The sequence below is a fragment of the Bradyrhizobium sp. cf659 genome (genome assembly GCF_900113725.1).
Lineage (GTDB): Bacteria > Pseudomonadota > Alphaproteobacteria > Rhizobiales > Xanthobacteraceae > Bradyrhizobium.
The window spans coordinates 394,552-449,297 of the sequence record NZ_FOQJ01000002.1 but is presented as its reverse complement, the minus strand read 5'-3'; the positions used below and the strand labels follow the sequence as shown (position 1 = coordinate 449,297).

The window sequence follows — 54,746 nt, the reverse complement described above, 5'->3', positions numbered from 1 at the left end:
GTCGAGGCCATGGAGGCCGACATCGCAGCCGGCCGGCTGGTGCGCGGCCAGCAGCTGCCGACGCAGCGCGCACTCGCAAGAGCGCTCGACATCGACCTCACCACGGTGACGCGCGCCTACACCGAGGCGCGGCGCCGCGGGATCTTGGAGGCCCGCGTCGGCCAGGGCTCGTTCGTGTCGGAGACCAGCGCGCGCCGCGCGGTCGACTTGCCGCATCCCGTTGCGATCGATCTTTCGATGAACGTGCCACCGCATCCACTGGAAGCGCAGCTCGACGAGCGCATCATCGCCGGGATGGAAGCCATCCGCGCGCAATCGGGGTTGACCGCATTCCTGAACTACCAGCCACCCGGCGGCAGCGCGCATGAGCGCGAGATCGCGGCGCGGTGGATGCGCGCACGTGTCCCGCACGCGCACGCCGACCGGCTCGTGATCTTTCCCGGCGCGCAGACCATCCTGTTCAACCTGCTCGCCCATCTCGCGCGGCCCGGCGACACCGTGCTCACGGAAGCGCTTACCTTCCCCGGAATCAAGGCCGCCGCGGCGCGGCTCGGCATCAAGCTCGTCGGCGTCGCCATGGATGACGGCGGCATCCTGCCCGAAGCGCTCGCAAAGGCCTGCCGCGCGCACAGACCGAAGGCCGTCTACCTCATCCCGACGCTGCACAATCCGACCACGGCGACACTTTCCGCCGAGCGGCGCGGCGCCATCGCAAGGATCATCCGCGGTGTCGATACGATTCTGATCGAGGACGACGCCTACGGGCTGCTCGACCGCTCGGCAGCGCCGATCGCCAACCTCATTCCGGAGCGGACCTATCTGGCCACCACGCTGTCAAAATGCATCGCACCGGCACTGCGGGTCGCTTATCTCGTGGCACCCGACAACGCCGCGCAACAGGAGATGCGTTCTTATTTGCAGGCCACCGTGCAGATGCCGACGCCGCTGATGGTTGCGCTGGTGACGCATTGGCTCGAGACCGGCATCGCCGATCGCATCATCACCGCCATTCGCAACGAGGCGGTGGGCCGCCAGCAACTTGCGCAGCGCGCACTGAAAGGTTTTCAATTCCTGGCCAAGCCCGCGGCCCATCATCTGTGGCTGCGGCTGCCGGAGGCCCGCCCCGATGTCGCGGCGCATCTGCTACGGAATGGTCTTGCGGTCGTGGCAGGCGAAGCCTTCACCGTCGACGGGACGCCGCCGCATGCGGCCCGTGTCTCGCTGGGCGCGGCACGCAACAGGGCGGAATTGACGGAAGCACTGCGCATCCTGGTCAGCGCGCTGCACAAGCCCGCCGACATCAGGCAGATCGTCTAGAGCATGATCCGGAAAAGCCCGACGCCGCAGACTACGCCTGCGTGCAGCATGGATTGACCTGCACGGCCGCAGCCGTGCTATGCGGGCGGTGGCGATCAACAGTTCGGGATCGCCGGTGGCGACAAGGACAATCCGTTGGAAACCTACGCTTACGCGCTGCTGCTGCTCGGCGCATTGGCCGGCGGCTTCGTCTCGGGCCTGGCCGGGTTCGGCACGGCACTGATGGCGCTCGGCATCTGGCTCTATGTCCTGCCGCCCTCGCTCGCTGTGCCCCTGGTGCTGATCTGCTCGGTGATCGCGCAGACCTCGACGCTGCCGTCGATGTGGAAGAGTTTTGACCTCTCGCTGGTCTGGCCGTTCCTGATCGGCGGGCTGATCGGGGTGCCGCTCGGAACCATGATGGTCGCCTCCGCCGATCCCAAAGTGTTCAAGCTGAGCATCGGCGTGCTGCTGCTGATCTTCTCGAGCGCGCTCTATCTGAACAAGAGGCCGCTCGCCATCACGTTCGGCGGCCGGATCGCCGACGGCGCGATCGGTTTTGCCGGTGGCATATTGGGCGGCCTTGCCGGATTGTCGGGACCGCTGCCGATCCTGTGGGCCAATATCCGCGGCTGGAACAAGCACGAGCGGCGCGGCATCTTCCAGCTCTTCAATTTCACCGTGCTCGCGACCGCGCTGGTGTTGCAGGCGGCGTCGGGCCTCGTCGCGTTCAAGGTGGTCTGGCTCGCGCTGGTCGCGTTTCCCGGCACGTTGATCGGCGCATGGGCCGGCGCACGCGTCTATCACGCGCTGAGCGACAAGCACTTTGGCGATGTCGTGCTCGGTCTGCTGTTCCTGTCGGGGCTCGGCCTCGTCTGGAACAGCCTTGGTGCGCATTAGACCTTCCTTGCGTCTTCAGGTCATGAGCCGTCGCTACGCGGGCGCACGCGCGGGAGGCACGACAGGCTCAGCTTCCACTTGCTCCGGGGCCGCGTCCTGCGGGGGCGGCGCCAGGCGTTTGCCGAATTCGCGGTGTAACAACCACAAGCTCAGCGCGGCCTGGAGCGTCGTCGCCGCGATCGACAGGTACCAGACGTACTCCATGCGGAAGCCCAGACGCGTCGAGAGCCAGATCGCCGGCAGCGAATAGGTGAACACGCGCGTCGCCGAACTCAGCAGCACCGGCTTGGTATTGCCGAGGCCCTGGAACATGCTCGAGCAGGTGAAGATCAGGCCCTGCGCCACCATGTTGAGCGAGATGATCCGCAGGAACAGGAAGGCGATCTCCATCGTCTCCCGGTCGTTCGAGAATCCGGCGAGCAACAGTTCCGGCTTCAACTGCGCAAGGCACATGAAGCCGATCATCACGACGGTGGTGATCAATGCCGCCTTGACGAAGGTGTCCCGCACCCGCGCGCCCTTTCCGGCGCCGACGTTCTGGCCGGCGATCGGCCCGGCGGCGAGCGCAATCGCAAGCGCCGGCATCTGGATCAGGGCCAGGACGCGCTGTCCGATGCCGAAGCCCGCCTGCGCCGCTGCGCCGAAATCGCGCAGCACGTAGTAGACCACCGCCATGAAGATGAACATCATCGCGAACTCGCCGCCGGCCGGCAGGCCGACATTGAGGATGCGCTTGAGGTGGCGCGGCTGCGGACGCCACTGCGCCCGATCGAAGGCGACATAGCGCTCGACCTTGCGGAAATACGCCAGCAGCACCAGAACGCCGATCGCCACGGCAATCGAGCTCGCCAGCCCCGCACCGGCAACGCCGAGCGCGTAGCCCGTGCCCCAGCCCGAGATCAGCACCGGCGCCAGCGCGATGTTGATCACGACCGCGAGCACCCGCACGAACATCGCGGGGCCCACGATGCCGGTCGCACGCAGCGCCGATGCCAGCACTTGCATGGCGAATTCCAGCGCGAGCGCCGGCATGAACCACAACAGATAAGTGGTCCCCGCCTCGATCGTGGCCTGGTCCGCCGCGATCGCGCGCATGTAAGGACGCGACAGCGCCGCGCCCATGACCAGGGTCAAGAGGCCGAACAGCACCGACAGCGCGATCGCCTGGTTGAAGATCAAATTGGCATCCGGCCGATCCTTGCGTCCCACGGCATGCGCGATCAGCGCCACCGTGCCGACGCCGAGCACCTGCATCAGCGCGTTGATGAGAAAGCCGGCATTGCCGGCCGCGGCGACGCCCGCGACGGCCGCATCGCCCAGTCCCGAGACGAAATAGAGATCGACCAGCTGGCAGATCATGATCGTGACCATGCCGACCATGATCGGCGGCGCCATGGCCAGGATGTGTCTCACGATGGAGCCGTTCGTCAGGTCTTTCATCTCATTCCATCCTTGGCGCATTCCTTGGCGGCGTGACGGCGGGACTTTCGTCCCGCCGCCGCGCGCCTCTTATTCCGCTGCTGCCAGGTGTCCGAGCTCCACCACCTGGCGCTCGAACAGGCCGCGATAGATGCCCCCCGGCTTGCCCGCGAGCGCGGCGTGGGTGCCCTGCTCGACGATCTCGCCGCGGTCGAACACCAGGATCCGATCGAGACTGCGCACCGTCGACAGCCGGTGCGCGATCACGATCGAGGTGCGTCCCTTCATCAGCCGCTCCATCGCCTGCTGGATCAGCGCCTCCGATTCCGAATCGAGGCTCGACGTCGCCTCGTCCAGGATCAGCACCGGCGCGTCCGCCAGGAAGGCGCGCGCCAGCGCCACGCGCTGCCGCTCGCCGCCCGACAGTTTCACACCGCGCTCGCCGACGAGCGTGCCGTAGCCCTTCGGCAGGCGCAGGATGAAGTCGTGCGCATTGGCCAGCCGGGCCGCCTGCTCGATCGCCTCGAGGCTGGCGCCGGGCCGGCCATAGGCGATGTTCTCGGCGAGCGAGCGGTGAAACAGGATCGGGTCCTGCTGCACGATCGCGATCTGGCTGCGCAGCGATTGCTGCGTGGCCTTCGCGATGTCCTGGCCGTCGATCAGGATGCGGCCGCCCGAGACGTCGTACAGCCGCTGCACCAGCTTGACGAAAGTGGTCTTGCCGGAGCCGGAACGACCGACCAGGCCGACCCGTTCGCCGGCGCGGATCGTGACCGAGAGGCCGTCGTACAACGGCGCGCGATGGCCGCCATAATGGAACGTAACGTCGTCGAACACGATCTCGCCGCCCTCGATCGCGGTTGGCCGCGCGTCCGGCGCATCGACGATCCCGATCGGCTCGTCATGGATCGCCACCAGCTCGTCCATGTCGTTGACCGAGCGCTGGAGGTTGTTGATGTGCATGCCGACGTCGCGCAAGTACGCGTGGATGACGTAGTAGCTCGTCAGCACATAGGTGACGTCGCCCGGCGAGGCATGCCCGGATATCCACAGCAGCACCGAGCCGCCGATCACGGATGCGCGCAAGGCCAGCAGCAGCGAGAGCTGCGCCATGGCCGTGTAGTTGTAGCGCAGCCAGGTTCGCCGCACGCGCACGCGCCAGCGCTTGACGACGCGGGCGAGCCGCGCATCCTCGCGCAGCTCTGCGCCGAAGGACTTCACCACCGCGTTGCAGGTCAGCGCATCCGCCAGCGTGCCGCCGACCTTGGTGTCCCAGGCATTGGAGATCCGCGCGGCCGGCGCGATGTAGCGCGTCGAGAACATTACGGTGATGGCGACGTAGAAAAGCGCTCCTACCGCGATCACCGCGCCGAGCGACGCCCAGTGCAGGCCGATCAGGACCATGGAGCCGATCAACACCAGCAGAGACGGCGCCAAAGCCATCAGGATGGTGTCGTTGAGCAGGTCGAGCGCCCACATGCCGCGGGTGATCTTGCGTACCGTGGAGCCGGCAAACGAGTTGGCGTGCCAGTCGGTCGAGAAGCGCTGCACGCGCGCGAAAGCGCCCTGGGCGACATCCGACATGATCTTCAGCGTGAACGGAACGATCGCCTGGAGACCGATCAACCTCAGCACCACGGAGGCCGCACCGAGCGCCACGATGGCGCCGAACGCAACCAGCGCCGCGCGGCGCGCATCAGGATCGGACGGGCCGCGTGTCAGCGCATCGACCAGATGTCCGGAAAAGACCGGCATGAACAGGTCGGCGACGGTCGCGCCCAGCAGGCCACCGGCCACGATCAGGCCGCGACCGGGCTGGTTCAGCCAGTGCCGGAACACGAAGGGCAACACCACGCGTATTGCCGCGGGCCTTTTCGAGAGAGAGGTCATGACATCATCCAGCCGCTTTTGGCGCGGGCCGGCTCCATCAACGGACGCAAGTCGGCCACGAAGGGCAGACGGCGTCACTCACAGGTGATTTTGACTTGGGGAAGTGGGGCGATCGGGACTCGTGACCCGATCGAATCTGGCGGAAGAGGCCTCTAGCAGGCCGCCGACATACCGAACCAGAACATCGAACGCGGGCGAACGATCTGCGAATGCGACGAAATCATGCAAATCCCTCCCGGCTCGATTGAATGAGGTGCGCTTTATAGATGTGCCGTTCGCGGTTTGCAACGGGGCTCGCGCGAGATCACGAACGAGTGTTGCAATTTGGTTGGCCGCCGCCGATTTCAGATTCCGCCGTCATGCCCCGCGACCCGGCTACGCCAAGGCTTCGCCGGGGTTGAGGTCGAGGGGCGCCGAAGCTTTAGCGTAGGCGGCAGGCGGGGCATCCAGTACGCCGCGGCCTCTCGGCTCAACCACTACCGTCCCGGGGTACTGGGTCGCCCGGTCAAGCCGGGCGACGACAGCGTGCGTGGCGTCAATGCGCGTCGCCGCCGCCCGTCAGCGAGGCCGGCTTGTTCAGCAGCGTGACCAGCAGGCTGAGGCCGAGATAGAACAGCGTCAGCATGAAGAAGGCATCGCCGAAGCTCATCACCACGGCCTGGCGGTGCACCAGCTGCGAGAGCTGCTTCATCGCCATCAGCGCGGAATCGCCGAGCCCCTGGAACTTCTGCATGAACATCGTCAGCGTTTCGGTCGCGGTCGCGTTGCCCCAGGTCACGCGCTCCTGGAGGCGCGTGATGTGCAGGTCGGTACGGTTGTTGAGCACGGTGTTGATGACGGCGAGCCCAACCGCGCCGCCGAGATTGCGCATCAGGTTGAACAGGCCCGATGCGTTCTTCACCCTGTCAGGCGCCAGCGTGCCGAGCGCGATGTTGTTGGTCGGCACCATCGCGAACATCATGCCGACGCCGCGCAGGATCTGCGGCACCAGCAGCTCGTAGAAATCGTAGTCGCGCGTGATCCAGGTCATCTGGTAGGAGCCGATCGCGAACACGACGAGGCCGAAGGCGATCATGTAGCGCATGTCGAGCTTCACCATCAGCCGGCCGACCAGCGGCGCGACCAGGAACATGGTGATGCCGGAGACGAACATGGTCTCCCCGATCATCAGCGCGCTGTAGCCGCGCACTTCGGCGAGATAGCGCGGATAGATGTAGGTCAGGCCGTAGAGACCGATGCCGATGCAGAATTGCAGGAGGCAGCCGATGGCGAAATTGCGGTTGGAGAAGGTGCGCAGATTCACGATCGGCTCGTCCGCCGTGAAGACGCGCCAGAAGAAGGCGATCGCCGAGATCGCGCAGATCCAGGCGCAGATCGCCACCGACGTGTCCTGCATCCATTCATATTGCGGGCCTTCCTCCAGCACATATTCCAGCGTGCCGAGGAAGCCGGCCATGAACAGCAGGCCCCACCAGTCGAAGCGGTCGAGCAATTCGAAATGCGGCTCGTCGAAGTCCACCAGCGCCAGCACGCCGATGGTGATGGCGACGCCGGGCACGACGTTGATAAAGAACAGCCAGTTCCACGACATCAGATCGGTGATGTAGCCGCCGACGGTCGGCCCAATGGTCGGCGCCAGCGTCGCGACAAGCCCGATGATGGGTCCGACGATGTGGAATTTGGAGCGCGGGAACACGGTGTAGGCCGAGGCGAACACGGTCGGGATCATGCCGGCGCCGAGAAAGCCCTGGAGCGCGCGCCAGAGGATCATCTCCTCGATGGTGGTGGCGAAGCCGCAGAGCAGGCTCGAGGCGGTGAAGCCCGCGGCCGAGATCGCGAACAACAGCCGCGTGCCGAACGCGCGCGACAGGAAGCCCGACAGCGGGATCGCGATGACTTCGGCGATCAGATAGGCGGTCTGGACCCAGGAGACTTCGCTCGAGCTCGCCGACAGGCCGGCCTGGATTTCGCTGAGGGACGCCGAGACGATCTGGATGTCCAGGATCGACATGAACATCCCGAACACCATGATGATGAAGGCGAACAGCCGCTTCGGCGCGATGCGCTCCGAAGCGGGGGCCGCCATCATGGCAGGTGAAGCAGTCGTGGCGTTCGCCATGGTCTGACCTCGCAGCGCTCGGGTGCGCTTACTGCGGATGGATCATGGTGGGGTCGTCGAGATCGACCTCGCTGTCGGCGTCGGCCGCGCCCTTGTTGGTGTCGACGGTCGCATAGACCGACATGCCGGCACGGAGCAGATTCTGCCTCGCCACCGACTTCGGCACGCGGATGCGGACCGGCACGCGCTGCACGATCTTGGTGAAGTTGCCGGTGGCGTTGTCGGGCGGCAGCAGCGTGAACACCGAGCCCGCGCCCGCCGCGATGCTGTCGACGACACCGGAGAACTTGCGCATGCCATAGGCATCGACCTTGATCGTCACCGGCTGGCCGGGACGGATGCGCTTGAGCTGCGTTTCCTTGAAGTTGGCGTCGATATAGACGTCGTCGAGCGGCACGACGTTGCCGAGCCGCTGGCCAACCGCGACGAAGTCGCCGGCGCTGACCAGGCGGTTCGAGAACGTGCCGTTGACCGGCGCGCGCACCGCGGTGAAGGCGAGATCGCGCTCGGCCTTGGCGAGCGAGGTCTTCAGCTCGGCAAGCTGGGCCTGGGCTTCGGCCTGCTGTGCCTTGGTGACGTCGACGTTGCTGACGGCGACGTCATAGGCGGCCTGCGCGGCCTTGACCGCGGCGGCGCCCTGGTCGCGTCCGGCTTCCGAGCTCTCGAAGGTGGCGCGCGAGGCGAAGCCCTTGCTGCTCAGCGCCTGCTGGCGCTCGTAGTCGAGGTCCGCGCGCTTGAGGCCCGCCTCGGCCGAGACGAGCTGTGCCTTGGCCTGGGCAACCTGGCTGTCGAGCGCCGCGACCTGGCGGCCGATGCGATCGATGGTCGCCTGCTGGGTCGCGATCCTGGTCGCGGCGGCGTCGACCGCGATCTTGTAGTCACCGTCGTCGATGCGGAAGATGATGTCTCCGGCGCGCACCGTCGTGTTGTCGCCGGCCAGGATCGAGGAAATGTGGCCGGCAACGCGCGCGCCGAGCATGGTGTTGTTGGCGCGGACATAGGCGTCGTCGGTGGCGATGTAGAAACGCCCGACCAGCGTGTAATAGCCGGCATAGCCGGCTGCCGCGAGCGCCAGCACCAGACCGACACCCATCAGGACGAATTTGCGCTTGCCGGATTTCGGCGTGCCGCTGGCAGCGGGCGCGTCTTGCCCCGGCGCGGCCGGCTTGTCGGTCACGGGCTTCTCCGGCGCCTCGCTGCGGCGCTTGGTTTCCTCGACCACATGGGAGCGCAGCTGCTCGGCGAGAACGGCGGACGTCTCGGTCGCAGGTTCGCCGTTCGCCGAATTCGTCTCCACCGCTTCCTGGCGAAGGACGCGCGCAGCCTGGTCTCTCGATACGGCCATAAAGGCCTCCCCAAAAAAAAAGCGCGATGAAGGACAGCCGCCTGCGGCGTGTTCCCCTCGCTTCTCCCAAATATCATTGACCGAACGGTTCGGTCAATATAGATAATATACCCGCGTTGGACCCTAGTGGCCCGAATCCTTTATTTGCGTTTCATAGTTCGGCACCTCGTCCCAAAACCTTCCGAGACCCTGAACCAATGGTTGTAGCTGCCAGCGAACATCTGCACGTCGTCCAAGAGGAGGACAGCTCCAAGCGCCGCCAGATCCTGGACGGGGCCCGCAAGGTGTTCATGGATCTTGGCTTCGACGGCGCCAGCATGGGCGAGATCGCGCGCGCGGCGCAGGTCTCCAAGGGCACGCTCTACGTCTACTTCGCCGACAAATGCGCGCTGTTCGAAGCCATCCTCGAGCAGGAGGCGCTCCAGCACGGCCAGGTCGTATTCAACTTCGATCCCGCCCGCGATGCCGAGACCACGCTGAAGGAGTTCGGCCAGGCCTACATCCATCTGCTCTGCCGGCCGGGCGGCGGATCGGCGATCCGCACCGTGATGGCGATCGCCGAGCGCATGCCCGATGTCGGGCGGCGCTACTACGCGCGGGTGCTGGACAAGACCATCAACCGCCTCTCCGATTATCTTAAAACCCATGCCGCTTCCGGCGATCTCACGATCGACGATTGCGATCTTGCCGCCTCGCAGTTCATGGAACTGTGTAAGGCCTCGCTCTTCCTGCCCTTCGTCTTCCAGGCCGCGCCCGCGCCGTCGGAAGAGCGCATGACCGAGGTGGTCGACAGCGCGACGCGGATGTTCCTGGCGGCGTACCGGACGAAGTAATCGCAAGCACGCCACGCGTTGCGGATGCCGGTCTCGCCGCATTATATTTGCGGCCATGTCCCGTGATCTTCGCCCGCCTGTCGATATCCTCCATTATGAGATCGTCCAGGAACAGGCCTCAGCGCTTGGACGGATGGGCCGCGCACTCGAACAGAGCCTTGTGCGTTTGCGCGAGTTCGACGCCGCCCACGCAGCCTCGGGGACGCCGGCCTCGATGCATCCGGCCAGGCGCAAGCTGGTGATGGAAGCCGGCCAGGCGCTCTGGATGTTCGTGGTGCAACGTGAGGCGTCCGGCTTGCGCGACAGCCGCCATATCATGCGGACCTACAACGTCCCGGGCGAGGTACAGCTGTGCATGGGGCTGGTCCCCGCGCCGTCGAAGCCGGCGTCGACATGACTTTCTGACTGCGCAGAGCTACGATCCGATCTCTTCCATCTTGCGCCAGCCATGCACGATGTTCCGCCCGTCACGCGTGAACGCAAAACAATTGCCGCCGCCGGCCGGCTGATCGTGGACGCGATCGATGCGCAGCCCGGCGATGTGGCAGAACAGCAGCGTGCCGACGGCGCCGTGGCCGACGAAGAGAACATCGCCATGACGTTTGCGGGCCAGCACCGCCTCGGCCTCGCGCACGATGCGCGCCTGCGCATCCACGGCGCGCTCCCAGCCGCGAACGCTGAGATGGGGCTGCGCAAAGAATTGATCGGCGACCGCTTCGAATTCGGCCGGCTTCAGGAAGCCGGTCGCCGAGCGATCGTTCTCGTGCATGGCCTCGCGGATGTCGATCATGATGCCGAGCCGACCGGCGATGATCTCGGCGGTCTCGATCGCCTTCCGCTCGCCGCTTGAGATGACCTGCGTGGTGCCCGCGAGCCAGCCGGCGTGCGCCACCGCCTCGGTGCGCGTTCGACCAATCAGGCTGAGGCCCCATTGCGGCACAGGCACGTCAGGATTGATCTGCACCTGCGGGTGGGTGAGATAGCGGATGATGTCGGTGTTCATTCCGGTTGACGCGATCGTAGCCCGCATGAGCGCAGCGATATGCGGGGATGCTGTCCCGGATATCGCTGCGCTCATCCGGGCTACAAGAGAAGCTGCGCCGGCCTAATCGTCAGCGTACTCGTCCTCTTCCTGCTTCCGCGTGCTCTTGCGCGTTCCGAGCGAGCCGGTGACATAGGGATCGCGCCTGCCCGCATAAGGATTGCGCTGCTGGGCGCGCCCGGCGACCTCGTCGCCGGACACGGCGGCCGGCTGGCAGATCAGGCGGCGGCTGGCGCGGCGCATCAGATCGACGTGGATGTGATCGTAGTGATAGACGTTCGAGCCCGGCGCGAGCACCGTGGTGAAATGCGCGCAGGCACCGGATTGCACGTCGCGCAGAAAGCCCTGCTCTTCCGGCATGCCGCGCCAGCCGTCCTTCACCGTGACACGGCGGCCGTCGGCGAGCACGAAGGCGGAAATGTCGAGCGCGTTGCCGAAGGCGTGCTCGGAGATGTGGGCATGCGAGTTGCCGTTCATGCCACGGCAGGAATAGGCGGAGATCTGCTTGATCTCGGCGACGCGCACGCCAAACCAGCGCATGGCCGAGGGCTGCACGGTGTCGGCGAGCCAGCGGTCGAGCTCGGACACGATCGGACAGGCCAGCGTCGCGGTCGGCTTGATCGCAACGGGACCGACGGCAGTAACCGGATTGCCCTGCGCGGGACCAAGGCGCGGCAGCGGCTGCTGCGCGGGCGCCTGCGAATAAGGTGCGGGACCGGGCTGCCGCGCCGGATAGCTCGGCGCATTCATGTAGCGCGCCGCACCCGCGGCATCGGTGCCCTCGGGCGGCAGGTCGATCTCGTCTTCCTGCGGCGCCACGCCGGGCGCGTTCAGTGACATCGGTCCGGACGAGGCGCCATAACCGGACGGCTGGCGCACCGCGTTCTCGGGATAGTTCGGCCGTTGCGGATAGGAGGATGCCGGATAGGCCTGGCCCTGCGGATAATTCGATCGCGGCTGTGTCACCGGCCAGCGCGGCTGGCTGCCGACATTGCCCGGCGGGCGCAGTTCCTCGTCGGCAAAGCCGTAGCTGCTCGAGGGCTCGCCGATGGCCGCGACCTTGAGCGGAAACTCCGCGCCGCAGCTGCCGGGCCCGGAGATCGGGTCGATGCGGACGATGTCCGCACTTTCCTTGACCGCGCCGGATTTCAGGCATGCGGCTTCCGCCTCGGCCCGCCACGGTTCACGTTCGGCCTGGAAGAAGCCGCGTCCGCAACCCGCTAGCGAAACAAGGACGATGGAGCCGACGAGATACAAACGAACTCCGCGCGTCATGCACGCACGTTCGGTGAATTTACTTAAAGACTCTTCAACGTGTTGATTTCAGCCTTCCTTAACCATGCCGGGCGTGGCCGTGCGCTGGCTCCTGGAGATGAGCGACAGCAAGGCTGACTTTTTTGCAAGGTGACTTTCTGTTAACCATATCGGCCGGGCGCGGGGCGTGCGAGCAGCGGGACATGCTTCAGCGGAACATCCCAGGGAGCAACGGCATGACGTTTGCCGGGAGACTGAGCGTTATCACCGCGTACCTCGCTATGGCCTTCGTCGGCGCCATCGTGCTCGGCATGATCTAGCGGCTTCAGCCCACCGCCTCGAATGTTGCTTCTTCTTCTTCCTTCTCCCCTTGTGGGAGAAGGTGGCGCGCGTAGCGCGACGGATGAGGGGTCTGCTTCCGCAAGTTCAAGCGCGAGTGTTGCTCACGGTGAGAGACCCCTCACCCGTCTTGCCGCTACGCGGCAAGCCACCCTCTCTCACAAGGGGAGAGGGAAGAAGCGCGTGCGTATCGCGAAGAGCTACGACCGCGCGCTCCACTGCCGCGACGTCGTAACCACCTGCTCCTGCGGCTCCTCAACGCGCATCCAGTCGTTGCCCGAGCACCAGAAGCGGCCGAGAGCGCAGGCCTCGACGTAGAGCCTGCCGGCACTCTTCAGAGTCATCCTCGCATAATAGGTGTTGCCGGTGGAGCGGCTGTAGATGCTGCCGGTCCAGACGTCGTGCGATTTCTGCTTCATGTTGACGAGCACGCTCTCGCCCCTGCTCGACGCCTCGGTCAGCGCATAGCCGCACAGCGCGGAGCCGCAGCGTTCGATGCGGACCGTGCCCTTGGCGCCGTCGCTTTCCCACTGCCCGAGCGGCATCCCGGGCGACTCGTCGTCACTGCGCTGCGCGATCGTCGTGGCCGGCCTGATCTCGGGCTTCGGCGCGACGACCGGCGGCTCCATGCGCGGCGGATCGAGCGCGATCGCCTTCGGCGGATCCACGCGCGACAGCTCAACCCGTGGCGGATTGGGGCTCAGGGCCTCGCTCCTTGGTGCCTCGGATCTTGGCGCCGGCGGCAGCACAACGGGCTGCGACGTCGTCGCGGCGACGACGGGAGGTGACGGCGCGACCGCAATCGCCTGTGGCGGCCGGGCCGGGGTTGCCGGATAGAGCGGCTGCGGCGATGTGACGGGCGGAGCGGGTGTCGTGGCGCCGTCCTCCGCCGGCCGAAGGCGGCGATTGGCGGAAATCGAGACGCAGGAGGCGGATCGGCAATTCCCGGGCGCTTCGACATGGAACCGGTGGCCGCCCATCGAGAAGGAGTAGGAACCGGCCTGGGCTGAAGGCGCAACCGCCAGCAGCGCGATCAATGTGCCAAGCGAAGTCGCAAGCCGCGTCATCGGCGCCTCCCTCTCCTCTGTCGCGACGACGTTACGCAGATGAACTGCAGCTGAATGTGCGCTGGCTCACCCAAGCGCGCGCGAGCCATTGTGACGTCCATCACGGAAGGCTGGACGGGCCGGGCGTAGGGTCGAACCACGCATCATCCACCAGCGACTTCAGTCCATATCGGGATCACGCATTTCTCGGAGGTTGTCATGAACAAGCTCACCATCGCCGCCACCGCACTCTTCCTCGCTTCGACCGCAGCCGCGCATGCCGGCAATTCGATCTCGTTCCAGATCGAGGGCCAGCACATCCGCATCGAGACGCCGCGCAACTGCGCCTCGCTCGACTGCGTGACCATCATCGCGCCGGGCCTGTCGGACAAGCCGATCAAGCTGAACAACATCAACCTCAAGGGCCTCGGCTCCAAGGACGATGACGTCGACACCACGCCGGCTCCGGCCACCACCACCGCACAGCCCGCGCCGGCTCCGGTGCAGCAGCAGCCCGTGCAGCAGGCGCCGGTCCAGGCGACCGCGCCGGCCGCGCCTGCGGTTGCCGCCCCGGCAGCTCCCGCCACGACGGTTGCCGCCGCTCCGTCCGTCGGCCTCGACAACACGGTGCAGCCCGCACCCGCTGCGGCTCCGGTTGCGGCGCCCGCGCCGGTCGCCGTTGCTCCCGCGCCCGCTCCGGCTCCGGTGGCCGCTGCGCCGGCGCAGGTCGCCAACACGCCGATCGGCATCTGGGCGACCGAAGAGAACAAGGGCAACGTCCGTGTCGAGCAGTGCGGCGCCAATCTGTGCGGCTACGCGCAGAAGACCAATGAGCGCATCCTGATCAACATGAAGCCCGATGGTTCGAAGTGGAGCGGCCGCATCCACGATCCCGACTCCGGCCGCAACTACGACTCGACGATCGCGATGAAGGGCCCGAATGCGATGCGCGTGCAGGGTTGCGCCTTCGGCGGCATGTTCTGTGGCGGCCAGACCTGGAAGCGCGTGAGCTGACACCGAAGGTGTCATCCCGGGGCGATGCAAAGCATCGAACCCGGGATCTCGCGCCACAAACGCGCACCACAACTTCTAGATTCCGGGTTCGCGACTTTGTCGCGCCCCGGAATGACGAGCGAGAATAGACCGCCATGTCCCTGATTCGGGGACGTGGCGTTTGAACGTTCGCCCCGTCCATGCAACAGATGTTCATCCGCCATTCAGCTGCATCAGGCTGAAATCGGCCGTTCTCGCCTCGCGTTTCTCACCGGGACCTTTTCGTGACTTCATTGGTGGCTTGGCGCCGCTTTGTGTTTGCGATTCCGCTGCTGGCCTTGCCGCTGGCCGGCGCGAGCGGGGCGTTCGCATCCGATGCAATCGAGCTCGCACAGGCGCAGCCGCAGGCCCAGCCGGCGCCAACCCCTTCCCCGACGCCCGCAGCCTCGCCGACGCCGGCTACGGACGCGCAATCCGCCGCCGTCGAGCCGATCGGCAACGTCGCGACCGTGACGGGGATCGCGACCGTGATCCGCGACAAGAATTCCTATCCGCTGCGCGTGCGCGACGACATCTATCTCAACGACGTCGTGCAGACCTCGTCGAACTCCTCGCTCGGCATCACCTTCAACGATGCGACCACGTTCAACCTCTCCGCCAGCGCCAGGATCACCATCGACAATTACGTCTATGAGGACGGCGGCAAGCAGAATTCGGCGATCTTCGACATCGGCAAGGGCACGGTTGCCTTCGTTGCGGCGGCGGTGGCGAAGACCGGCGACATGAAGATCGCAACGCCGACGGCGACGCTCGGCATCCGCGGCACCACCGGCGTCGTCGACGTGCCGGAAGGCGCGGCCGCGAGCCGCGCGAGCAACGTCAACATCAAGCTCTATCCCGACGCCGACGGCCGCGTCGGCCACATCGAGGTCAACGATCGCAGCAGCGGCACGCGGCTCGGCGCACTGACGCAAGGCGCTAGCGGCTTTGCGATCCGTCCCGGCGCGGGCGGCCCCGGCGGCATGCGCTTTGCGGCCGTGCCGATCACGATTGCCCCGCAGCAGATCGCGCGCGACCGCGGCTTCGTCAGCCAGGTGCATCTGGCGCAGACCACGGGCCGCCAGATCGTCACCGAGCAGCGCGACTTCCGCCGCGCCAATCCGACCGCGATCAGCCGCATTCCGCGGCCGGCGCAGCCGCCGCAGCAGCAACAATTGCGGCCGACGACGGCGCCCGGCCAACAGCCGCAGCGACCCAACGGTCAGCCCGGCCAGAACAACCGTCCGGGTCAGCAGCAGCCGGGCACGCCAAACCGGCAAGGCACCCAGCCGCCGCAGCGGCAGGGCCAAGGACAACAAGGACAACAAGGACAAGGCGGCGCGGTCCAGCCGGGTACGCCGCGCGCGGGCCAGCAGCAACACGGTCAGCAGCAGGGTGCGGGCCGGCCGGCCGGCGCACCGCGCACCGGACCCGGCACGCAGCCCGGCGGCACGCCGCAAACCCTGCCGCCGCGCGCCGGCCAGACTCCCGTGCAGCCCGGTGCAGCCGTGCCGCCGCAGCCGGGCACGACACCGCAGCCGCAAACGCCGCGCACCGGATTGCAGCCGGGCCAGCCGCCCGCAGTCCAGCAGCCAGGCGGCATCCAGCGCCAGGGCGGATTCCAGCAGCGCCTCGCAGCGCCGCGCAAGCCGGCGCCCGCTCCGAAGGAGAAGAAAGAGCGGCGGTGACTCTTCCTTCTCCCCTTGTGGGAGAAGGTGGCGCGAAGCGCCGGATGAGGGGTTGCCTCAGCGAACCCCCGTCAAGAGATTCATACGCGGAGAGAGACCCCTCACCCGTCTCGCCGCTCCGCGGCGAGCCACCCTCTCCCACAAGGGGAGAGGGAGTGCACACCGTCAGCGCGGTGGCTGTTTCCGCAGCAACACTGTATGAGCAGCTACCAGCTGCCTCCTCCGTCATTGCGAGCGCAGCGAAGCAATCCAGAGTCCCTCCGCGGAAATATTCTGGATTGCTTCGCTGCGCTCGCAATGACGACCTGGTTAGAGCTCGCGCGATCCAACCACGCTAACTCGCGGATACGTCCTCACCCGCAAGCGGGGCGAGGTAAGCACAACTCACGCCTCGCCGCGCAGCCAGGCTTTCACCTTTTGCAACAAGCCATGACGCAGTTCATCGACTGACGCTGCTTCGGCGGGCGTCAGCGTCTGCAAGGCTGCATCGACGTCGCCGCGCGCCGGCGGCGGCTCGGGTGCGGGCGGAGATGCAAGGCCGGCGGCGGCGATCGCGATCGGGCCGATCTGCATCAGGAAGGCGCGCTCATATTCGCGCGACAGGCGCGCGATTGCATCGTCCAAAGTCAGCCAATCGACCGCCTTGATGTCGTTCATCAGCTTGCGGACCGGCCCGCCCTCGGCCTCCATCCGCCAGAAGTGCACGGCCTTGGAGCGCCCGCCCGACTGGTAGACGAGCGTGCCCAGGAATTCGTGGATGGCGACCTCGTGACCGGTCTCTTCCAGCACCTCGCGGTGCGCGGCCTGTTTCGGCGTCTCGCCGTCGTCGAGCTTGCCCTTCGGCAAGACCCATTCGTTGCGCTTGCGCTGGCGCACGACTGCAATCAGCGGCGGCGCGCCACGCCGCAGCACAATACCCCCCGCCGCCATCACCGGCGCCCGCGCCATCATCAAATCCGTGTCGATCTATTCGTCCCCGCCGACCATATAGGCGGCGGGGGCGGCGGATTGAAGGCTACTTTCTTCCGAGCAGCGCTTGACCGGCGCGGATACGGGTGCCCTCGGCGATGCCGTCGCAGAATTTGAAATCGCCGGGTGCGAGGATGATGATGGTCGAGCCGTGCTCGAACCAGCCGAGCTCCTCGCCCTTGCTCACGTTGACGTCGCAGGGGAAGTTGACCGGGCCCTTCGTCTGCGCGTTCAGCACCATGTCGAGGAAGTGCAGGCGGATGCTCGCGACCAGGATCGCGGCGACCGGCACCAGCGTCACGGCCTCGCCGGTGGACAGATGCGTCCGGATCACCGCGCGCTCGTTCTTGCAGAAGAGACGCTCGACCCGCTTCAGCGCGATCGGGTTGACGTTCCAGACATCGCCATGGATCAGCGTGACGCGCTCGATATGGGCGTCATAGGGCGCGTGGAAGCGGTGATACATGCTCGAGGTCAGCCGCAGCGTGACGAAGGAGCCGTTGCGGTGCTGGTCCACCAGGGCGGAATCGCCGAGCAGGTCGAGCAGCGAATAGGGCGCGCCCTTGACCTGGAACAGCTCGGTATCCGCGATCCGGCCATGCGCGCCGACGATGCCGTCGGAGGGGCTGGCGACGATGGAGGGGTCCGGATCGAACGGACGCAGGCCCGGCTTCAGCTCCCGGGTGAAGCAGTCGTGCAGGCTCTTGAAATGCATTTTCCGTGCCTCCGACAGGTCGAGGTCGGAGAACAGCTTCCACAGCGAGATCGAGACGTCCCGCACAAACGGATTCTCGATCTTGGAGAACCAGCCCATGAAGCGGGTCAGCGCGGCGCGTGGGATGCGGTTGGTCAACAGGAAGTTGAGGTCTTCCTGCTGGGTGAAAGAGGCGATGAGGGCTTTGACTGTCATGAATCTGTCAGCTCGCAGTATTAGCGCTTGTTGTCATGGAAACGACACTCCCGATTCTCTCGATGTCCGTGGCCGCCGCAGCGTCTGCTGCCGCCGCCTTCCCGAAGCTCAAGGCGCGGATCGAACTCTCCCGCGCCAAGCACCGCTCGCTCGCCGGGCACTCCAAGATGTCGCGGCGGGTGGCGCGGCTGCTCCCGTTCTACGAGTTCGGAGAGAACGACTACTTTGCCTGCGACGGCGCGCCCGCGAATATCGCGGCCCGGCGCAAGGACGGCTTCTTCCGCCTCGCAAGCCTCTACGCCGAGCGCTACCCGAAGGGGCGCGCGATGACGAAGGAAGCCGCGGAAAAGATCTCCGACCTGAACTTCACCGAGACCTACCGCGTGCCGTTCCAGTTCTCGCGCCTCGTTCGCGAGCACCTGGGCACCTCGACCTTCATGGAGTCCTCGCGCGGCGTCACCGTCACGGATGTCGACGGCAACACCTCCTACGACCTCACCGGGTCCTACGGCGTCAACATCTTCGGCAACGACTTCTACAAGGAGTGCATCGAGGGATCCGAGAAGCGGGCGCATGCGCTTGGGCCGGTGCTCGGCCCCTATCACCCCGTCATCCTCGATAACGTGACCCGGCTGTGCCAGATTTCCGGCCTCGACGAGGTCTCCTTCCACATGTCCGGCACGGAAGCCGTGATGCAGGCGGTGCGGCTCGCGCGCTACCACACCAGGCGTACGCACCTCGTCCGCTTCGCCGGCGCCTATCACGGCTGGTGGGGCGACGTGCAGCCCGGCGTCGGCAATCCGATCACCGCGCACGAGACCTACACCCTCGCCGAGATGTCGGAGAAGACGCTGCACGTGCTGAGGACGCGGCGCGACATCGCCTGCGTGCTGGTCAATCCGCTGCAGGGTCTGCATCCCAATGCCAACGCGCCCGGCGATTCCTCGCTGGTCGACAGCTCCCGGGGCGGCAATTTCGACCGCGCGGCCTATACCGAATGGCTGAAGAAGCTGCGCGAGGTCTGCACCGAGCGCGGCATCGTGCTGATCTTCGACGAGGTCTTCGTCGGCTTCCGCCTCGCTGCCGGCGGCGCCCAGGATTATTTCGGCGTGCGCGCCGACATGGTGACCTACGGCAAGAGCCTCGCCGGCGGCCTGCCGGTCGGCGTGGTCTGCGGCAAACGCGAGCTGATGCGCCGCTTCCGCGACGATCGTCCCGCCGACATCTGCTTCGCCCGCGGCACCTTCAACTCGCACCCCTACGTCATGACGGCGATGGACGAGTTCCTGAGCCGGCTCACCAGCCCGAACTTCCGCGCCATCTATGACGGGCTGGAGGCGACCTGGAACGGCCGCGCGCAAAAGCTCAACCAGATGATGATGGAGGCTGACCTGCCGGTGCGGTTCGCCAACTTCTCGTCGATCTGGACGGTGAAATACACCACGCCGTCCCGTTACAACTGGATGCTGCAATACTACCTGCGCGCCGAAGGCCTGGCGCTGAGCTGGGTCGGCACCGGACGGCTGATCTTCAGCCTGAACTACACCGACGCCGACTTCACCGAGGTCGCCGAACGCTTCGTCCGCGCCGCCGAAAAGATGAAAGCCGACGGCTTCTGGTGGCACGACGGCGCGCTCACCAACAAGCAGATCAAGCGGCAGATCCTGAAAGAGATGCTCGCCAAGCGCTTCGGGCGCTGAGGCTTTTCGCTGCGCCGCGAGCACCGCCCTTTCCTCTCCCTCTCCCCGCTTGCGGGGAGAGGGTTGGGGTGAGGGGGAGTCTCCGCGGGGACGGTGAAAGTTGGCGAGCGATCCGGAAGCAGCGCCCCCGCGGAGAGCCCCCCTCACCCGGATCGCATCTTCGATGCGCTCCGGCCTCTCCCCGCACGCGGGGAGAGGCGAACGAAGCACCGCGTTCGGGACCCCCAAGACGTGGATGCCCGGCACGAGGCCGGGCATGACGCAACCATCAGACATCGGAGTGTTGTGTGTACGCAGCGTGCTCAGGCGTGCTGCTCTTCGAGCGTGGGCTCGGAGATCAGGCCCAGCGTGTGCTCGGGGTTGAGGTGCAGGCCGGGGTCCATCAGCTCGCCGCGCATCAGGGCGAGCGGCGCGCTGCGATAGAGCATTAGATCGTGGAAGGGGTCGGTCAGGATCTTGGTCATCCAGACGAGGCCGGTCTCGACGTCGCGGATGAAGAACAGGTGCACGGTGCGGAACAGAAGACCGCCGCCGCCGACCACGAGCCAGATCTTGGCGACCTGCCGCATGAAGTCGGTCGCGCTCGCCCAGGGCGTGAACAGGCCGAACAGCGTCGGATCGGCAAGCAGCACCAGCGGCGAGGCCGCCCAGATCGCCATCAGCACCACCTTGCGCTGAAGGTTGTAGCCGACCTTGATCTCTTCCTTGTACTCGTGCGTCGCCTGGTTGATGTGGTCGTAAGTGTGCGGCTCGAAGAAGAAGTGGCCGGCCTGGCGCGAGGTCATCGAGACCAGCCAGCCGACCAGCGCCGAGATCACGGGATCGACGAACAGCCAGACATAGGCGAAGAGGAAGCTCAGCGCGCTGACGAAGTGCAGGCTCTGATTGATGCGGCTGTGGTGATAGTAGCGATGGTCGTCCCAGCGCTGGATCCGCAGCTGCTCGAGATAATTCTTGATCATGCTCTCCCCCAAAATGCTTTCGGGTACGGGATTACAGGGATTCGATGTACGCCGTGTGACATCATCATTTTGTCATGTGACGGTGTGCAGCGGCGCGATGACGCACGCGAACGCTAACGGCGGCTCACGCTGCCTTCCTCACGCCGCCTTGGCGACGTCGACCTTGCGGAAGCGCACCAGCGAGAAATGGCCGAGCGGCGGAATCAGGCGGCGCTCGGCGAGCTCGATGCCGTTGGCACCGGCGAGCCACTTGGCATAGCGCGACCAGGCGAACTCGGCGGTGCGGAAGCCGAGCGGACGCACCACCGGCTGCAACTTCTGCTCGATGAAGCGGCGCATGCCGGCGTCGGCGCTGACGCGGGTCAGGATGATCAGCTCGCCGCCGGGGCGCAGCACGCGGGCGAATTCGTCGAGCGCCTTCTCCGGATTCGGCACGGCGGTGACGACATATTGCGCCATCACGACGTCGAAGGAATTGTCGGGGAATTCGAGCTTCTCGGCGTCCATCACCGCGAGGCCCTCGACGTTCTTCAGCTTGCCCTCGGTGACGCGCTGGCGCGCCTTGTCGAGCATCGCTTCCGAAATGTCGGTGCCGAAGATGCGCAGGTGCGGCGCGTAGAGCGGCAGCGAGATGCCGGTGCCGACGCCGACCTCGAGCACGCGGCCGCCGATCTTGTTGGTGGCCGCGATCGCCGCCTGCCGGCCCTTGGCGAACACGCCGCCGAACACGAGATCGTAGACGGGCGCCCAGCGATCGTAGGCCTGCTCGACCGTGCCGCGGGTGAGGTCAAGCTGCTGGGTGCCGTCAAGGTTCATGATCTTAGCCATCGGTGAGGTTCTCGCTGTGGGTCAAAGGTAAGATCAACCGCGCACCGGCCGCCGCGCCATCACCGGCGAGGCGCGCAGGATGCGGCTGGGCTGGAGTGAGGTGAGGTTGCCAACGAACTGGCGCGCGCTGTTCTCCCAGGAGCGCTCCAGCGCGAAGTTGCGGCAGGTCTCGCGCGACATGGTGAGTGCGCGCAGGCACGCGGTGCGCAGATCGTGGTCGATCGCGCCGATCGGGTGATCGGCGATGACGTCCTTGGGCCCCGTCACCGGAAACGCCGCAACCGGCGTGCCGCAGGCGAGCGCTTCCAACTGCACCACGCCGAAGGTGTCGGTCAGGCTCGGGAACACGAACACGTCGGCAGCCGCGAGATGCGCGGTCAGATCCGCGCCCTTCTTCTCACCGAGGAAGACCGCATCCGGATATTTCTTCTCGAGCGCCGCCTTCTGCGGGCCGTCGCCGACGACAACCTTGGTGCCGGGCAGGTCGAGCGCGAGGAACGCTTCGAGATTCTTCTCCACCGCCACGCGGCCCATGGTCATGAAGATCGGGCCCGGCAGGTCGAGCTTGGCCGGAGCGTCGGGATGGAACAGCTCGGTATCGACGCCGCGCGTCCAGAAGCCGAGCCGCTTGAAGCCGCGCTCGGACAGCTCCTGCCGCAGCGACGGCGTCGCCACCATGGTCATGGCCGCGGCATCGTGGAAGTGGCGCAGCACGGCATAGCCGACGCTCGCGGGAATGCCGGTCCGCACCGACACGTATTCCGGAAAGCGCGTCGTGTAGGAGGTGGTGAAGGCGAGCCGGTTGCGGCGGCAATAGGCCCGCGCGGCCCAGCCGATCGGGCCTTCGGTCGCGATGTGCAGCGCTTCGGGCGCAGCCTTCTCGATCCGCCGCGCGATCTCTTTACGGCTCGGCAGCGCAATGCGCAGGCCCGGATAGGTCGGCAGCGGCCACGACGGGAAGCCGTCCGGCGTGAGGAAGTCGATCTCGACGTCGAGGGCCTTGGCGGCGCCCGCCAGCGAAGTCAGCGTCCGGACTACACCGTTAACCTGCGGATGCCAGGCGTCAGTCGCGATTAATACCCGCATGGGAAAATCCCGAGAGTTTGATGATTCTCGGCTTTCGACCATCAACCATGGATATTTCAGGCGTGTGACGTCACAGAAGTGTCGGCCGGCTGTTTTGTTGGGCACCGGACTCGGGCGGCCACGAAACTGTCATGAAACAATCCTTGCCGCGATGAAACCGTTTTCGGTTTTCCGCGCAAACGTCCCGAAACTTATTGCCGTTAGTGATCTACGCAACGGAGCACCGCAATGGTGCCGCGGTGGACAAACACCGAGCAAACAGGGGCGATCACATGTTCAATCTGGACACGTTCAAGACGTATTCGCGCGCCGTTGCTTTCGGCGCAGTCGCTGTCACCGCGATCGCATTCGCAGGTCCGGCCAAGGCCGCGCCGGTGCAGCTCTTTCCCTTCTTCCAGCCGCTGCCCCCGATGGCCGCGCCGCAGCCGATCCAGCCCTTTCAGCCCTACCAGGCGACGCCTTACCAGGCAGCTCCCTCCGAGGACCAGGACGCGGTCGAGATGCCGGCCCGCTTCCGCCGCCAGACCGTTTCCTACGCGACGCGCGAAGCGCCGGGCACCATCATCATCGATACGCCCAACACCTATCTCTATTACGTGCTGGGCAACGGCCAGGCCGTTCGCTACGGCATCGGCGTCGGCCGCGACGGCTTCACCTGGTCCGGCATCCAGTCGGTGACCAAGAAGGCCGAGTGGCCGGATTGGACCCCGCCGCCGGAGATGATCGCCCGCCAGCCCTATCTGCCGCGCCACATGGCCGGCGGCCCTGGCAACCCGTTAGGCGCCCGCGCCATGTATCTCGGCGGCACCATCTACCGCATCCACGGCACCAACGCCCCCGAGACCATCGGCAAGCACGTCTCCTCCGGCTGCATCCGCATGACCAACGACGACGTCACCGACCTCTACTCCCGCGTCAACGTCGGCACCAAGGTGATCGTGCTGCCGATGACGGAGCGCCGCGCGGACCTCGGCGCCGCGACGCGCTAAAGCGACAGGACATTGTGACGCAAACGGCCCCGGAACCCACCGGGGCCGTTTTCGTTGGCCCTCGACATCCCGATGCGCGCTTGCAGCGGCGCGATCCCCGATGGAGGCGCAGATGCAATCCCGCCTGCAAACATCGCCAAGCCCATGGCTGCGCTCGATCGCCGGCGCCGGAGCTTTGACGCTGCTCCTGTTCGCGCCCTCCTCGCTCGCCCAGCAGCCGGCGAACGACGAGGCAGCTCGGCAGGCGTTCAACAATTCCTGCCGCACCTGTCACTCGGTGAAGGAGGGCGACAATCGCCTGGGCCCCAATCTCAGCAAGATCGTCGGACGGAAGGCAGGCTCGCTGCCCGACTACAACTACTCTGCGTCAATGAAGGAGGCCGGCTTCGTCTGGGACAAGGACAAGCTCACCCGCTTCATCATCAAGCCGGATGAAGTCGTCTCCGGCCACAAGATGCAGCCCTATGGCGGTGTCTCCGCGGACGAAGCGGCCAAGGTGGTTGCGCATCTGCAGGCGGCGGTCAGCCGATAAGATTGCGACAGCACTCCTACGTGCCGGTCGGCTGATGCCGTCGCTCGACATGGAACGATTTCGCCGTGATCAGCCAAGTGTCCTTCATGCAGTGATAGGCCAGATAATCAACGTATTGGAGCACATCGATTCGAACTCGAACCTTCACCAAGGCTTGCGCTGGCGAAGCCAGATCGATCAGCAATATCTCCTGAAGGCGCGGAGCATTCTTCGACTTCGGCGACGGGGTCGACGCCAGCATCGTCCTGTAGTCACGAACCGGCAATAACCGCAATTCGGCGTCGCGAAATCCGTGGAGCTGCGCGGTCGGCGCAAAGACGCGATCGAACTGCGAAACGTCGTTGTCGTACATCAGCGTGAAGTAACGTTCGACGGCCTCCAGCAGAGACGCGAGGTTCGGGCTTTCGGTCATGCTTCACTCCATCAGCGGCAAGGGCGGAGCACTGCATCCCACGGAAAGCCGAGGCATGTCCTTGCGAAGTAGGCTAGTCTCGACGGCTCCGGCGCAACATTGCGCCCTTCTTGATCCAACGGGATGCGGTTCATGCCAAAATGCGAGCTGGATGCGATCGACCGGCGCATCGTCACCGAACTCCAGACCAATGCACGATTGAGCAACATCGAGCTGGCGGACAAGGTCGGGTTGTCGCCGTCGCCCTGCCTGCGGCGGGTGCGGCGGCTGGAGCGGGACGGCTATATCGACGGCTACCGCGCCTCCTTGCGGCGCGCCCGCATCGGCCTCGGCTTCTCGGCCTTCCTCGGCGTCAAGATCAACGGCCATGCCAACGACCAGGCGCTGAGCTTCGAAAAGACCGTCGTTGCCATGCCTGAGGTCGTTGCCTGCCACCTCGTCTCCGGCGAAGCCGACTACCTCCTCGAAATCGTCGTGCCCGAGCTCGAGGACTACCAGCGCTTCCTCGTCGACAAGCTGCTCAATCTGCCGATCGTGCGGGAGGTTCGCAGCAGCATCGCGATCCAGACGCTCAAGGCCGGCGCGCCCCTGCCGCTGGCGCATCTCTCCTAGCCATGATCAGACTGCTGACACCCGCCGACGCGGCTCTCTACCGGGCGATCAGGCTGGAAGCGCTCGCGGCCCATCCCGAAGCTTTTACGAGCACGCTCGAACGCGAGCAGGAGAAGCCCCTCGCTTGGTTCGAGGAGCGCCTCACGACGTCGGACGTATTCGGTGCGATCATCGCGGGCGAGCTCGTGGGTACTGCTGGCTTCCGCCGCGAGGACGGCGCGAAGACCGCGCACAAGGCTGTCCTCTGGGGCATGTATGTGCGGCCGCAGGCGCGGAAGTCCGGCACGGGGCGACTGCTCGTCGACGCGGTCGCGGCACACGCGGCAAAGCGCGTCGAGCAGCTCCAGCTCGTCGTCGTCAGCGAGAACCAGGCCGCGTTGCGGCTCTACGCCGCGGCCGGCTTCGTCGAATACGGCCGCGGGGTGAAGGCGCTGAAGCAGGGCGACCGATACTATGATGAGATCCTGATGGCCCTGTTCTTCGACGGAAGTCGCCCATGACCGGCGCGGCCCCGGTGATGCCGGGACCACTCTCATTTGTGCCGGTGACCACCCCGGCGCTTACCGGCAGGCGACACCTCGCCGCTCCGAGATCAGCTTCAGCCACGCCGCCGAATGAAACGCGCTCATCAGCAGATACATCGGCACCATCCCGCCCAGCAAAGAGCCATGTCCGGCGGCGCAGAGCATGTCGTCCGGGCCGCCGCCGAGCGCGGCCGTCAGCGCGGCCATGATCGCGAAGGTTGGCGTCGCCGCAAGACCGAGCCATCTGGCAAGGTGGCGCGCGGCCACCACGCTATCGCGGCTGGCGCCGGTGGCCACGCTGGCGGGACTAGTCACGGCCTTCCGCGGCCTCTTCCCTAAAGGCCTTCTCGCCGGCGTCGGAAATCTCCACCCATTTCTTGTCGGGCGCTGCACCCTCCGTGTAGCTGTCGTGCCAGTTCCACCATTTGTAGGTCGGCGTCTGCGGATAGCCCTTCGGTGAATCCTCCCACACCTCCTGCCGGCCGAGCGGCGTGATGTCGAGATAGTTCCAGGTGCCGCCCATCTGCTCGTCGCCGCGGCTCTTGATGAAGTAGGTGCGGAAGATGCGCTTCCCATCGCGGAAGAACACATTGGTTCCGTGCCATTCGTCCACGCCGAAATCGGCATCGAAACTGTCGGTGATGGTGACCCACGGCATGGTCCAGCCCATCCGCTTCTTCAGCCTGGCGATATCGGCCTGCGGCGCGCGCGAGGCGAAGACCAGCGTGGTGTCGCGGGCGTTCAGGTGCGAGACATGGGCGACCTGGTCGGCGACCATCGAGCAGCCGCGGCAGGCATGATCCGGCCAGCCGAACACGCCCGGCTCGAAGAAGGCCCGGTAGACGATCAGCTGCCGCCGGCCCTGGAACAGGTCAAGCAAAGTGACCTTGCCGCCGGGCCCCTCGAACGCATAGGTTTTGTCGACGACCATCCACGGCATGCGCCGGCGCTCGGCGGCCAGCGCGTCGCGGGCGCGGGTCTGCGCCTTTTCCTTCACGAGCAGTTGCTGACGGGCTGCCTCCCAGTCCTGCGGCGACACCACCGGCGGTGTTTGCATGGCGGCCTGTCCGTTACTTCCTGCTTTTTCTGCTGATGTCATAATGGCTCTCCATACCTCTTGCCTGGACGGCCCTCCCGCGTCTCGCTATCGCAGACGCGGAACCGCTCGCCCCTCACCGCACATCGTCGGCCGTCAACGATTTCTGGCACCAAGCGGTTGCGCGGTGGGAGTAACAAGTGTGGCGGGATTTTCATGGAGTCGCTGATCACGGCCGCGGCGCGTGCGCTCGAAGCCGGCGATCCGCTGGGTGCGCTGAACCGCGTTGCGCTGCGCAACGATGCGCCGTCGCTGGCGCTGCGCGGCATCGCGATGGCGCAGCTCGGCGATCTCGCGAAGGCGAAGGCGCTGCTGCGGAGCGCCGCGCGCGCCTTCGGTCCGAGAGAGGCGGTGGCGCGGGCAAGATGCGTCGTGGCGGAAGCCGAGATCGCGCTGGTCTCGCGCGACCTGAACTGGCCGGCGAAGACCCTCGCAGCCGCGCGGACGACGCTCGAAAGCCATGGCGATCTCGCCAATGCCGCCCATGCCGGCCACATCGAGGCGCGCCGTCTCCTCCTCCTCGGACGCATCGACGAGGCAGAGCGCACGCTGGCCGAGCTTGGCGCCTCGCCGCTCCCGCCTGCATCCCAGGTCGTCCGCGAGCTCGTGGTCGCGGGCATCGCCATCAGACGGCTCAGAACGGAAGCCGCGCGCACCGCGCTCGACCGCGCGGCCAGGGCGGCGCGGCTGGCGGGGATCCCGGCACTCTCGGCCGAGGTCGACAGCGCGAACCTCATCCTCGACACGCCAACCGCGCGACTGATCGTGCGCGGCAGCGAACACCCCTTGTTGCTCGGAGAGGTCGAAAGACTGGCGACCTCGACAGCGCTCGTCGTGGACACCTTCCATCATGTTGTGCGCAGGCAAGGCGCTGTCGTGTCGCTCGGAACGCGGCCGGTGCTGTTCGCGCTGGCCCGCCTTCTGGCGCAGGCATGGCCCGCGGATGTCTCGCGAGAGATGCTGATATCAGGCGCGTTCCGGGCCAAGCACGCCGATGAATCGCATCGCGCGCGATTGCGCGTCGAGATCGGACGGCTTCGCACCCAGCTCAAGCCGCTGGCCGAAATCAGCGCGACGAAGCAGGGTTTTGTGCTGGCGCCGCGCAGGACGCGCGACGTCCTCGTGCTGGCCCGGCCCGTCGAGGAAAAGCACGCCGCCGTCCTCGCCTTCCTCTCCGACGGCGAGCCGTGGTCGAGCTCGGCGCTCGCGCTGGCGCTGGGAGCGAGCGCGCGGACGGTGCAACGGGCGCTCGAGGAACTCGCACGATCGAACAAGGTGCAGTCGTTCGGACACGGACGGGCGCGTCGCTGGATGACCCCGCCCGTGCCGGGTTTCCCGACAGGCTTGTTACTCCCCGGACCGCTGCTGAAGACGTAAGGTGGATCAGCTCACAGGGATCACGCACATGAAACGTTCAGCCGCCGAGATCGTCAGGGAGTACGGCCCCTTTCCGGGCGTCGAGGCCGTGCATGGCGTCACCTATGACGGCACGCATGTCTGGTTCGCATCCGGCGACAGGCTGAACGCGGTCGATCCGGCCAGCGGCAAGATCGCACGCTCGATCGACGTCGCTGCGCATGCCGGGACTGCGTTCGACGGCCGGCACCTGTTCCAGATCGCCGAGGACCGCATCCAGAAAATCGACGCCGCGACCGGCAAGGTGGTGAACACCATCCCGGCGCCCGGCGGTGGTGGCGATTCCGGACTCGCCTGGGCGGAGGGGTCGCTGTGGGTCGGTCAATATCGGGAGCGCAAGATCCACCAGATCGATCCGGAGACCGGGACGGTGCTCCGTACCATCGAGAGCAAGCGCTTCGTGACCGGGGTGACGTGGGTCGACGGCGAGCTCTGGCACGGCACCTGGGAAGGCGACGATAGCGACATCAGGCGGATCGATCCTGACACGGGCAAGGTGCTGGAGCAGCTCGACCTGCCTGCCGGAACGATGGTCTCGGGACTGGAGTCCGATGGCGGCGATCGCTTGTTCTGCGGCGGCGGCAGCGCCGGCAAGGTGAGAGCGGTCCGCCGTCCGAGGCGCGACTAGCGCCCCCGCGACGATTGCCTGAATGTACGGCAATTGCGCGTTCGCGGCCGTTAACACATTCGCCCCAATTCCACCCCATCGATGCGCTCTAGCGCCCTTCTCTCCCGCCCTGTAGAATCCCCGCGGGCGGCCTGGGGGTGAGATGCGTCTGGCGTTGAATTTCAAGACTATCCTGATCGCGGTCACGGTGCTCGCGGCGTCGTTCTTCATCAGCCTGAAGGCGATGGACTGGCTGTCGCCGCGCGCGACGAATTCGGCGCCCCCGGTCGCGCAGCTGCCGCCGCTGCCGCCGGTCTCGAAGAGCTCGATCGTGATCGCGCCGGTCGCCATCGCGGTGTCGGCGATCCGCGAGCAGGCCGAGAAGGCCGCGCCGCGCAATTTCGCCGGCAAGGCCGACAACCCGATCTCCCAGATCCTGCAGGACGCCGACATCGGCTGGTCCGCCGTGCGCGGTCCGATGGCAGCTGTCGGCGACAAGGACGTGCTGACGATCTCGACGCCGCTCAGCGGCAAGCTGAACGTGACGGGCTCGCTGTCGTCGAAGGCCACCGGCGCGCTCGGCGACGCGCTGGGCAGCGTGCTCGGCGGTGACGCAGCGAAACGGATCGGCGCGGTCAACATCAAGAATTTGAACGCCAGCGCCGAGATCAAGGGCAACGTGGTCGTCACCTCGCGTCCGAAGCTCGCAGCGAACTGGCATCTCGAGCCCAATCTTGGCGCCCAGGTCAATCTCGGTGACACCAACCTTGCGGTCGCCGGCGCCAAGGTCAACGTGCCGGCGCAGGTGAAGCCGCTGATCGACAAGAACGTCGGCGAGCAGATCAACGTCGTCTCCGAGCGCATCCGCAACGATCCCTCGCTGCGGGAGAATGCGAAGCTGCAATGGGCCAAGGCCTGCCGCTCGATTCCGCTGCAAGGCTCGGGCTCCTCGGCCGCGCTGCCGCCGCTCTGGCTCGAGATGAAGCCGACCCGCGCCATCGCCGCGCAGCCGCGCGTCGACGCGCAGGCCGTGACGCTGCTGCTCGGCCTCGAGCTCGAGACGCGCGTGACCTCGACGCCGACCAAGCCGGAGTGTCCGTTCCCCGACAAGATCTCGATCGTGCCGCCGACCGGCACCGGCGTGAACATCGGCGTGCCGATCGACGTACCCTTTACCGAGATCAACAAGCTCATTGCGGCGCAGATGGTCGGCCACACCTATCCCGAGGACGGATCGGGCCCGGTCGACGTCACCGTGAAGAGCGTCAACGTGGTCCCCTCCGGCGACCGGCTGCTGATCTCGCTCCTGGTGAGCGCCAAGGAGAAGAAGAGCTGGCTTGGCCTCGGCGCCGAGGCGACCGTGCATATCTGGGGCCGGCCGATGCTCGACCAGGCGCAGCAGACGCTGCGGCTCGCCGACATACAGCTCGCGGTGGAATCCGAGGCCGCCTTCGGGCTGCTCGGCGCGGCGGCCCGCGCGGTGGTGCCGCAGATGCAGCAGGCGCTGGTGCAGAAGGCGACGCTCGACCTGAAGCCGATCGCCGCCAACGCCCGCGAGAAGATCGCGGCCGCGATCGCCGACTACCAGAAGAGCGAGGACGGTCTCAAGGTCGACGCGAAAATCGACAGCCTGACGCTCGCCGACATTGCCTTCGATTCCAAGACGCTGCGCGTGGTCGCCGAGGCCGGCGGCTCGCTCAATGTGTACGTGACCAAGCTGTCGGGGATGTAGCGCGCCTTCGCTCTCCGGGCCCTCCCGCGCCTTCGTCGCTTGCACCGCTGGCATTCTCGTCGGAGGGTGCTAAGCTGCTCCTCGTAACCTCGAACGAGGTCCTGGCAGCACTGTAGCTGATAACGCGAGGACAAGATGGAAGCCGGCATGGTCACGTCTGCGCCGGCACTGGTGCGCTTCTCCGGCATTCAGAAAACCTATGATGGCGAGCACCTCGTGGTGAAGAACCTCGATCTCGACATCAGGAAGGGCGAGTTCATCACGCTGCTCGGCCCGTCGGGCTCGGGCAAGACGACCACGCTGATGATGCTGGCCGGCTTCGAGGTTCCGACCCATGGCGAGATCTACCTCGCCGACCGGCCTATCAAGAACGTGCCGCCCCATAAGCGCGACATCGGCATGGTGTTCCAGAACTATGCCTTGTTTCCGCACCTGACGATTGCGGAAAATATCGCCTTCCCGCTATCCGTTCGCAAGACGAGCAAGGCGGAAGCGCAGGAGCGCGTCAGGGCCGCGTTGCGCATGATCAAGATGGAAACCCTGGCGCACCGGCGGCCCGGGCAGCTGTCGGGCGGTCAGCAGCAGCGCGTGGCGCTGGCGCGCGCGCTGGTTTTCAATCCGCAACTCGTGCTGATGGACGAGCCCCTTGGCGCCCTCGACAAGCGCCTGCGGGAGCAGATGCAACTGGAGATCAAGCAACTGCACGAGACGATGGGCATCACCGTCGTCTACGTCACCCACGATCAGAGTGAAGCGCTCACCATGTCGGACCGCATCGCCGTGTTCAACGACGGCATCGTGCAGCAGATCGACAGGCCCGACGCACTGTATGAGCATCCGGTGAACAGCTTCGTCGCTCACTTCATCGGCGAGAACAATGTGCTGGCCGGCACCGTCGAGACGGTCGAAAGGGAATATTGCCGCGTCGCGCTGGCTGGTGGCGGCGCCGTGACCGCACGGGCGATCAATGTATCAGGCGCGGGCGCATCGACCTCCCTATCGGTGCGGCCGGAGCGCGTCGCCATCGTCCCGGACGGCACCTCCAGCGAAGGACCGAACCGGCTGCCGGCCAGGGTGCAGAACACCATCTATCTCGGCGACCACGCGCTGGCCGTGCTCAATGTCGCCGGCAACGGGGAGTTCATGGTCAAGCTTCAGCCGGGAGCGCATGACAGCCTGAGACATGGTAGCCTGAGGCCAGGCGAAAGCGTGTTCATCACCTTCCGCCCCGAGGACTGCCTGGCCCTCGATCCCGCCTGATCCAACGCAAGCGGATCCGCATCGATCAACCTCAACGCAACTCACATGAAGAAGGAACAAAGACCATGCTGAAGCGCAAGATTGGCAAGATCGCTCTGGGCCTGGCCGCGGCACTGAGCGCCAGCGCAGCGCTGGCGACAGTCGCGCAGGCGCGTGACCTCACGGTCGTGTCGTGGGGCGGCGCGTATCAGGATGCCCAGAAGAAGGTCTATTTCGAGCCGTTCAAGAAGGCAGCCGGCGTCCCGATGAACGACGAGTCCTGGGACGGCGGTGTCGGCGTGTTGCGCGCCAAGGTGCAGGGTGGCGCCGCCACCTGGGACGTCGTGCAGGTCGAGAGCGACGAACTGGCCGTCGGCTGCGAGGAAGGCCTGTACGAGAAGCTCGACTATTCCAAGATCGGCGGCGAGGCCGCCTATATCCCGCCGTCGGTCAATCCCTGCGGCGTCGGCGCCATCCTCTATGATTTCGTCCTCGGCTACGACAAGGACAAGCTGAAGGACGCGCCCAAGGGCTGGGCCGACTTCTTCGACACCAAGAAGATTCCGGGCAAGCGCGCCTTGCGTCAGGGCCCGAAGACCACGCTGGAGATCGCTCTCATGGCCGACGGCGTCCCGCCGAAGGACGTCTACAAGGTGCTGGCGACCGACGAGGGCGTCGAGCGCGCGTTCAAGAAGCTCGACACCATCAAGGGCGACATCGTCTGGTGGAAGGCCGGCGCCCAGCCGCCGCAATTGCTCGCCTCCGGCGAGGTGGCGATGACCTCGGTCTACAATGGCCGCATCGACACCGCGAACAAGAACGAGAAGAAGAATTTTGGCATGGTGTGGGACGGCGCGCTCTTCACCCTCGACAGCTGGGTCATCCTGAAGGGCAGCCCGAACAAGGACGCGGCCTACAAGTTCCTGGACTTCGCGGGCAAGGCGGAAAACCAGTCGAAACTGTCGGAGAACATCGCCTACGGCACCTCGAACAAGGACGCCGCCGCCCTGATCCAGCCGGCCGTCCTGAAAGATCTGCCGACCGCGCCTGACAACATCAAGAACGCGGTCGAGATCAACGTTGGCTTCTGGCTCGAGAACATCGACCGCTTGACCGAGCGCTTCAACAAATGGGCAGCGAAATAGTGCGCGAGCGAACCGGCGCAGGGCGCAGGCAGAGGGCCGATCCCCCTTCGCCTGTGCCCCGCCCCTTGCCTGAAAGGGCGAGGGATGTCCGGTCAAAGAGGCTCAACCCATGACAGCCGTGTCCCTGACCGGCGCCGATGCCAAGACCGAGATGCCGCTTAGGCGCCGCCTGAAGCGGGCCGAGCGCGCTCGCCAGATCAAGGCATTGGCGCTGGTTCTGCCGCTTCTGCTGTTTCTGCTCTTCACCTTCGCTGGACCCATCGCGGGCATGCTGTGGCGCGCGGTCGATGACAGGGAGGTGCGTCAGATTCTGCCGCAAACGGTCGCTGCTCTCGCGCGCTGGGACGGCAGGGACCTGCCGGATGAAGGGGCCTTTGCTGCGCTGGCAGGCGACATCCTGGCGGCGCGCACCTCCGGCACCATCGCCATCGCGGCCAAGCGGCTCAACTACGCGCTGAACGGCTTCCGCACGATCCTGACCAGCACGGTACGCAATCTGAAGGCGGTGCCGGAGCCCGGCACGGCCAAGGAGACGCTGGGCAAGATCAACCCGGCCTGGCGCGAACGCACCACCTGGACGACGATCAAGGACGCCAGTGGCCCAACGACCGGCTTCTACCTACTGGCGGCGCTCGACCTGACACGGAACGCGGACGGCGCGATTGTCGCAGCCTCGCCGGATCAAGCCATCTACCGCGACGTTTTCGCCCGCACCTTCCTAATCAGCCTCAGCGTCACGGTACTCTGCCTGATCCTCGGCTTCCCGGTCGCGTACCTGCTGGCGACACTACCACCGGGCCGGTCGAACCTCTTGATGATCTTCGTCCTGCTGCCGTTCTGGACGTCGCTTCTGGTCCGCACTTGCGCCTGGATCGTGCTGTTGCAGAGCAAGGGCGTCGTGAACGACAGCCTTCAGTGGCTTGGCATCATCGACCAGCCGTTGCGCCTGATCTACAACCGCTTCGGTGTCTGCGTGGCCATGACCCACGTTCTCCTGCCGTTCATGATCCTGCCGCTGTACAGCAGCATGAAGGCGATCTCGCCTGCCTACATGCGTGCCGCCGCCTCGCTCGGTGCGCCGCCGGTCACCGCCTTCCTGCGGATCTACCTGCCCCAGACGCTGCCCGGCATCGGCGCGGGAAGCCTGCTCGTCTTCATCCTGGCGCTCGGCTACTACATCACACCGGCACTCGTCGGGGGCGCCGCCGACCAGATGATCAGCTACTTCATCGCGCTCTACACGACCGAGACGGCCAATTGGGGCCTTGCTTCAGCGCTCGGTGCGGTGCTGCTGCTGGCCACCGTTGTGCTCGCGCTCGTCTACGGCAAGCTGGTGCAGGGACAGCAGGTCACGGGAGGAATGAAGAATTGAGCGACAATTCGTCCCTCCGCACGCCCAGCCAGCGCATCGCGTGGACCGCGACCATCATTGTCTCCACGCTGGTGTTCATCTTCCTGATCGCGCCCATCCTTGCGATCATGCCGCTGTCGTTCAGCTCCGGCTCGTACCTCACTTATCCGCTGCCAGGCCTCTCGTTGCGCTGGTACGACGACTTCATCAGTTCGCCGCGCTGGATGAACTCGCTGAAGAACAGCATGATCATCGGCGTCGCCTCGACCCTGCTGTCGATGGTGCTTGGCACGCTGGCCGCGCTGGGGCTGGCGCAGTGGAAGAGCCGGTTCAAGCCGCTGGTGCTGGCGTTCGTGCTGTCGCCGGTCGTCGTGCCCGGTGTCATCACCGCGGTCGGCCTGTATTTCTTCTTCGCGCCGATCGGACTGACCGGCAGTTATCTCGGCCTGATCCTGGCCCACACCGCGCTGGCGACGCCCTTTGTGGTGATCACGGTCGGCGCGACGCTGCAAAGCTTCGACACCAATCTGGCACGCGCCGCCGCCTCGCTCGGCGCCTCGCCGCTCTATGCGTTCCGCCGCGTGATCCTGCCGCTGATCCTGCCCGGCCTGGCCTCAGGTGCGCTGTTCGCCTTCGCGACCAGCTTCGATGAGGTGGTGATCGTGCTGTTCATGGCAGGGCCGGAGCAGCGCACCCTGCCGCGCGAGATGTTCAGCGGCATCCGCGAGAACATCAGCCCGACCATCACGGCAGCGGCGGTAGTTCTGACGACGGTATCGGTCATCCTCCTCGCCACCCTGGAAGGCTTGCGCCGACGCAACGAACGGCTCAAGGGCAGCAGCGCCTGACCGGCGGTGCGGTGGTGTCACACTTCTGGTAGAGAAACTTCTCGTCATTCCGGGGCGCGCGAACCCGGAATCCATCGCGCCGCAGCGACGGTGGATGAATGGATTCCGGGCTCGCGCCCAAGGGGGCGCGCCCCGGAATGACGACAGATCCCCCTCCATATTTCTCAACCCTCCTCACGCATCTTTGGCTTAACTGCGAACACCGATTGTCGCTACAACGGTCCCTGCAAACAACGCCCGAACAACAACACACAGGGAGAAACAACATGCAAAAACTCATCGCCGCCGTCGCGGCCGGCCTCGCCCTCGCCGCCACGTCGGGCGCCGCCCAAGCGCAGATTTCCGATGACGTCGTCAAGATCGGCGTGCTCACGGACATGTCGAGCCTCTATGCGGACGCGACCGGCAAGGGCTCGCTCGCCGCCGTCGAGATGGCGGTCGCCGATTACGGCGCCCAGGTCGCCGGCAAGCCGGTCCAGGTGGTCGCCGCCGACCACCAGAACAAGCCCGACGTCGGCGTCAACATCGCCCGCAACTGGTACGACAACGACAAGGTCGACGCGATCTTCGACGTGCCGACCTCATCGGTCGCGCTGCCGATCTCGGCGCTGACGCGCGAGAAGAACAGGATCAACATCAATTCCGGCGGCGGATCGTCCGACATCACCGGCGTTGCCTGCTCGCCCAACACGGTGCACTGGACCTACGATACCTATGCGCTGTCGAACGTCGCCGGCAAGGCGATGGTGAAGCGCGGCGAGGACAGCTGGTTCTTCGTCACCGCCGACTACGCCTTCGGCATGGCGCTGCAGCGCGACGCCGCCAACGTCGTCAAGGAGAGCGGCGGCAAGGTGCTCGGCGAGGTCCGTCATCCGCTCAACTCGTCGGACTTCTCCTCCTTTCTGCTCCAGGCCCAGGCCTCCAAGGCCAAGGTGGTCGCGCTGGCCAACGCCGGCGGCGACACCACCAACGCGCTGAAGCAGGCCTCCGAGTTCGGCCTGACGCAGGGCGGGCAGAAGATGATCGCGCTCCTGCAGGAGATCACCGACACGCATTCGCTCGGTATCAAGGCGACGCAGGGCCTGATCGTCACCGACGCGTTCTACTGGGACATGAACGAGGAGACGCGCGCCTTCTCGCGGCGCTTCAACGAGAAGGTCGGGCACATGCCGACCATGATCCAGGCCGGTCTCTATTCGGCGACCATGCACTATCTGAAGGCGATCGACGCCATCAAGACCGACGAGGCGCCGAAGGTGATGGCACAGATGCGCTCAACGCCGGTCAACGATTTCTTCGCCAAGAACGGCAAGATCCGCATCGACGGCCGCATGGTCCACGACATGTATCTGTTCGAGGTCAAGAAGCCCGAGGCGTCCAAGGGCGAGTGGGACCTCTACAAGCTGATCGCCACCGTGCCCGGCGACGAGGCGTTCCGCCCGCTCGACAAGGGCGGCTGCCCGCTGGTGACGCACTGAGTTTGTTCTCCCTCTTCCCTCTGCCCGCAAGCGGAGCAAGTTGAAAAAGGAGCACGACAGCGCGCCCGGTGAAAACCGGGCGCGCTTCGTTCAAATGGTCACGCGAGCCGCATCACTCCGAGTACTTGAACTCGGGCATGTTCTTCAGTTCGTCCTTGGTCGCGTTGAACACGGCATGGTCCGGATACCACTTCGACGCGGCCGTCGCGGTCGTCGCGGCCTTGTCGGTGCCGGTCGCAGCGCCGGTCGTGGTGGTCGCACCCGGCTTGGCGCTCGGATTCGTGCTGGCGCCGGTATAGGCAACGGCCTCATTGACGAACTTCAACTTGTCATAGGGCACGGCAACCAGATGCTCGCCCATGCCGAGGAAGCCGCCGACGCCGACCACGGCGATCTTGATGGCGCCGCTCTTGTCCATCAGCAGATCGTTGATCGAGCCGATGTTCTCGTTGGCTTCGTTGTAGATCTTCAGGCCCGCCATCTTCGAGGCGCGCCATTCACCCGACGCAGTCGTGGTCGTCGTGGTGGTGGCAGCCGCAGTCGGCGCCTTGTCGGTGGTGGCGGTCGGCGATTGCGCAAACGCAACTGTCGCAAGCAGCGCGGTGCCGGCAAGGCCGGCGGCGATTGATTTCATCAGCATTGTTGTCCTCTCCTTCAGCAAAAACTCTTATGGAGAAAACAGCGCCGATCACGCGCAGTTCCTCAGCTGCGGCGATTTCGTCGCATAACCGTGGCGCTGCGTTGCGGTGAAAGTTCCTCAAGTCGCGCAGGAACGTTTCCGGATGCACAGTTCCCCGCCGACGATCATGCGCCCTGGGAGAAGCACGAGCGTGGCGGGGAATGCGCCGACCTGCGTCGCTCAGGTCAGCTCTTGTAGTCGATCAGGAGTGCGGAGAAGTCCGAGTTGCCGGACGAGCTGCCGTTGGCACCGTACGACGACGCCGACGATTGCGACTGCTGAAGCGCCTGGAGGAACTGCTGGAGAATCTCCGCCGTCGTCGTATCGCTCGACGTGCTGCTGGTGGAGTCCGTGGAGGACGAATCCGAAGAACTGTCGTCCGGCGACGGACCGGGCGGCGGCCCGCCTGCGCCACCGGCTCCGCCCGCGCCACCGGGACCGCTCGCGAAGGCGGACTGAAACACGCCCTTGAGCTCTTCGGCCTGCTCCGAGGTCAGCGTCCCGTTCGACACCTCGTTGGAGATGAGGTCGTCGATCTTCGACTGCATGTCGTCCTTGGAGGGACGCGTGCCGCTCGACTGGTCGCTCGAGCGGCTCTGCTGGAGCGCCGTGTCGATGTCGGTCAGCGCGGTCGAGAGCGCGGACTGGTCCGACGACGAGATCGTGCCGGCGGAAACTTCCGATTGCAATTCCTGCTGCAGCCGCTGTAGCGGCGACTGATAGGTACCGGCGGAGGCCGCCGAAATCGAGGTCATGATGGCTCCGTGGATTTTGCGGGGTTTCTTGTCTGACCGCGCCACGGTATGGTTAACGGCCTTAACGAGACCTTGCCGCTCCACTGCCCGGGTGTGTCCTGGTATTGCGGCAGGACCCGCAGAAACAATCTGAAACAAAAATCTTCGCCTTTTGGCCCGAATCTTGGACAAACAAAGCGCATGGCCATTCCCAATCCCAACATCCTGGTCGTCGAGGACGACCGCGAAACGCGGACGTTGATTGCGAAGTACCTGCGCAACAACGCCTGCAACGTCACCGCCGTGAGCGATGGCCGCGAGATGTCGCGCGCCATGACCGATCATCGCGTGGACCTCATCATCCTCGACGTCATGCTGCCGGGCGAGGACGGCCTGAGCCTCTGCCGCAAGGTGCGCGCGGAGACGCAGACGCCGATCATCATGCTGACCGCGCGCGGCGAGGACGTCGACCGTATCGTCGGCCTCGAGATGGGCGCGGACGACTATCTGCCAAAGCCCTTCAACCCGCGCGAGCTGCTCGCCCGCATCAACGCGGTGTTGCGCCGCCAGGCCGCAGCCCAGGCGGCGAGTTCGATCGAAGGCGCGAGCACGCTCGCCTTCGAGGGCTGGCGCATCGACCTGCGCCTGCGCGAGCTGCGCAATCCGGAAGGCGCCCGCGTCGCGGTGACCAGCGCCGAGTTCGATCTGCTCAGGACGTTCTGCGAGCGGCCCGGCCGCGTGCTGTCGCGCGACAGCCTGCTCGACCTCACGCAGGGCCGCAACACCGGCTCGTTCGAACGCTCCATCGACGTGCTGGTCAGCCGCATCCGCCGCAAGATCGAGCCCAATCCGCAGGATCCGACCATCATCAAGACGGTGCGCTCCGGCGGCTATCTGTTCACGCCGAGAACTGAAGCAGCAAGCACTGAAGCGGTCGCGGCCTCCCTGGGCAACTGAGGGGGCGTCGACGATGAAGCCGTTCAGGTTTTTCCACCTCAAGGGGATCGGCGGGCAGATCGCCGCGCTGGTGCTGGCTTCCACCGTCGCGCTCCATCTCGTCGTCACCGCCGCCTTCCTGATCAGCCGGCCGGACCGCCCGGACACGCCGCCGGACGGCGCCCATCAATTGACCGATGCCGCGCTGCTGCTCGGCTCGGCCGAGGCCGGCGAGCGGCCGCGCCTCGTCGCCGACCTCGCCCGCGCCTTCCCCAAGCTCGGCATCGAGATGCACGCGCCGGGCACGGCGGCCATTGTCGAGGAGAGCGACAGCCAGCACCTGCGCGGAATGCGCCGTCATCTCGGGCGCGGCTACAAGGTGGTGCAGCTCGCCGCCGACGACACCGCGCACCGCGTCGGCGTCGAGTTGCCCGACGGCAGCGTGATCGCCGGCCGCGTCGATGGCGGCCTGCGGCCGTGGTTCTGGGGCGCACCGTGGCTGACGGCGCTGATGACCACCTTCATCTGCGTCACCGTGCTCGGCCTGTGGGCGGCGCGCGCGCTGGCCGCGCCGCTGTCGTCCTTCGCCGCAGCCGCCGAGAATTTCAGCCTGGACGGCGAAGCCGATCCGCTGCCCGAGCGCGGCCCGGAGGAAATCCGCTCGGTGGCGCGCGCGCTCAACCGCATGCATGAGCGGATCGCGCGGCTGATGTCGGACCGCACCAGGATGCTGGCGGCGATCAGCCACGATCTGCGCACGCCGATCACGCGGCTGCGCCTGCGCGCCGAGTTCATCGAGGACGAGGTCAACCGCAAGCGCATGCTGATGGATCTCGACCAGATGCGCTCGATGCTGGAATCCGTGCTGTCGCTCCTGCGCAACGACCGCAAGATCGAGGCGGTGACGCTGGTCGACATCGCCAGCACGCTCCAGCTCATTGCCGACCAGTTCGGCGACATGGGCCATGTCGTGCATTATGACGGCCCCGCTTCGGCAACCGCCGCCGCGCGTCCCGACGATCTGCATCGCGGCGTCACCAATCTCGTCGAGAACGCCGTGCGCTTCGGCGCCGAGGTCACGATCCGCCTCGACATATCGGGCACCAGGCTCGTCATCGACGTCGAGGACGACGGCCCCGGCATTTCCGATGCACGCAAGCAGGAGATGCTGGAGCCGTTCGCGCGCGGCGACGATGCGCGCACCATGGACGAGTCCACCGGCTTCGGCCTCGGCCTGTCGATCGCGCACGCGATCGCGGTCGCCCATGGCGGGACGCTGTCGCTGCACGACCGCGAGCCGCACGGGCTGATCGTGCGGATGGAGTTGCCGGTCTGGCAGGAGCCGCGGCTCGCGGCGTAGATCGCAGCCTAAGCCGCGAGCGGCGGATGCTCGACAGCCGCCTCGTCGAAGATCGCCACCGCCTCGAAGTGATAGTTGCAGGCGCGGCAGGTCCAGAGATAGGAGATGCGCCCCTCGCCCGGCTCGATCCAGTCGGGCCGCGGGATCGGCGTGCCGCATTGAGCACAGGGATTCTGTCTGGGGATGTCGCCGAAATGTGCCTTGGCCAAGTCCGCGTTGACAAAGTCCGCGTTGGCCATGTTGGTTTTTGTCATGGCACCTCTCCCGATTTGCAGCGTTTTCATGCTCGCTTTCGCGTCTGCGCGCGAATAGACAGGCTCGCTGTCGCGAGCTGAGGTTTTCCACCTGAGCAACCCCTACGGCAGCATTGCGTCGTAACAGCGGCTCGGCGCCGCAAAATCGCCGGCGGCGGCGTTTGGTCACATCATCGCCGCGTTCGGGAGTCCTAAAGCGTGATCCGGAAAAGCGCACCGCGGTTTTCCGAATAGATCATGCTCAAACAATAATGGCGGCCGGGCGCAGGCCGCTCAGGGACGTCAGGAATATCCGATGAAAATTTTACGCGTTGCCGTGTTCGTCGCGGCCGGACTGGTGTCGCCGCAGGCCGCATTCGCGGGCCAAGCCGAGTACGCCGAGATGGTCGCGGCCCATGCCCGCGCCAACGGCGTGCCGGAGGCGCTGGTGCATCGCGTCATCATGCGCGAAAGCCGCTATCAGCCCGGCCTCGTCGGCCGTGGCGGCACGATCGGCCTGATGCAGATCAAGCTCGCGACCGCCCGCGGGGTCGGCTACACCGGCGATGCCGCCGGCCTGCGCGATCCCAACACCAACCTCACCTACGCGGTCAAATACCTCGCCGGCGCCTATCGCGCCGCCAATGGCGACCACGCCCGAGCCGTGCGTTATTTCGCGGGCGGCTATTACTACGTTGCAAAGCGGCAGCGCCAGGAGGCCGTGCAGGTCGCCAACATGAGCGACACCTGGCTGGAGCCGAACGGCAATCCGCAGCCGATGTTCGGCACCGCGCCGCATAAGAAGCTGGCCCAGCGCGTGCGAAATGCACGGGCGCAGGCGCCGAAGTAGCTCTCGTGTCCCGGACGCGCTGCAGCGTGAAACGCTGCTGCGCAGAGCCGGGACCCAGCGCCTCACGCAAAGAAAGATGGGCCCCGGCTCAGCAGCGCACCACGCCGCGAAGGGCGGCGCGCTGCGCTGCGTCCGGGGCACGAGCGGTGGGGTTCCCGGCAACATACGTTGACCACCCCGCCCCACTGACATACATTAGCGCCGTTCCGAGGGGTGCTCCGAGGAGGAGCTGAGATACCGCTAAATGGGCAAATCCGCCCAGGACCGCGGTGACCCTTTGAACCTGATCCGGGTCATGCCGGCGAAGGGACAGGGATGTTACAGACGACCAAGCGACCGGATTCCGCGGTATCCATCATCGGCGCAGGCATTGCGGGCGCCTGGCAGGCGCTTTTGTTCGCGCAGGCCGGCCACGCCGTCACGCTCCACGAGCGCGGTGACGCCACCATGGCCGATTCCACCAGCCATTGGGCCGGCGGCATGCTGGCGCCCTATTGCGAGGCCGAGGTCGCCGAACCCATCATCAGCCGGCTCGGCCAGCGCTCCCTCGACATCTGGCGGCGCGAGCTGCCTGACACGCCCTTCAACGGTTCCCTCGTCGTCGCCCATCCGCGCGAGCGCAACGATTTCGAACGCTTTGCCCGGATGACCGAACAGCACCGCCGGCTCGATGCCGCCGGCCTTGCCGAGCTCGAGCCGTCGCTGGAAGGCCGCTTCCGCGACGCGCTGTTCTTCCCGGCCGAGGGCCATGTCGAGCCGCGCCGCGTGCTGCCGAAGCTGCATGAGCGCATCCGCGCCGCCGGCGGCACCATCAAGTTCGACAGCGACGTCAGCGCCGCCGATCTCGACGGCATCGTGATCGACTGCCGCGGCCTCTCCGCACGCGACGAGCAACCTGACTTGCGCGGCGTCAAGGGCGAGATGATCCTGATCGAGACCAGCGAGGTGCAGTTGGCGCGCCCGGTGCGGCTGATCCATCCGCGCTGGCCGCTCTACGTGATTCCGCGCGAGGACAATCTGTTCATGCTGGGTGCGACCTCGATCGAGGCCGAGGACACCGGCGTCAGCGTGCGCTCGGCGCTGGAGCTGCTGGGGGCGGCCTATACGGTGCACCCGGCTTTCGGCGAGGCGCGCATCGTCGAGTTCGGCTCGGGCCTTCGCCCCGCCTTCCCCGACAATCTGCCGCGCATCGGCATTCGCGGCGGCAAGATCACCGTCAACGGGCTCTACCGCCACGGCTTCCTGATCGCGCCGGCGCTCGCCGAGCTGACGTTGCAATACGTCCAGCGCGGCCAGATCGACAATGAGGTGATGCAATGCGGGTGATCGTGCAATGCTTGTGATCGTCAACGGTGAGCAGCGCGAGGTGAACTCGGCCAGCGTGGACGCGCTGCTCAGCGAGCTCGACTACGAAGGCACCCATTTCGCGATCGCGCTCAACTACGACGTCGTGCCGAAGAGCCGCTGGGCCGAGACCGCGCTGAAGGCCGGCGACGAGATCGAGATCATCACACCGCGGCAGGGAGGGTGAGGGAGATGAATGCCATCGCTGCTTTCCTTCGCCTCTCCCCGCCTGCGGGGAGAGGCCGGAATTTGCAAAGCAAATTCCGGGTGAGGGGGACTCTCCGCGAGTCCAGCTCTCACCGTCCCCGCGGAGGCTCCCCCTCACCCCAACCCTCTCCCCGCAAGCGGGGCGAGGGAGCCGACCGAATTTGAGGAAACACCGACATGGTGACCTTCTACGGCAAGTCCTTCGCCTCGCGCCTGCTGATCGGCAGCGCGCTCTATCCCTCGCCGGCGATCATGCAGGCGGCGATCCGCGCCGCGGGCTCGAACATCGTCACGGTGTCGCTGCGCCGCGAATCCGCCGGCGGCAAGACCGGGGATGCGTTCTGGAATCTGATCCGCGAGCTCGACGTCACCGTGCTGCCGAACACCGCCGGCTGCCGCAGCGTGCGCGAGGCGGTGACCACCGCAAAGCTCGCGCGCGAATTGTTCGGCACGAGCTGGATCAAGCTGGAAGTGATCGCCGACAACGACACGCTGCAGCCCGACGTCGTCGGCCTCGTTGAAGCCGCCGCCATCCTGATCAAGGACGGTTTTGAGGTGTTCCCCTATTGCACCGAGGATCTCTCGGTCGCGAACCGCCTGGTCGATGCCGGCTGCAAGGTGGTGATGCCGTGGGCAGCTCCGATCGGCAGCGCCAAGGGCATCACCAACCGCGATGCGCTCAGGCTGCTGCGCGAGCGGCTGCCCGACATCACGCTGGTGGTCGACGCCGGCTTGGGGGCGCCGAGCCACGCCGCGCAGGCGCTCGAGCTCGGCTACGACGCCGTGCTGCTCAACACCGCCATTGCCAAGGCCGCCGATCCCGTCGCCATGGCCAACGCCTTCCGCCTCGGCGTCGAGGCCGGCCGCACTGCCTTTGAGGCCGGGCTGATGAACGCCCGCGACTTCGCCTCCCCTTCCACCCCTGTCGTTGGGACCCCGTTCTGGCATGCCGTATCCTGATCGCTTCTATCCCGTCGTCGACAGCCTGGCCTGGGTCGAGCGCCTGACGAAGCTCGGCGTCGGCACGATTCAACTGCGCGCGAAAGACCTGAACGACGCCGAAGCGCTCCAGATCGTCACCGACGCGCTCGCCATCACCAACGGCACGCAGGCCAAGCTCGTGGTGAACGATTACTGGCGCGCGGCGATCGTCGCCGGCGCAAAGTATCTGCATCTCGGCCAGGAGGATCTCGCCGACGCCGATCTCAAGGCGATCCGCGAGGCCGGCCTTCTCCTCGGCATCTCCACCCATGACGACGCCGAGCTTGCGACCGCACTCGCGGCCAAGCCCGACTATGTCGCGCTGGGCCCGATCTTCTTCACCACCTTGAAGTCGATGCGCTTCGAACCGCAGGGCATTCCGAAGATCACGGAATGGAAGAAGCGCATCGGCACCATCCCGCTGGTCGCGATCGGCGGCATCAAGTTCGAGCACGCCGCGGAGATCTTTGCCGCGGGCGCCGATTCCATCGCCGTCGTCAGCGACGTCACGCAGAATACCGACCCCGACGCGCGGGTGCGGCAATGGCTCGGCCTATCCGCGGAGGCGGCGTGATGCACGCTCCCTCCACCCGTCATTGCGAGCGCAGCGAAGCAATCCAGAATCCTTCCGCGGAGACAGTCTGGATTGCTTCGTCGCATCAGCGCAAAATTGCTGCGCAATTTTGTCGCGAGCTCCTCGCAATGACGGAGCAAGTCTCTCCATCCCGTCACCCCCGCGCAACGGCGAAGCCGTTGTCGCTGGAGGTGGCCGCTTCTTCAGCGGCCCTCGAAGGGCGACGGCCCGGCTCGTTCATCCTTCGAGGCTCGCCCAGCGGCGCATTCGCGCCGCAGGCCTCGCACCTCAGGATGACGAGATCAACAAATGCGCCCACGAATTAACCGGAGGATCCCATGAACATCCGCTCCAACCCCGACAAGACCGTTCCAGCCGTCACCACCGGCCCGCTGCCGTCCTCGCGCAAGATCTTTGCGTCGCCCGATGCCGCGCCCGACCTGCGCGTGCCCCTGCGCGAGATCATCCTGTCCGAAGGTGCCGGCGAGCCGAACCTGCCGGTGTACGACACTTCCGGCCCCTACACCGATCCGTCCGTGACCATCGACGTCAACGCCGGCCTCGCGCGCAACCGCAAGGCCTGGGTGCTGGAGCGCGGCGGCGTCGAGGAATATGAGGGCCGGCAGGTCAAGCCGGAGGACAATGGCAACCTCTCCACCGACAAGGCCGCGCGTGCGTTCAGCGCCTATCACAAGCCGCTGCGCGGCCTCGACGGCCACAAGATCACGCAGCTCGAATTCGCCCGCGCCGGCATCATCACCAAGGAGATGATCTACGTCGCCGCCCGCGAAAACCTCGGCCGCAAAGAGCAGCTCGAGCGCGCGGAAGCAGCCCTCGCCGACGGCGAGAGCTTCGGCGCGGAGGTCCCCGCCTTCATCACCCCGGAGTTCGTACGCTCCGAGATCGCGCGCGGCCGCGCCATCATTCCCTGCAACATCAACCACTCAGAACTCGAGCCGATGATCATCGGCCGCAACTTCCTGACCAAGATCAACGCCAATATCGGCAACTCGGCCGTCACGTCGTCGGTCGAGGAAGAGGTCGAGAAGATGGTGTGGGCGATCCGCTGGGGCGCCGACACCGTGATGGATCTCTCGACCGGCCGCAACATCCACACCACGCGCGAGTGGATTTTGCGCAACGCGCCGGTGCCGATCGGCACCGTGCCGATCTACCAGGCGCTGGAGAAGTGCAACGGCGATCCGGTCAAGCTGACCTGGGAGCTCTACAAGGACACGCTGATCGAGCAGTGCGAGCAGGGCGTCGACTATTTCACCATCCACGCCGGCGTGCGCCTGTCCTACATCCACCTCACCGCCAACCGCGTCACCGGCATCGTCTCTAGAGGCGGCTCGATCATGGCGAAGTGGTGCCTGGCGCATCACAAGGAAAGCTTCCTCTACACGCATTTCGACGAGATCTGCGACCTCATGCGCAAGTATGACGTCTCGTTCTCGCTCGGCGACGGCCTGCGTCCCGGCTCGATCGCCGACGCCAACGACCGCGCGCAGTTCGCCGAACTGGAGACGCTCGGCGAACTGACCAAGATCGCGTGGGACAAGGGCTGCCAGGTCATGATCGAAGGCCCCGGCCACGTGCCGATGCACAAGATCAAGATCAACATGGACAAGCAGCTCAAGGAGTGCGGCGAGGCGCCGTTCTACACGCTTGGACCGCTGACCACCGACATCGCGCCGGGCTACGACCACATCACCTCGGGCATTGGCGCGGCCATGATCGGCTGGTTCGGCTGCGCCATGCTCTGCTACGTCACCCCGAAGGAGCATCTCGGCCTGCCCGACCGCAACGACGTCAAGGTGGGCGTCATCACCTACAAGATCGCCGCGCACGCGTCCGATCTCGCCAAGGGCCACCCGGCCGCCCAGCTCCGCGACGACGCGCTCTCCCGCGCCCGTTTCGACTTCCGCTGGAGCGACCAGTTCAACCTCGGCCTCGACCCTGATACCGCGAAAAACTTCCACGACGAGACCCTGCCGAAGGAAGCCCACAAGGTCGCCCATTTCTGCTCGATGTGCGGCCCGAAGTTCTGCTCGATGAAGATCACGCAGGACGTGCGGGACTACGCCGCGACGCTGAACGATCCGAACTCGATCGGCATGTCCTTGAGCGGCACCGCCGAGGACGGCATGAAGCAGATGAGCGCGAAGTTCAAGGAGATGGGCTCAAGCGTTTATCTGGATGCGGAGAAGGTGAAGGAGAGCAATCGGGTGCTGTGAGGAGCCCTCCGCTCGCCGTGCCCGGGCTTGACCCGGGCATCCATCTAAAAATCAAAGGCCGGGCAGACTGCCCGGCTTTTTTTGCGAAGCGTCGTTTCAAGAAACCTTGTTCTTCAACAATGGCTGCTCCCCTATGACAGCGGACGAGCATTCCGCTTCCCAGGGGAAACGGTGATCGACGTCCTGCCAGACGACCTGGAGACAGGAGAATGCGAGCCGGGATTTCCAGTAGAACCAGATCGCCGTGCCGAGATACTCGGGATAGGCCGCGAACGGCACCTCCAAGAAGCCGAGCTTGTAGCCGTTCTCCAGCATGTCGTCGGAAATGTCGCCGTCGGCGAATTTCTGACCAGACGCCACGCGATCGCGGATGAGGTTGATGATGGCCGACGCATTTTCGGAACTCTGGCCGAACATGATGAGCTCGGGGTGGCCATAGTTCAGATACAGGCCGATTGAAAATGCAAATGGCGGATTGGCGCCGGGGATGCCGACAATGTGGCAGCCAAGATTACGGACATTACGAAGAATGACTTTATCTGCTTCGTGCTCTGGCTCGGGCCAATCGAACTGATCTTGCATCCTTTACCCCGACGAGGCTGGCAGGCATGCCTCACGCATCTTTGCCGAACCTACAGCAACAGCGTGAGGGACGTTCGGGTTCTTTCCCCTCACGTCGCAAACGACGATCGGGTTGCCATAGAGATTCTGGATAATTCGCTTCTGAATGATTCCCACGTCGTCAGCATTACTAACGAGATTTGAAATGAAGCCCGCCTCTTCGGTGGCCTCGGACAGAATGGCCAGACCTTCGGCCCAATGAGCTTCTGACAAACCGTCAATCGCCGAGATTGGCATCACCAATCTGCAGATTTCTTGACTTGTTGCCGCGTCTGACATCCACACCTCCGCAATCCGATAGCTTTTTCAAAGTTTACGCTCGATCCGCGAAGCGATGGCGGATTAACTCACGTCCCTACAGCCATCGACAACTGCCAACTGGGCTGACAGCCTAGATTCGGGCTGACTTCGGCGGCAACTGATCGAGGACCGGGTGCAGAACTTCCTGCAGGAGCTTAATCTGTCGAATAAGATCGAGCGCCTCGCTAGAAGACAAAGCTTCCTCACCTTTTCCATGCGCCGCCGCGTTTCGCGCTTCGCGCAAGCTCTGAAAAAGAGTAATCGCGCTCTGAGGAATAAATTGCTGCTTCTCCAAAGCCTTCAGAACTTCATACAAATTCCTGGCCGGACGATCGTCCGGCATTCTTGCGCGAAGCTTGAGAATTAGAGCCTCCAGCTCCTTAAATGACTGGATCAGCGCAGCCTCGGGAAATGACTTAGCCAACTGCAAAAGGGTTGGATCCAAGCCAATGACATCGGGCGCTACTACGCCCTTCTCAGCTTGGACAACTTCGCCCGCATCAACGGCTTCTTCGACTTTTTCAGAAAGCTCGACATTGACGCCTGCGGCACCAATCTTTCTTATGTGAACAATCAAAAGTCGGAGCTGATTTTTGAAAACAAATACAATCGCAACAAGCGCCGCTGGCCACGCCAACGATCCAATCACGCTTGCAAGAAACTGCTTCCAGTCCATTAAATTTTCCCGGTCTAAGGCTGCTACAACTTCATACGTTGATTCGATCATCACAATTCAAGATTGAATTGCGCTATTAGACCAAAGACTACATCTTGTGACTGTACTGACGTTCGAGACCTTGCCTTGGACCGCCTCCCCGACCAGCTCCGTCCCAACCTCCGCCTCGTCTTCGTCGGCACCGCCGCCTCTACGCGCTCGGCCGAGCTCGGGCACTACTACGCCCATCCCGGCAACCGCTTCTGGCGCGCGATCCATGAGGCCGGGATCACGCCGCGGCGCTATCAGCCGGGCGAGTTCGCCGCGCTGATCGAGCTCGGGATCGGCTTCACCGATCTCTCCAAGTCGGGCGCCGGGATGGATCACCAGATCGCGGCTGAGACGATCGACGTGCCGGGGTTCAGGGCCAAGATCGAGACGTATCGGCCGAGGACGATTGCGTTCACGAGCAAGAAGGCGGCGAGCTTGTTTTACGGCAGGCCGTCGAACGTGATTTCGCTGGGGCGGCAACAGCACGATGGGCGCCTCCCGGAGATATTCGTGCTCCCCTCGCCGTCCGGTGCCGCGTCCGGGCACTGGACGCTGGAGCCGTGGCGCGAGTTGGCGGCGTGGATCGCTGCGTAGGGTGGGTTAGCGTAGCGTAACCCACCAAGGTGTGTCCCCGCGGAAACCGAAGCGGTGGGTTACGCCAAGGGACTGCGCTTCGCGCAGCCCGGGGCTAACCCACCCTACGAACTGCATACGCCCTAAAGATCGAAATTGGTCGGCAGCATCACGACGTCACGAATTGTCATGCCGCGCGGCCGCGTCAACATGAACATCACCACGTCAGCCACTTCGCTGGCCTCCAGCAGGCTTCCCGAATCCCTCGCTTCCTTCAACTTCTCGGGCGGCCAGTCCGCAAGCAGAGCGCTGACGACCGGGCCGGGCGAGATCGAGCCGACGCGAATGCCATGCTTGAAGACCTGGCGCCGCACCGTCTGGACAAAGCAGTTGATCGCCCATTTGGACGACGCATAGACCGGTTCCCATGGCGTCGGAAAATGCGCCGCCAGCGAACTCGTGACGATGATGTCGCCGGTCCGGCGCTCGATCATGTGCGGCAGCACGTCGTGCACGTTTTTCATCACGACGTTGACATTCAGGTTCAGCATCCGGTCGATCGCCATGGTGTCGGCATCGACCAGGTCGCCGCCGACATACGTGCCTGCGTTTGCATGCAGGATGTCGAGTTGGCCGGCCTTCTCCAAGACGCGCGGCAGCAGCGTTGCGCAGTCTTTTGGATCGAGCAGGTCGACGACCAGCGGGATCACGGTGTCGCCGTGCTTGTTGCAGAGCGCCTTCAGCGCGGCGGCGTCGCGGTCGACCATCACCACGCGCGCGCCCGCGGCCAACATAGCCTCGGTACTCGCCAATCCGATGCCGGACGCGGCCCCGGTGACTGCGGCAACCTTGCCTTCCAATTCGTTTCCCATGGGGTCACCATCCTGCTGAGATTGGCAGTATAGCGATCCAGAGCGACCTGGCGAAGTGGATCGCTGCGTAGGTGGGTTAGCGGCAGCGCCCTCAAACTCAGCCGTCGTCCTGGCGAAAGCCAGGACCCATTACCCCAGGGAGCCGTTTGGCGAAGACTCGTCGTTCGGTACTGCCACCAGTCGCAACCGATAGATTCCGCGGTATGGGTCCTGGCCTTCGCCAGGACGACACCTTGGATGTGGCGACTTCGTGCAATTCGCATCTGGTCCCAGGAAGACGAGATAAGTTGTCGGAACCCGCCCCGCCCGTTCGTCCTCTGCAGGCAACGCCCGATCACCCCGGATATCCCCGATGCCCACCATCACCGCCTTCGAAAGCTCGCCCGACCGCGGCAGGGGACAGGCCCGCGACATGCGCGTTCGCTGGGCGCTGGAGGAAATCGGCCGGCCCTACGACGTCCGCCTGGTGTCGTTCAAGCAGATGAAGCAACCGGCGCATCTTGCGCTGCATCCGTTCGGGCAGATTCCGACCTTCGGGGACGGCGATCTCGCCCTGTTCGAATCCGGTGCGATCGTGCTCCATCTCGCCGAGCGCCATGCCGGGCTGCTGCCGCTCGAGGCGAATGCAAGGAGCCGCGCGATTGCGTGGATGTTTGCCGCGCTGAACACGCTGGAGCCGCCGGTCGTCGAGCTCGGAATGGCGATGCTGTTCGAGCGCGACAAGAGCTGGTACGAAGCGCGCCTGCCCATGTTGCAGGATCGCGTCCGTGTCCGCCTCGGCGAATTGTCCCGTCGCCTCGGCGCTGCCGACTGGCTCGACGGGGCGTTCAGCGCCGGCGATCTCATGATGGTGACGGTGCTGCGCCGGCTGAACGCATCTCGCCTGCTGGACGAATACCCTGATATCGCCGCCTATGTCGCCCGCGGCGAAGCGCGCCCCGCCTTCAGGCGGGCGTTCGAGGCGCAATTGGCGGTGTTTACGGGCGCATCGCGTTCGTAGCGTAGCTTCCGTAGCCCGGATGAGCGGAGCGACATCCGGGGCCGCTGTTCCCGCATGTCGCTTCGCTCATGCGGGCTACGAGGATTGCATCCGGTTCGGCCCGCCTGCATTCTAGGCTCCGCCAACACGGAGGAGCCTGCCCATGCTGACGCTCTACTCCTACCCAAAGCTGTTCGGAGTTGCCGACAACAACGGCTACGGCCTCAAGGTCTACGCTTTCCTGAAGCTCGCGGGCGTGCCGTTCGTGCACGAGCACATCTTCGATGCCTCCGCCGCGCCGCGCGGGCAGCTGCCCTACATCGTCGACGACGGCGAGACCATCGGCGACAGCGAGACGATCATCGCGCATGCCATCGCGAAATATCGCCTGGGCATCGATGCCGGGCTTTCAGCGGAGCAGCGGAGGACCAATCACTTCGTCACCCGCATGCTGGACGATCTCTACTGGGTGATGTCCTATTCGCGCTGGAAGGACGAGCGCTACTATCCGGCGTTCCGCGACGCCTTCATCGCGCAGCACCCGCAGATCAATGCGGAAGGATTCGAGAAGGCGAAGGCGTACAATGCGCAGCGCTATCATTTCCAGGGCATCGGCCGCTACACGCCGGAGCAGGCCTATGCGAGAGGGCTCGCCGACCTCCAGGTGCTGGCCGAGATCGTACCCGCGACGGGCTTCGTGCACGGCGAAGCCGCGACCAGCATCGATGCCGGCATCTACGGCTTCATCGCCAACATCTACTACTTCCCGATCCCGACGCCGCTGAAGACCTTCGTCGATGCGCACGCCAATCTGGTCGCGCATTGCGAGAGGATTCATGCGGCGGTGAGCAGATCGTAGGGTGGGTTAGCTCGCGGCCGCGCGGAGCGTGGTCCGCGGGCGTAACCCACCACTTCTGTCTCCGCGGAAACCAAAGAGGTGGGTTACGCCTTCGGCTAACCCACCCTACGCGACCTGCCTACCGCATCGTGATCGCGAGCCCGCTGAGATCCGCATTCGCCATCAGGCCGGTCTGGTAGCCCGACAGCTCCAGCACCGCGCCCTTCTGGTTGGTGAGCACGATGGCGCGGGCGCCGCGGCCGACGGCAAGGCCGGCCCCGGCGGCGCCGTAGACGCCGGCGACGTCGGAGGGACGGTTGATGTTGGAGACGCGGCCGCGCAGCACGGTCTTGGAACCGCCGAAGACGAGGCCGTAGTCGAGGCCGCCGGTGGAGAGCCCGTAGGAGCGGCCGCGGAAGTTCAGCACGCCCGAGCCGCCGGAGCCGCCGATGATCCAGCCCGCCTTGTAGATCGTCAGCACCACGGTGCCGCCGTCGGCCAGCGCCGAGGTCGAGAGCCCGGCAAGGGCGGCGATGGCGACCAGCGCGGCGCGAAGGGTGGATGCGAGCTTCATGGGGCGTCTCCGGGGGCTATTTTTCAAGGAGGGATCGAATCAGACCGGACGAATCTATCCGATCGATCGCGGCGGCAACATGATGGGTGGTGCAATGTGGGTTGACGTTCCGCATCCGCTGGGTCGTCATGCCCGGGCTTGTCCCGGGCATCCACGTTCTTTGCGCGGCCGGAGAGGCCGTGGATGGCCGGGACATAGGCGAGCGAAGCGACGCCGTCCTTGGGACGGCTACGCCCGGCCATGACGCCGTTGAGAGTTGGTGCCGCAAAACGCGCGACCGCCATCATGCAATTCTGCCGGTGTTTTGCCCGACGAGTCAAACCTCGCCGCAGCCGGGCCGGCGTCGTCCGGACGGAACAATTCCACTCCCCCCGATCGATCGCGGCGGCCGAACGAGGGCTCCGCGCTGTTTCCGCCACATCTGCCGCAGGGATGCGCGCCTGCGGCCGTTTTCCCCGGCGCATCAAGTGCCTGCGCGTCCTCGCCTCGACCATCCCGGCCGCAGCCGCTCTACTGTGCATGGGGTTGTTTTCGCGCTTTTTGTTTTGCCCGCCTGCGCCGGCTCCCTGATGACGATTGCAAGTCCCCCGCATGTCGCTACGCTGATGCGCCCTGCACGACCCCCGAGGTGATCCCATGACGATCCAGCATTTCGCGCCCCCGCCGCACGTGAAGGCACCGCCGCTGTCCTTTGCGACGCGCGTGGGCGACCTCCTGTTCGTCTCCGGCATTCCCGGCTTCGACGGCAATGGCGCGCTGCCCGACGGCTTCGAGGCGCAGTTCGCCAACGTCGCCGTCAACATCAAGCGCGTGCTGGACGAGGCCGGCGCGAGCGTCCGCGATCTCGTCAAGGTCAACGTGCTCCTGACCCGCGCCTCCGACGTTGCCGCCATGAACGCACTCTATGCCGGTGCGTTCGGTCCGCCGCCCTATCCGGCACGCACCACCTGCGTGGTGCATGCGCTGCCCGATCCGAAGATGCTGATCGAGATCGAGGCGGTGGCGTCGCTGGCGAAGTGAGCCCCGCCGTGTGGCTTGTCGGGCACTCGGCCAAACCAAGTGGCCGACTTCGTCTGACATGTCCGTGAACGGCGGCTCCCCGGCTTGCAAAGCTCCTGCTTTTACCGCACGAATTTTCACGTCCCACTTCCCCACAAGGAGATTTTTTCATGCGTCGCGTTCTCGCCCTCTGTGCCGTTGCCGGCATCGCTAGTTCCGTGTTCGCCATGCCCGCTTCGGCGGCAGTCGGCTATTACGTGATCCGCTGGGACAACACCGGCATCTGCCAGGTCTGGAACGAGGACCTGAAGTACAAGCCGTTCCAGTGGGGCGCTTCGACCTACAAGGTCGTCAGCAAGCCGCTCCCGACCTTCACGGCCGCCTCCGACCTCCAGATCAAGCTGCGCGCGGAGCGCCGCTGCACGCTCTGAGCCTGACGCGACAGACCGAGTTCAAAGGGCGGACCGCGCGAGCGATCCGCCCTCTTCTTTTTGGCGGGCGACCCTCGTTTTCCGGCCAAAACCCCGCATTTCCAGCGCGCGCGCTTTGAACCTCATCGGCAGGCGGAACTACTCACATTTTGTCCGGGGCGCGCTCCTCCAAAAGCGTCCCGCACCACCCCTCCCGTCATTGTCGGGAGGCGCATCACATCTTTCATTTGAGGAGCTGATCATGCGTCGTATTTCCGTGCTGTGCGCTGCCGCCGGTCTTGCCGTCACTGCGTTCGTCGCCGCGAGCCCTGCCGAAGCCAGCTATCACCTGATCCGCTGGCAGGACACCGGCTTCTGCCAGATCTGGGACGAGAGCATCCCGACCGCGCCGTGGCCCTCCGACTACGCCCGCGTCAGCACCACCGTGCCGACCTTCGTCGACGCACTGGCGCTGAAGGATCACGCGCTGAGGAACGGCCGCTGCACCTGGTAGGATTCGATCGGCGGACGACAAGGGTCGGGCAAGGATGCGATGCTAGCATCCTTGCCCGTTCGCGTTTCTGTCCAGCGTTTCTGCTCAGTCCCCGCGGGATCAATCGATGCGCACGCTCACCACGACGGCAGCCATCTTGACCGTATCGCTCGCACTCGTCTGCGCCGGCCGCGCGCAGGCGCCGCAATCCTTCCGCGTGATCTCGCCGGTCTTCGGCCAGCTCGTCAGCTTCGCGATGCCGTCGAACTTCGTCGCGGTGTTCGAGAACACCAAAGGCGGCCACTACATCCGCGAAGCCGTGCCGAAGGGCGAGACGCCGGAACGCTGGACGCAGATGATCACGGTCACCGGCGAGAAGGGCATGACGCTGACGCCAGGCGCCTCGCCCGAGACGTTCGCAGGCTCCATCGCCGGCGGCTTCAAATCGGCCTGCCCGGACAGCTTTGCGGCACAGCCGCTCGGCGCCGCGAATTTCGGCCGCTTCGAGGGTTTCGTCGCGGTGATCGGCTGCGGCCGCGTCGACAGCGGCCCGACCCGGCACAGCGAGACCGCGCTGCTGGTCACGCTGAAGGGCACGACGGACTAC

The 54,746-nt window shown here is 65.5% G+C and carries 57 protein-coding genes and 1 riboswitch (2 of these 58 only partly in view); of the genes, 34 read left to right on the top strand and 23 right to left on the bottom strand.

Annotated elements, in window-relative coordinates; genetic code table 11:
• Positions 1-1,317, top strand: the 3' portion of a protein-coding gene (locus BM118_RS11270) for an aminotransferase-like domain-containing protein (protein ID WP_177234205.1). It extends 54 nt beyond the left edge of the window; only the last 1,317 of its 1,371 coding nucleotides appear in the window; its start codon lies beyond the left edge, outside the window; the stop codon is at positions 1,315-1,317.
• 135 nt (positions 1,318-1,452) lie between these two features.
• Positions 1,453-2,196, top strand: a complete 744-nt coding sequence (locus tag BM118_RS11265) for a sulfite exporter TauE/SafE family protein (protein WP_092185184.1) — start codon at positions 1,453-1,455, stop codon at positions 2,194-2,196.
• 33 nt (positions 2,197-2,229) lie between these two features.
• Here BM118_RS11265 and BM118_RS11260 read toward each other — a convergent pair whose 3' ends face one another.
• The 4 genes from BM118_RS11260 to BM118_RS11245 form a co-directional block, all read right to left on the bottom strand.
• A complete protein-coding gene (locus BM118_RS11260) occupies positions 2,230-3,636 on the bottom strand; it encodes an MATE family efflux transporter (RefSeq protein ID WP_177234204.1) in 1,407 nt (468 codons plus the stop codon).
• Between the two features lie 69 nt (positions 3,637-3,705).
• Positions 3,706-5,505, bottom strand: a complete 1,800-nt coding sequence (locus BM118_RS11255) for an ABC transporter ATP-binding protein (protein WP_177234203.1) — start codon at positions 5,503-5,505, stop codon at positions 3,706-3,708.
• Positions 5,506-6,040: 535 nt separating this feature from the next.
• Positions 6,041-7,624, bottom strand: coding sequence for a DHA2 family efflux MFS transporter permease subunit (locus BM118_RS11250; RefSeq protein ID WP_092185167.1), 1,584 nt, complete (start codon positions 7,622-7,624; stop codon positions 6,041-6,043).
• A 28-nt stretch (positions 7,625-7,652) separates the two neighbouring features.
• Positions 7,653-8,969, bottom strand: coding sequence for an HlyD family secretion protein (locus tag BM118_RS11245; RefSeq protein ID WP_092185166.1), 1,317 nt, complete (start codon positions 8,967-8,969; stop codon positions 7,653-7,655).
• A 197-nt stretch (positions 8,970-9,166) separates the two neighbouring features.
• Here BM118_RS11245 and BM118_RS11240 point away from each other — a divergent pair, with 197 nt between their 5' ends.
• Both BM118_RS11240 and BM118_RS11235 read left to right on the top strand, forming a co-directional pair.
• A complete protein-coding gene (locus tag BM118_RS11240) occupies positions 9,167-9,802 on the top strand; it encodes a TetR/AcrR family transcriptional regulator (protein ID WP_092185165.1) in 636 nt (211 codons plus the stop codon).
• 55 nt (positions 9,803-9,857) lie between these two features.
• Complete coding sequence (locus BM118_RS11235; protein WP_092185164.1) at positions 9,858-10,199, top strand: DUF6665 family protein; 342 nt, start codon at positions 9,858-9,860, stop codon at positions 10,197-10,199.
• An 18-nt stretch (positions 10,200-10,217) separates the two neighbouring features.
• Here BM118_RS11235 and BM118_RS11230 read toward each other — a convergent pair whose 3' ends face one another.
• The 3 genes from BM118_RS11230 to BM118_RS11215 form a co-directional block, all read right to left on the bottom strand.
• Positions 10,218-10,805 carry a histidine phosphatase family protein gene (locus BM118_RS11230; protein WP_092185163.1) on the bottom strand — a complete coding sequence of 196 codons (588 nt, stop codon included), beginning with the start codon at positions 10,803-10,805 and terminating at the stop codon, positions 10,218-10,220.
• Between the two features lie 102 nt (positions 10,806-10,907).
• The gene (locus tag BM118_RS11225; RefSeq protein WP_092185162.1) at positions 10,908-12,119 is read right to left on the bottom strand and encodes an extensin-like domain-containing protein; all 1,212 of its coding nucleotides are present in this window, start codon (positions 12,117-12,119) and stop codon (positions 10,908-10,910) included.
• Between the two features lie 518 nt (positions 12,120-12,637).
• A complete protein-coding gene (locus BM118_RS11215) occupies positions 12,638-13,504 on the bottom strand; it encodes a DUF2147 domain-containing protein (RefSeq protein WP_092185161.1) in 867 nt (288 codons plus the stop codon).
• 198 nt (positions 13,505-13,702) lie between these two features.
• On the opposite strand from BM118_RS11215, the gene BM118_RS11210 reads away from it, so the two are divergent.
• Positions 13,703-14,497 (top strand): DUF2147 domain-containing protein, encoded by a 795-nt coding sequence (locus BM118_RS11210; protein WP_092185148.1) that lies wholly within the window; start codon positions 13,703-13,705, stop codon positions 14,495-14,497.
• A 272-nt stretch (positions 14,498-14,769) separates the two neighbouring features.
• On the top strand, positions 14,770-16,203 hold the full coding sequence (locus BM118_RS11205; RefSeq protein WP_177234290.1) for a FecR domain-containing protein: 1,434 nt from the start codon (positions 14,770-14,772) through the stop codon (positions 16,201-16,203).
• 384 nt (positions 16,204-16,587) lie between these two features.
• Here the strand turns inward: BM118_RS11205 and BM118_RS11195 are convergent, their stop codons facing one another.
• Together BM118_RS11195 and asd are read right to left on the bottom strand one after the other, a co-directional pair.
• Positions 16,588-17,151: an NUDIX hydrolase gene (locus BM118_RS11195; RefSeq protein ID WP_092186135.1), complete on the bottom strand. Its 564-nt coding sequence runs from the start codon at positions 17,149-17,151 to the stop codon at positions 16,588-16,590.
• Between the two features lie 67 nt (positions 17,152-17,218).
• A complete protein-coding gene (gene asd, locus BM118_RS11190; protein ID WP_092185144.1) occupies positions 17,219-18,082 on the bottom strand; it encodes an archaetidylserine decarboxylase in 864 nt (287 codons plus the stop codon).
• A 35-nt stretch (positions 18,083-18,117) separates the two neighbouring features.
• On the opposite strand from asd, the gene BM118_RS11185 reads away from it, so the two are divergent.
• The gene (locus tag BM118_RS11185; RefSeq protein ID WP_092185143.1) at positions 18,118-19,782 is read left to right on the top strand and encodes an aminotransferase class III-fold pyridoxal phosphate-dependent enzyme; all 1,665 of its coding nucleotides are present in this window, start codon (positions 18,118-18,120) and stop codon (positions 19,780-19,782) included.
• Between the two features lie 302 nt (positions 19,783-20,084).
• On the opposite strand, the gene BM118_RS11180 is transcribed toward BM118_RS11185, so the two are convergent.
• The 3 genes from BM118_RS11180 to BM118_RS11170 form a co-directional block, all read right to left on the bottom strand.
• Entirely contained in the window at positions 20,085-20,744 is a 660-nt protein-coding gene (locus BM118_RS11180; protein ID WP_092185142.1) for a hypothetical protein, read from the bottom strand.
• Between the two features lie 138 nt (positions 20,745-20,882).
• On the bottom strand, positions 20,883-21,572 hold the full coding sequence (locus BM118_RS11175; protein WP_092185141.1) for a class I SAM-dependent methyltransferase: 690 nt from the start codon (positions 21,570-21,572) through the stop codon (positions 20,883-20,885).
• A 33-nt stretch (positions 21,573-21,605) separates the two neighbouring features.
• Positions 21,606-22,658, bottom strand: a complete 1,053-nt coding sequence (locus BM118_RS11170) for a glycosyltransferase family 4 protein (RefSeq protein WP_177234202.1) — start codon at positions 22,656-22,658, stop codon at positions 21,606-21,608.
• A gap of 272 nt (positions 22,659-22,930) precedes the next feature.
• Between BM118_RS11170 and BM118_RS11165 the strand changes: the two genes are divergently transcribed.
• Positions 22,931-23,647, top strand: coding sequence for a L,D-transpeptidase (locus BM118_RS11165; protein ID WP_177234201.1), 717 nt, complete (start codon positions 22,931-22,933; stop codon positions 23,645-23,647).
• A 112-nt stretch (positions 23,648-23,759) separates the two neighbouring features.
• Positions 23,760-24,179, top strand: coding sequence for a c-type cytochrome (locus BM118_RS11160; RefSeq protein ID WP_177234200.1), 420 nt, complete (start codon positions 23,760-23,762; stop codon positions 24,177-24,179).
• A gap of 16 nt (positions 24,180-24,195) precedes the next feature.
• Here BM118_RS11160 and BM118_RS11155 read toward each other — a convergent pair whose 3' ends face one another.
• On the bottom strand, positions 24,196-24,591 hold the full coding sequence (locus BM118_RS11155; protein WP_092185136.1) for a nuclear transport factor 2 family protein: 396 nt from the start codon (positions 24,589-24,591) through the stop codon (positions 24,196-24,198).
• A 132-nt stretch (positions 24,592-24,723) separates the two neighbouring features.
• Between BM118_RS11155 and BM118_RS11150 the strand changes: the two genes are divergently transcribed.
• Positions 24,724-25,203, top strand: a complete 480-nt coding sequence (locus BM118_RS11150) for an Lrp/AsnC family transcriptional regulator (protein ID WP_092186134.1) — start codon at positions 24,724-24,726, stop codon at positions 25,201-25,203.
• A gap of 2 nt (positions 25,204-25,205) precedes the next feature.
• Complete coding sequence (locus tag BM118_RS11145; RefSeq protein WP_092185135.1) at positions 25,206-25,703, top strand: GNAT family N-acetyltransferase; 498 nt, start codon at positions 25,206-25,208, stop codon at positions 25,701-25,703.
• Between the two features lie 60 nt (positions 25,704-25,763).
• Here BM118_RS11145 and BM118_RS11140 read toward each other — a convergent pair whose 3' ends face one another.
• Both BM118_RS11140 and BM118_RS11135 read right to left on the bottom strand, forming a co-directional pair.
• Positions 25,764-26,042, bottom strand: a complete 279-nt coding sequence (locus tag BM118_RS11140) for a hypothetical protein (protein WP_092185126.1) — start codon at positions 26,040-26,042, stop codon at positions 25,764-25,766.
• On the bottom strand, positions 26,035-26,829 hold the full coding sequence (locus tag BM118_RS11135; RefSeq protein WP_092185125.1) for a DUF899 domain-containing protein: 795 nt from the start codon (positions 26,827-26,829) through the stop codon (positions 26,035-26,037). The genes BM118_RS11140 and BM118_RS11135 overlap by 8 nt, the downstream gene beginning before the upstream one ends.
• Positions 26,830-26,979: 150 nt before the next feature.
• Here BM118_RS11135 and BM118_RS11130 point away from each other — a divergent pair, with 150 nt between their 5' ends.
• From BM118_RS11130 to BM118_RS11095, 8 genes are all read left to right on the top strand, one after another.
• Positions 26,980-28,200, top strand: coding sequence for a helix-turn-helix domain-containing protein (locus BM118_RS11130; RefSeq protein ID WP_092185124.1), 1,221 nt, complete (start codon positions 26,980-26,982; stop codon positions 28,198-28,200).
• Between the two features lie 28 nt (positions 28,201-28,228).
• Positions 28,229-28,867, top strand: a complete 639-nt coding sequence (locus BM118_RS11125) for a Vgb family protein (protein WP_092186133.1) — start codon at positions 28,229-28,231, stop codon at positions 28,865-28,867.
• A gap of 142 nt (positions 28,868-29,009) precedes the next feature.
• Entirely contained in the window at positions 29,010-30,578 is a 1,569-nt protein-coding gene (locus tag BM118_RS11120) for a DUF4403 family protein (RefSeq protein ID WP_092185123.1), read from the top strand.
• Positions 30,579-30,713: 135 nt separating this feature from the next.
• Positions 30,714-31,838: an ABC transporter ATP-binding protein gene (locus BM118_RS11115; RefSeq protein WP_092185117.1), complete on the top strand. Its 1,125-nt coding sequence runs from the start codon at positions 30,714-30,716 to the stop codon at positions 31,836-31,838.
• A 65-nt stretch (positions 31,839-31,903) separates the two neighbouring features.
• A complete protein-coding gene (locus BM118_RS11110; RefSeq protein WP_092185116.1) occupies positions 31,904-32,962 on the top strand; it encodes an ABC transporter substrate-binding protein in 1,059 nt (352 codons plus the stop codon).
• Between the two features lie 109 nt (positions 32,963-33,071).
• Positions 33,072-34,334: an ABC transporter permease gene (locus tag BM118_RS11105; protein WP_092185114.1), complete on the top strand. Its 1,263-nt coding sequence runs from the start codon at positions 33,072-33,074 to the stop codon at positions 34,332-34,334.
• Positions 34,331-35,161 (top strand): ABC transporter permease, encoded by an 831-nt coding sequence (locus BM118_RS11100; RefSeq protein ID WP_177234198.1) that lies wholly within the window; start codon positions 34,331-34,333, stop codon positions 35,159-35,161. The genes BM118_RS11105 and BM118_RS11100 overlap by 4 nt, the downstream gene beginning before the upstream one ends.
• Positions 35,162-35,427: 266 nt before the next feature.
• The gene (locus BM118_RS11095; protein WP_092185113.1) at positions 35,428-36,639 is read left to right on the top strand and encodes an ABC transporter substrate-binding protein; all 1,212 of its coding nucleotides are present in this window, start codon (positions 35,428-35,430) and stop codon (positions 36,637-36,639) included.
• A gap of 112 nt (positions 36,640-36,751) precedes the next feature.
• Here BM118_RS11095 and BM118_RS11090 read toward each other — a convergent pair whose 3' ends face one another.
• On the bottom strand, positions 36,752-37,279 hold the full coding sequence (locus BM118_RS11090) for a PRC-barrel domain-containing protein (protein WP_092185112.1): 528 nt from the start codon (positions 37,277-37,279) through the stop codon (positions 36,752-36,754).
• A 224-nt stretch (positions 37,280-37,503) separates the two neighbouring features.
• The gene (locus tag BM118_RS11085) at positions 37,504-38,073 is read right to left on the bottom strand and encodes a hypothetical protein (RefSeq protein WP_177234197.1); all 570 of its coding nucleotides are present in this window, start codon (positions 38,071-38,073) and stop codon (positions 37,504-37,506) included.
• A gap of 180 nt (positions 38,074-38,253) precedes the next feature.
• Here BM118_RS11085 and BM118_RS11080 point away from each other — a divergent pair, with 180 nt between their 5' ends.
• Positions 38,254-39,009 carry a response regulator gene (locus tag BM118_RS11080; protein WP_092185111.1) on the top strand — a complete coding sequence of 252 codons (756 nt, stop codon included), beginning with the start codon at positions 38,254-38,256 and terminating at the stop codon, positions 39,007-39,009.
• 13 nt (positions 39,010-39,022) lie between these two features.
• The gene (locus BM118_RS11075) at positions 39,023-40,348 is read left to right on the top strand and encodes an ATP-binding protein (protein WP_092185110.1); all 1,326 of its coding nucleotides are present in this window, start codon (positions 39,023-39,025) and stop codon (positions 40,346-40,348) included.
• Positions 40,349-40,356: 8 nt separating this feature from the next.
• Here the strand turns inward: BM118_RS11075 and BM118_RS11070 are convergent, their stop codons facing one another.
• Positions 40,357-40,602, bottom strand: a complete 246-nt coding sequence (locus tag BM118_RS11070) for a hypothetical protein (RefSeq protein WP_177234196.1) — start codon at positions 40,600-40,602, stop codon at positions 40,357-40,359.
• Between the two features lie 295 nt (positions 40,603-40,897).
• On the opposite strand from BM118_RS11070, the gene BM118_RS11065 reads away from it, so the two are divergent.
• The 6 genes from BM118_RS11065 (at position 40,898) to thiC (ending at position 46,774) form a co-directional block, all read left to right on the top strand.
• The gene (locus tag BM118_RS11065) at positions 40,898-41,431 is read left to right on the top strand and encodes a lytic transglycosylase domain-containing protein (RefSeq protein WP_092185108.1); all 534 of its coding nucleotides are present in this window, start codon (positions 40,898-40,900) and stop codon (positions 41,429-41,431) included.
• A 199-nt stretch (positions 41,432-41,630) separates the two neighbouring features.
• A riboswitch (TPP riboswitch) is annotated at positions 41,631-41,758 on the top strand.
• Positions 41,747-42,757, top strand: a complete 1,011-nt coding sequence (locus BM118_RS11060) for an FAD-dependent oxidoreductase (protein ID WP_092185107.1) — start codon at positions 41,747-41,749, stop codon at positions 42,755-42,757. It overlaps the preceding riboswitch by 12 nt.
• Before the next feature lie 7 nt (positions 42,758-42,764).
• Complete coding sequence (gene thiS / locus BM118_RS11055; protein ID WP_014492903.1) at positions 42,765-42,962, top strand: sulfur carrier protein ThiS; 198 nt, start codon at positions 42,765-42,767, stop codon at positions 42,960-42,962.
• Positions 42,963-43,159: 197 nt separating this feature from the next.
• On the top strand, positions 43,160-43,942 hold the full coding sequence (locus tag BM118_RS11045; protein ID WP_092185105.1) for a thiazole synthase: 783 nt from the start codon (positions 43,160-43,162) through the stop codon (positions 43,940-43,942).
• Positions 43,929-44,537, top strand: coding sequence for a thiamine phosphate synthase (locus BM118_RS11040; RefSeq protein ID WP_092185104.1), 609 nt, complete (start codon positions 43,929-43,931; stop codon positions 44,535-44,537). The genes BM118_RS11045 and BM118_RS11040 overlap by 14 nt, the downstream gene beginning before the upstream one ends.
• Before the next feature lie 338 nt (positions 44,538-44,875).
• Positions 44,876-46,774: a phosphomethylpyrimidine synthase ThiC gene (thiC, locus tag BM118_RS11035; protein WP_092185103.1), complete on the top strand. Its 1,899-nt coding sequence runs from the start codon at positions 44,876-44,878 to the stop codon at positions 46,772-46,774.
• A gap of 96 nt (positions 46,775-46,870) precedes the next feature.
• Here the strand turns inward: thiC and BM118_RS11030 are convergent, their stop codons facing one another.
• From BM118_RS11030 to BM118_RS11020, 3 genes are all read right to left on the bottom strand, one after another.
• Positions 46,871-47,356, bottom strand: coding sequence for a DUF4262 domain-containing protein (locus tag BM118_RS11030; RefSeq protein WP_092185095.1), 486 nt, complete (start codon positions 47,354-47,356; stop codon positions 46,871-46,873).
• Between the two features lie 3 nt (positions 47,357-47,359).
• Positions 47,360-47,674, bottom strand: coding sequence for a hypothetical protein (locus BM118_RS11025; RefSeq protein ID WP_210189043.1), 315 nt, complete (start codon positions 47,672-47,674; stop codon positions 47,360-47,362).
• A 112-nt stretch (positions 47,675-47,786) separates the two neighbouring features.
• On the bottom strand, positions 47,787-48,422 hold the full coding sequence (locus tag BM118_RS11020) for a DUF4145 domain-containing protein (RefSeq protein WP_092185093.1): 636 nt from the start codon (positions 48,420-48,422) through the stop codon (positions 47,787-47,789).
• Between the two features lie 75 nt (positions 48,423-48,497).
• Between BM118_RS11020 and BM118_RS11015 the strand changes: the two genes are divergently transcribed.
• On the top strand, positions 48,498-48,995 hold the full coding sequence (locus BM118_RS11015; RefSeq protein WP_092185092.1) for a mismatch-specific DNA-glycosylase: 498 nt from the start codon (positions 48,498-48,500) through the stop codon (positions 48,993-48,995).
• A 122-nt stretch (positions 48,996-49,117) separates the two neighbouring features.
• On the opposite strand, the gene BM118_RS11010 is transcribed toward BM118_RS11015, so the two are convergent.
• Complete coding sequence (locus tag BM118_RS11010; RefSeq protein WP_092185091.1) at positions 49,118-49,846, bottom strand: SDR family oxidoreductase; 729 nt, start codon at positions 49,844-49,846, stop codon at positions 49,118-49,120.
• Between the two features lie 352 nt (positions 49,847-50,198).
• Between BM118_RS11010 and BM118_RS11005 the strand changes: the two genes are divergently transcribed.
• Together BM118_RS11005 and BM118_RS11000 are read left to right on the top strand one after the other, a co-directional pair.
• Positions 50,199-50,846 (top strand): glutathione S-transferase family protein, encoded by a 648-nt coding sequence (locus BM118_RS11005; RefSeq protein ID WP_092185089.1) that lies wholly within the window; start codon positions 50,199-50,201, stop codon positions 50,844-50,846.
• 142 nt (positions 50,847-50,988) lie between these two features.
• The gene (locus tag BM118_RS11000) at positions 50,989-51,684 is read left to right on the top strand and encodes a glutathione S-transferase family protein (protein ID WP_092185088.1); all 696 of its coding nucleotides are present in this window, start codon (positions 50,989-50,991) and stop codon (positions 51,682-51,684) included.
• 118 nt (positions 51,685-51,802) lie between these two features.
• Here the strand turns inward: BM118_RS11000 and BM118_RS10995 are convergent, their stop codons facing one another.
• Positions 51,803-52,237, bottom strand: coding sequence for a hypothetical protein (locus tag BM118_RS10995; RefSeq protein WP_027547918.1), 435 nt, complete (start codon positions 52,235-52,237; stop codon positions 51,803-51,805).
• Positions 52,238-52,873: 636 nt separating this feature from the next.
• Between BM118_RS10995 and BM118_RS10990 the strand changes: the two genes are divergently transcribed.
• The 4 genes from BM118_RS10990 to BM118_RS10975 all read left to right on the top strand — a co-directional run.
• The gene (locus BM118_RS10990; RefSeq protein ID WP_092185087.1) at positions 52,874-53,257 is read left to right on the top strand and encodes a RidA family protein; all 384 of its coding nucleotides are present in this window, start codon (positions 52,874-52,876) and stop codon (positions 53,255-53,257) included.
• Between the two features lie 149 nt (positions 53,258-53,406).
• Entirely contained in the window at positions 53,407-53,667 is a 261-nt protein-coding gene (locus tag BM118_RS41290) for a hypothetical protein (protein ID WP_027547916.1), read from the top strand.
• A gap of 241 nt (positions 53,668-53,908) precedes the next feature.
• Positions 53,909-54,160, top strand: coding sequence for a hypothetical protein (locus BM118_RS10980; RefSeq protein WP_092185081.1), 252 nt, complete (start codon positions 53,909-53,911; stop codon positions 54,158-54,160).
• A 106-nt stretch (positions 54,161-54,266) separates the two neighbouring features.
• On the top strand, positions 54,267-54,746 hold the 5' portion of the coding sequence (locus BM118_RS10975; RefSeq protein ID WP_092185079.1) for a hypothetical protein. It continues 159 nt past the right edge of the window; the window shows 480 of its 639 coding nt (coding positions 1-480); its start codon is at positions 54,267-54,269; its stop codon lies off the right edge, out of view.

What these genes read in the sequence shown, in the direction of transcription:
- BM118_RS11260 (WP_177234204.1), bottom strand. Translation starts at nt 3,636, where the DNA reads ATGAAAGACCTGACGAACGGCTCCATCGTGAGACACATCCTGGCCATG.
- BM118_RS11255 (WP_177234203.1), bottom strand. Translation starts at nt 5,505, where the DNA reads ATGACCTCTCTCTCGAAAAGGCCCGCGGCAATACGCGTGGTGTTGCCC.
- BM118_RS11250 (WP_092185167.1), bottom strand. Translation starts at nt 7,624, where the DNA reads ATGGCGAACGCCACGACTGCTTCACCTGCCATGATGGCGGCCCCCGCT.
- BM118_RS11245 (WP_092185166.1), bottom strand. Translation starts at nt 8,969, where the DNA reads ATGGCCGTATCGAGAGACCAGGCTGCGCGCGTCCTTCGCCAGGAAGCG.
- BM118_RS11240 (WP_092185165.1), top strand. Translation starts at nt 9,167, where the DNA reads ATGGTTGTAGCTGCCAGCGAACATCTGCACGTCGTCCAAGAGGAGGAC.
- BM118_RS11235 (WP_092185164.1), top strand. Translation starts at nt 9,858, where the DNA reads ATGTCCCGTGATCTTCGCCCGCCTGTCGATATCCTCCATTATGAGATC.
- BM118_RS11230 (WP_092185163.1), bottom strand. Translation starts at nt 10,805, where the DNA reads ATGAACACCGACATCATCCGCTATCTCACCCACCCGCAGGTGCAGATC.
- BM118_RS11225 (WP_092185162.1), bottom strand. Translation starts at nt 12,119, where the DNA reads ATGACGCGCGGAGTTCGTTTGTATCTCGTCGGCTCCATCGTCCTTGTT.
- BM118_RS11215 (WP_092185161.1), bottom strand. Translation starts at nt 13,504, where the DNA reads ATGACGCGGCTTGCGACTTCGCTTGGCACATTGATCGCGCTGCTGGCG.
- BM118_RS11210 (WP_092185148.1), top strand. Translation starts at nt 13,703, where the DNA reads ATGAACAAGCTCACCATCGCCGCCACCGCACTCTTCCTCGCTTCGACC.
- BM118_RS11195 (WP_092186135.1), bottom strand. Translation starts at nt 17,151, where the DNA reads ATGGCGCGGGCGCCGGTGATGGCGGCGGGGGGTATTGTGCTGCGGCGT.
- asd (WP_092185144.1), bottom strand. Translation starts at nt 18,082, where the DNA reads ATGACAGTCAAAGCCCTCATCGCCTCTTTCACCCAGCAGGAAGACCTC.
- BM118_RS11185 (WP_092185143.1), top strand. Translation starts at nt 18,118, where the DNA reads ATGGAAACGACACTCCCGATTCTCTCGATGTCCGTGGCCGCCGCAGCG.
- BM118_RS11180 (WP_092185142.1), bottom strand. Translation starts at nt 20,744, where the DNA reads ATGATCAAGAATTATCTCGAGCAGCTGCGGATCCAGCGCTGGGACGAC.
- BM118_RS11175 (WP_092185141.1), bottom strand. Translation starts at nt 21,572, where the DNA reads ATGGCTAAGATCATGAACCTTGACGGCACCCAGCAGCTTGACCTCACC.
- BM118_RS11170 (WP_177234202.1), bottom strand. Translation starts at nt 22,658, where the DNA reads ATGCGGGTATTAATCGCGACTGACGCCTGGCATCCGCAGGTTAACGGT.
- BM118_RS11165 (WP_177234201.1), top strand. Translation starts at nt 22,931, where the DNA reads ATGTTCAATCTGGACACGTTCAAGACGTATTCGCGCGCCGTTGCTTTC.
- BM118_RS11160 (WP_177234200.1), top strand. Translation starts at nt 23,760, where the DNA reads ATGCAATCCCGCCTGCAAACATCGCCAAGCCCATGGCTGCGCTCGATC.
- BM118_RS11155 (WP_092185136.1), bottom strand. Translation starts at nt 24,591, where the DNA reads ATGACCGAAAGCCCGAACCTCGCGTCTCTGCTGGAGGCCGTCGAACGT.
- BM118_RS11150 (WP_092186134.1), top strand. Translation starts at nt 24,724, where the DNA reads ATGCCAAAATGCGAGCTGGATGCGATCGACCGGCGCATCGTCACCGAA.
- BM118_RS11145 (WP_092185135.1), top strand. Translation starts at nt 25,206, where the DNA reads ATGATCAGACTGCTGACACCCGCCGACGCGGCTCTCTACCGGGCGATC.
- BM118_RS11130 (WP_092185124.1), top strand. Translation starts at nt 26,980, where the DNA reads ATGGAGTCGCTGATCACGGCCGCGGCGCGTGCGCTCGAAGCCGGCGAT.
- BM118_RS11125 (WP_092186133.1), top strand. Translation starts at nt 28,229, where the DNA reads ATGAAACGTTCAGCCGCCGAGATCGTCAGGGAGTACGGCCCCTTTCCG.
- BM118_RS11120 (WP_092185123.1), top strand. Translation starts at nt 29,010, where the DNA reads ATGCGTCTGGCGTTGAATTTCAAGACTATCCTGATCGCGGTCACGGTG.
- BM118_RS11115 (WP_092185117.1), top strand. Translation starts at nt 30,714, where the DNA reads ATGGAAGCCGGCATGGTCACGTCTGCGCCGGCACTGGTGCGCTTCTCC.
- BM118_RS11110 (WP_092185116.1), top strand. Translation starts at nt 31,904, where the DNA reads ATGCTGAAGCGCAAGATTGGCAAGATCGCTCTGGGCCTGGCCGCGGCA.
- BM118_RS11105 (WP_092185114.1), top strand. Translation starts at nt 33,072, where the DNA reads ATGACAGCCGTGTCCCTGACCGGCGCCGATGCCAAGACCGAGATGCCG.
- BM118_RS11095 (WP_092185113.1), top strand. Translation starts at nt 35,428, where the DNA reads ATGCAAAAACTCATCGCCGCCGTCGCGGCCGGCCTCGCCCTCGCCGCC.
- BM118_RS11090 (WP_092185112.1), bottom strand. Translation starts at nt 37,279, where the DNA reads ATGCTGATGAAATCAATCGCCGCCGGCCTTGCCGGCACCGCGCTGCTT.
- BM118_RS11085 (WP_177234197.1), bottom strand. Translation starts at nt 38,073, where the DNA reads ATGACCTCGATTTCGGCGGCCTCCGCCGGTACCTATCAGTCGCCGCTA.
- BM118_RS11080 (WP_092185111.1), top strand. Translation starts at nt 38,254, where the DNA reads ATGGCCATTCCCAATCCCAACATCCTGGTCGTCGAGGACGACCGCGAA.
- BM118_RS11075 (WP_092185110.1), top strand. Translation starts at nt 39,023, where the DNA reads ATGAAGCCGTTCAGGTTTTTCCACCTCAAGGGGATCGGCGGGCAGATC.
- BM118_RS11070 (WP_177234196.1), bottom strand. Translation starts at nt 40,602, where the DNA reads ATGACAAAAACCAACATGGCCAACGCGGACTTTGTCAACGCGGACTTG.
- BM118_RS11065 (WP_092185108.1), top strand. Translation starts at nt 40,898, where the DNA reads ATGAAAATTTTACGCGTTGCCGTGTTCGTCGCGGCCGGACTGGTGTCG.
- BM118_RS11060 (WP_092185107.1), top strand. Translation starts at nt 41,747, where the DNA reads ATGTTACAGACGACCAAGCGACCGGATTCCGCGGTATCCATCATCGGC.
- thiS (WP_014492903.1), top strand. Translation starts at nt 42,765, where the DNA reads ATGCTTGTGATCGTCAACGGTGAGCAGCGCGAGGTGAACTCGGCCAGC.
- BM118_RS11045 (WP_092185105.1), top strand. Translation starts at nt 43,160, where the DNA reads ATGGTGACCTTCTACGGCAAGTCCTTCGCCTCGCGCCTGCTGATCGGC.
- BM118_RS11040 (WP_092185104.1), top strand. Translation starts at nt 43,929, where the DNA reads ATGCCGTATCCTGATCGCTTCTATCCCGTCGTCGACAGCCTGGCCTGG.
- thiC (WP_092185103.1), top strand. Translation starts at nt 44,876, where the DNA reads ATGAACATCCGCTCCAACCCCGACAAGACCGTTCCAGCCGTCACCACC.
- BM118_RS11030 (WP_092185095.1), bottom strand. Translation starts at nt 47,356, where the DNA reads ATGCAAGATCAGTTCGATTGGCCCGAGCCAGAGCACGAAGCAGATAAA.
- BM118_RS11025 (WP_210189043.1), bottom strand. Translation starts at nt 47,674, where the DNA reads ATGTCAGACGCGGCAACAAGTCAAGAAATCTGCAGATTGGTGATGCCA.
- BM118_RS11020 (WP_092185093.1), bottom strand. Translation starts at nt 48,422, where the DNA reads ATGATCGAATCAACGTATGAAGTTGTAGCAGCCTTAGACCGGGAAAAT.
- BM118_RS11010 (WP_092185091.1), bottom strand. Translation starts at nt 49,846, where the DNA reads ATGGGAAACGAATTGGAAGGCAAGGTTGCCGCAGTCACCGGGGCCGCG.
- BM118_RS11005 (WP_092185089.1), top strand. Translation starts at nt 50,199, where the DNA reads ATGCCCACCATCACCGCCTTCGAAAGCTCGCCCGACCGCGGCAGGGGA.
- BM118_RS11000 (WP_092185088.1), top strand. Translation starts at nt 50,989, where the DNA reads ATGCTGACGCTCTACTCCTACCCAAAGCTGTTCGGAGTTGCCGACAAC.
- BM118_RS10995 (WP_027547918.1), bottom strand. Translation starts at nt 52,237, where the DNA reads ATGAAGCTCGCATCCACCCTTCGCGCCGCGCTGGTCGCCATCGCCGCC.
- BM118_RS10990 (WP_092185087.1), top strand. Translation starts at nt 52,874, where the DNA reads ATGACGATCCAGCATTTCGCGCCCCCGCCGCACGTGAAGGCACCGCCG.
- BM118_RS41290 (WP_027547916.1), top strand. Translation starts at nt 53,407, where the DNA reads ATGCGTCGCGTTCTCGCCCTCTGTGCCGTTGCCGGCATCGCTAGTTCC.
- BM118_RS10980 (WP_092185081.1), top strand. Translation starts at nt 53,909, where the DNA reads ATGCGTCGTATTTCCGTGCTGTGCGCTGCCGCCGGTCTTGCCGTCACT.